The organism is Anaerohalosphaeraceae bacterium (genome assembly GCA_037479115.1).
Lineage (GTDB): Bacteria > Planctomycetota > Phycisphaerae > Sedimentisphaerales > Anaerohalosphaeraceae > JAHDQI01.
This window is the reverse complement of sequence record JBBFLK010000004.1, coordinates 57,672-114,743: the sequence shown is the minus strand read 5'-3', so window position 1 is coordinate 114,743 and position 57,072 is coordinate 57,672. Positions and strand designations below refer to the sequence as shown.

Sequence of the window (57,072 nt, the reverse complement as noted above, 5' to 3'; positions counted from 1 at the left end):
CGCGGGGCGGGCTGGACTACATCAACCCGCTGGAGGCGTATAACAACCCGGCTGCCGCCGGCTGGACCTGGGGGCCGGAATGGTGGCAGCCCGCCGGACAGCAGGCCCCCTCCGGAACAGGTTATCAGCAGCTGACCTTTACCGCCAAATATCTGCAGGAGCTGACCGGCACCTTCAGCATCGAATACCTGCTCAGTTATGACACCTTCCGGTATATGCGCCGGGACTTTTCGAACAACTACAATCGCCATGATGAAGATGAACTCTTCGCCAGGGCCCTGGGCCGCTGGACGCCGGACGAGCGGCACTCGGTCGCCTTTGGCGCGGAGGTATCTCTGGAAAGTTTCAATTCCATGTCCGGCGGAAACTTCAATGCCTGGCGCATCAACACCTATGACTGGGATAAAGAGGCCTGGACGACGGCTACATACTCCGGCCTCGGCGAGTGGCAGTGGGCCCTGACGGACTCCGTAACGCTCTTTCTGGGAGGCCGAGCGGACAAAAATACTTATACGGACATGCTCTATTCTCCCCGCGCTGCCGTGGTCTACTCGCTGTCTCCGCAGGATACCCTCAAATTCATCGCTGCTCAATCGGTGCGGATGCAGAATGCCGAAGAGTCCCGCCTGCGATGGCTTCAAACAAAGGACACCAGCGATGCCGAAGAACTGGATAATCTCGAATTTCGATGGGAGCGGCAGCACAATGACAACCTCTGGTTCGCCTTCAGCGGCTTTGCCAGCCGGCTCGACATTATCGCCTGGGATGTCGCCTCGGTCTCTACAACCAATGTCGGTCTTCAGAAGTTCTGGGGACTGGAGGGAGAGTTCACTTACAAAAAAGACAGATGGAATCTCAGCGCCTCTCACAGTTATGTGACGCTGACGGATTTTGACCTTCGGGAAGGGATGAGCACCTATCTGGTCTCCGGCGACCGGTTCACCAGCTGGAGCGACCATATCACGAAAGTGCATGCCGGCTATCAGTTCCATCCCAATTGGTCTCTGCTGACTTCCGCCCGCATTTACTGGGGGTTCCCGGGTGCCCAGGACTATGCGAGGAGCCGGGACACCATCGACGAGGGGTTTTCGGATGCGTATGATGCCGCTGTCTTTGTGAATATGGGGCTGCGGTATCAGAAGGAAAAAATCAGCATGGGATTAGACGGCACCAACCTGCTCGGATTTATCGACAGGAAATACAACCGGCGTCTGCGTGTGCAGGGCAGCTGCAACGACTACCGCTCGACCGCTCCGTCCGTCCTGCTGTCATTCAAATATCTGTTTTAAGACCGGCCGACGGCTGCTTTCCAACCAGACCGCGGAGGAAGCATCCGGGGACTACCATTTGATTCGGATACCGCGGTCGCGTGCCTCCGCCGCCCACTTTTTAATCTGCTCCAGGGCCATCTGGAGTTCGAGGGTGCTGTCCACCAGATTTTCATACAGGCGGTCATCCGTCAGCATCCGGCCGGCGGTGCCCTGTCCGGCATTGAGCTGCGCAAAGACGCGCCCGAATTCGGCCAGGGCCGTGTCGAGCCGATCAGCCACCCGAGTCAGCTGCTCCGTGCCGACATCCGTAAACTGCTGCACAGATTTGAGCGTATCACGGGCCTGGGCCGTGGCCTCGCTGACGGCGGCAAGCGTTTTTCGAATATTGGCCTGATTGTCCGCATCTCCGATGATTCGGTTGGCATTGGTTGCCAGGGCCGCAATCGCATCGACCAGATTTTCCAGCTTTTTCTGGACCTCCGGCGGGAAAAATTCGCTCGTCAGGCCCGTCGTGCCCGACAGCACCATCCGGTCCATCAGATAGACGGACTGCGGATTGTCCGGGTATTTGGGAACGAGGGGCTTTTGGGGGTCCCAGGTAAACTCAATATAACTGCTGCCCAGTCCCCGGCGCATCAGTTTGATGTCCACATTCCAGGGGATGTCCTTGTACTGCTCCTCAATCAGACAAACCGCCTTAACCACGTGTCCGATCGGCCTTCCGTTGGGGTCGGTCACAAGCACGGGCGGCGAGACCTTCAGCACGCGTCCGATTTGGTAGCCGCAGTACTGGACAGGCGTATCCCGACCGATTCCCGGTGCATTGGGAAACTCGATGAGCACTTCATACGAGCGCATTTTGCCGACGGCCACCGGCAAATCCCCGAAGACCATCAGCATCCAGAAAAAAGCACACAGCGCCACCAGTACAAACCCCCCGACAATCAAATTGCGGCGGCGCTGCTGAGCGGCATAATCCATCATGAGGTCTGTCCCTTTAGTTCATTCTTTCGTTTTTCCAGAAAAATCTCCCGGATATCCCGAAGAGTATATCCAGTATCGTTCATATGATGAATCAGACGAATTGTCTCAATCGCCTTTTCATCAAACAGACGCCGGCCCGTCGGCGTTCTTTCCGTCGGCTCCAGCAATCCCACCATTAAATAATACTGGACAGTCTGTCTCGATACGCCGGCTTTCGATGCCGCCTGTCCAATACTGAATAATTTACGCTCCGTCATTGCAAAAATGCTGTACGTCGAGACGATAGTGTATATACCATATCCAAAAACGTCTTCCTGACTTCTTCAAAGGTCGGCAATATTATGCTGTTCTCACCTTTTTTTTTCGACATTTTCGGTGTAAAAATTAAAACATAGTCAAAATCGGCTGGTATCTGGTGCTGGCTGAGCCGAAACGCCTCCCGTCCGAGCCGTTTTAACCGGTTTCGAGTCACGGCATTGGTTCCCTTTTTGGCCACAGAAACCCCAAATCGCGGCTTTTTAAGCTCATTAGGGGCCATATAGAGCTGCATCATTCCCCGGCGGACGGACAAGCGTCCCCCAATGATGCGGCGGAAATCCGCCTGACTTCGAATCCGCTGACTTTTCCGGAAAAAGTATCTGGCCAAAGCACGACCTTTTTTATCCAAATATCCGCTTCACTGAGACAGGATTCTCCCGTAAATAGCCAGAAAGCCCTGAATGACCAGAAATCCTAAAACAGCCGTAATAAGCAAATAAATCAGCACTGGGAATGTTCGGGCAAAGGCCCTGATTCTCGTTTCGGCCCGCTCGGCATACATCTTCCCCAGCCGCTGGGCGGATTCCTGCAGTTCTCCCGTTTCTTCCCCGACCAGCCAGATTTCGCGAAACTCAGCATCCACCGTCGGAGAAAACCCCTTACTCATGGGCAGTCCTTTTTTTGTATTCATGTACCCCCCTTTTAACCGCTGCTGAACCAGCCAGTTGCCGCAGTTTCGCACGGCCTGCTCGGACGCCTGGATAATCGGCACGCCGGCTCCGTAAAGCATCGCAAAGGTTTTGGCAAAGCGGCTCAGAGACAGATTGATTACGGCTTTCCCCATCAGCGGGACAGCACAGAGAGCCGAATCATACATCTTTCGAAAAAGCCCCTGCGAGGGTGTCAGGTACACAACAGCGGCAACCAGAGCGGCCGGAATATAAAAAATGGATAAGATTCCGGCCACGGAATAAAAATAATCCGCCACCTCGCCTTCTTTGAGCAGAATCGCTTTTCCCAAAATCGGAAGGGGCAAAACCAGTGCCGCCGCATGGATGATAAAGATCGGCAAGGCCATCCCGGACCAGAACGTCCGTTTAATTTGACGGAGGAATTCCCGCCATTGACTCAGCTGGGCCAGGATTTCCGCCAGCTGTCCGGTCTGTTCCCCCGTGCGGACCAGCTCGACTTCAAGGGGCTCAAAGCAGCGTTTTTTTTGGGCCATACTGTCGGCCAGCGTCATTCCCTGCCGGAGGTCCGCTTCGAGAGACTGCACGGTTCGCCGCCAGGGCCCGCGCAAGATTCGACCCGCTGTCGGCAGGGCTCGCAGAATCGGCACACCCGCCTCCAGCAGTGTGGACAAACTGTGATAGAATTGAATCTTCGGGTCTGCCACGACGAACCTCCTTCTTCAGAGCGGCCGCCCGCCCCTAAAGAAAACCTTACGGTTCGAGCGAACCGGCCGCATACGACAGATTCTGTATCGTCACCATCACCCCGCTGCATTCCTGCAGGGGGCCGGTAATCCCTTCAATCCGCCGAATGATTTCATTGTCCAGCCGCTGCTCTATCATCGCCAGAATCACCCGACACACCGAACCGTCCCCGTTTTCGTTCTTGGCAAACTGGGCATACAGAGGCATCTTCGACAAGTAGGTGCGGCTGTTCTCGCCGCTCAGCACCGCCAGAGAACCGGTTTCCAGCCCCGCCAGCGCTCCGAGAATCTGTTCAAACACGTGCTCATCCTGCACAAACACGTGCAGCAGACTCTTCTGGCTGGACACCTCCAGCGGAATCTCAGCACCGGCCTGTCGAATGAGCATCTGCCGAAGAGAGCGGGCGTCTTTGGCGGCTACCATTTTTTCAACGCCTTTGGGATTCTGCAGGGCCCGAGAAATGGATGACAGCAGACGGATATGGGCGTTGGGACGCTCCTCCGGGGCCAGAATAAACACAATCAGACGGACTTTCTGTCGGTCCGATGCTTCAAAATCCACGCCTTCGGGGATAGTAATCGCCCCGACGACAAAATCGGGGATGGACTTCAGACGGCAGTGCGGAATCGCCACCTGTCCGCCGAAGGCCGTCGAGCCGAGGGTTTCGCGTTCCTGCAGGGCCTCAAGAATATCTTCCTCTGAGATATGCCGGCACAGCGGACTTTTTTTGGCCAATGCGGCAATCTCACAGAGAGCAATGGCCTTGTCCTCAATGACCATGCCCGTCTGAATGCACTCCGGTTTGAGCAAATCCGCCAGTTTCATTTTTCTGTTTGGGTCCTGTGGATTAGGTTAACGCTGATTGGGCTCTCCGAACGGAGAAGGAACCGCCGACGGAGCCGGCTCTTCGAATCCCCGCTCAATGGCCGCCTGAATGGTCTGTTTTTCGGCCTGAAGCAGGCGAAGAAGCTTTTCATCCGCGCCGGCCTCGAGCTGTTCGATCATTGCGACGGCCTGTCGAGCCGCCTGCTCCCGCTGCTGCGGGGTGCCCTGCACCTGTCTCCAGGCACTCAGCTGCGGACGAAGCGATTCAAAATACAGTTCGGTGTCATAAGGCATCCGGGGCTGATAATTCAGGCCCTTTTCCAGAAGCCGCGCCGTTTCCGACTGGGTAAAAATCGGTCCCAGCTCGGCGGCCTTCTGCATCTGCTCTTTTAAGGCGGATTCGACGGCATCGGCCATTTCAAACCGATTCAGGGAATCGGCCAGTTTCATTTTGGAGTGAAGATTGAGCAGCCGGCTGGAGGTGACATGCACGGCGAACTGCCGGGCGGCTTCCCCGCTGAGCGAACGGCCTTCGGCCAGGGCCTGCTCAAAGGTTTTGTCCGCCTCGTCGAATGCGGCGGCCGCTTTGCTGAACCATTCATCCTCCGCCACCGTCAGCATGCCCTCCCGGAGCAGAGCTTCGATCTCGGCATCTCCGGCGGAGGCCGCCAGGAGCCCTTCAACAGCCAGACTGACCGTTAATTCAAACTGAAGCCGGCTTGCGGCCATCTGTCCGGAGAAGGCCTGCACCTGGGCCGTCTTATAGAGCACGGTGGGCATCGAGGCGCGTGTCTGAACCCGCTGATACGTCTGGAGCACGGTTTCGACATTCGCCTGAATCTGCTCGTATTGCCGCTGACAAGCCGCCGTCTGCTCCCGCAGCCGGGCAACCAACTGACGAAGGACGCCGAACTCCTGCTGAATCTGCGCGGTCAGCTGCTGCTGGGTCTCCCGCAGCTGCCGGAGCTGCTCGGATTGGCGAAGGGCCTGGATTTTCGTGCGTATCTCCTCCACCCCAGCAGCCAGACGTTCAACCCGGGGCTGAACCAACGCTATCTGCCGCTCGGTCATGTCGAGTTGGGTAAGGGCCTCCTGCTTGGCGGAATAAAAATCTTTTTTCCTGAGCAGAATATCATAGCCGGCCTTTTCCAGGTCCGTTTTTCGCGGCCCCTGGGCCAGTTTGGCTTCGCGAAAGCGTTCATCCGCCTGGGCCTGAAGAAGCGAAAGCTGCTCATCCGCTGCGTCGGCTTTGGCCGCCCACTGCTGGCGCTGAGCCGCCAGAGCGGCCAGCTCCTCGCGGGCCTTGTCCAGTTCCCGCAGCAGCCCTTCGCCCGCCGGTCCGCCGCCTGCCAGGGCCTGCTCCAGCTCTGCTATCTCCTTTTCTCCGGAATCGAGCGTGCGGGAGACGCCCTGAAGCTGGGTGCGGAGTTTTCCGGTTCGCCGAACCTGGTCAGCCAGAGAAATCAGCGTGTCTGTGACGGGCCGTTTGGCGGCATCCAGCTGGGCGGCCTGCCGGTGAAGCTCCGCCAGCTCCAGATTGCCCAGGGCCAGATAAGCGGGCTCTCGAACCGCCGGAGTGCCGCCGACCGACAGGGCCTGGTTCAACTGTGCTTTGGCCTTTTCCGGATTTCCCTCAAAGGTCAGCACCGCCGCCGCCGCTTCCGTCTTTTGGTGGATTTTCTTCTGGGCCTGATGAGCCGGGTCGTCTGAACAGCCCGCCAGACCGAACAGAACTGCCGACAAAATCAGCGTTTGCGCCGTTCCGATGCACGCTTTCACCGTTTCTCTCCTGAAAACAGATTGTTCGGGCCTAAACTCCCCCATCGTACCGGTTTTCTTTCGCCGGTGTCAAGTTTATTCAGGGCTTTTTGGGTCGCTCGAAGACGCCGATGCGTCCTTTTTATCGAGCAGGAGTCGTTTTTTTTCAAAGGCCGTCCGGTGATGAAGCTCCTGCTCGGAGAGCATTCGAAAGAGCTGTTCGAGCTCTTCCTGCGGGGCCAAATCGGCCAACAAAGAATATAAATGCTCGGCAGAACGTTCTTTGCGGATGGCAAAGTCCACGGCCTCCCGGATTGTCACGTTCTCCGGCACCGGCATCGCATCCAGATAGCCGCTCTCCGACAAATCGCGCAGGTCCGGCTCCCGGAAGGCATACGCATACCCCTTCAGAGACATCAGGCGTTTTTCGTGCTCTTTTTCTTCGGTAATCAGCTGACGGTAAAAGTCTTTGACGGCGGGGTCCTGCACATCCTGAGCCAGCTTGGCATAGAACTGCTGGGCCGCTTTTTCCTGGATGATTGCAAAGTCCAATACCTCGTCGAATGTGCGAAATTTGAGCATAATCGCCTCGGTCCGCCGCTTCCGGTTTGTTCCGTTTCTGAATTTTCGATTTCAGAGGGTTACTTTATCAGGTTTTTCCCCGGAAGACAAGCAGGAAAAAAGATTTAACGACATACCGAAGCCGAAAGTGTCGAAAATATCCAATTTTGGAAAAACATTGCCGAGCCGCAATAAGTCCTTATAATGTCGAGCGTCGGCGGCGGAAACACTACCACCTTTTTCATCCGCTTCAAATGGAACCGAATCCGGACAGGACAGCCAGGCAGAAAACCCGCACGGCGGCGGCCGTTTTGGTCGCCTGTCTGTGCGGCTGGTTCGTGATGGAGCTGGAGATTCTGGGGGTGCGGATGCTGGCCCCTTATTTCGGCAGCGCCGTGTATGTGGTTACCGGCAGCGTCATCGGCACCTTTCTGCTGAGCTTGTCCGTAGGGTATCTGCTGGGGGGACGGCTGTCGGCTCAAAAAAACAGCGGCATTCTGCTGGGTGTTTTTATCCTGCTGGCGGGCGTCTGGACGGCTGTTCTGCCGTTTTTCACCGGTCCGGTGTGCGAGAGGATTTTCGATTGGGGACTGGATGAAAAATGGGGTTCGCTGCTGGCGGCGCTGGCACTGTTTGCCGTGCCGACGACCTTTCTGGGGACGGTGTCTCCGACGGTGGTCCGCTGGCTGACGCAGCGGCCGGAGGAAGCGGGGGTCAGTGCCGGTGTGGTGATGGCCCTTTCCACGATTGCCAGTTTTGCGGGCTGTGTGGTGACGGCCTTTTATCTGATTCTGTATTCGATGCGTCTGGTCCTGTCGATTTCCGGCCTGATTCTGGCCCTGCTGGGAACGGCCGTACTTTTTACGGCCCTGGTGCGGAGGAAAAAGCATGCGTAAAAAACGATGGGATTTTCCGGCTGTTTTTCTGTTTCTTTCCGTGCTGTCTGCGGCGGCTCCGGAGGAATGGGGCCGTCTGGCCGCCCGCAAAGAGTCGCTGTACAATACGATTTTTGTGTATCAAAAGGACTCTGTGGTGACGCTGCGGTTCGGGCGGCGGGCCGCTGTGCCGATTCAGACGCAGGTCGATTTGAACGATCTGCGGCATCATCAGCTCGAATACACCAAACTGGTTTATGCTTCGCTTCTGTATGTGCCGGAGCCCAACTCGATTCTGGTTCTCGGACTGGGCGGAGGGGTCATCCCGCGCGATTTTCGTTTCTATTTTCCGCAGGCCCAAATTGATGTCGTGGAAATCGACGAGGCCATCCCGCCGCTGGCCAAAGAGTTCTTTGCGTTTGCGGAAGATGACAAACTGAAGGTCTATGTGGATGACGGGCGGATGTTCATCAAAAAGCGGCTCCGCCGCCCCAATCCTCCGCAGTATGACATCATTGTGCTGGACGCCTTCAACGGGGACTATATCCCGTTTCATCTGATGACGCGCGAATTTCTGGAGGAGGTCAAGGGCGTCCTGTCGCCGACGGGGGTTGTGGCGGCCAACGTCTTCTATGACAACCAGCTCTTTGATGCGGAATGGGTGACGTTTCTGAAGGTGTTTGACCGCTGCGATGTCTTTCTGGGACGCACGAGCGGCAATGCGATTCTGATTTCGCCGGGGGCTCAGGTGCAGACGCCGCAGGGAGCGGCGTTTCTGGAGCGGGCCCGAATGCTGCAGGAGCGGCATAAGTTTGCGTTCAGTCTTCCGGCCATCGCCCGCTGTTTTCGTCCGGATTTGAAGCCGGACCCGCAGGCCCGTGTGCTGACGGATGACCGGGCGCCGGTGGATTATCTGCGTCAGCAGCAGCGGCGGGAATAAAAACGGCTACGGAATCGCCAGCCCTGCCTGCCGCCATTGATTCAGGATTTCCTCGCGGCTCATCGCGCCGACATGGCGGGACAGTTCGTTTCCCTGCGCATCGTAGAAAATCTGCATCGGAAGGGCCTGCACCTCGTATTTTCGGCCTGCCTGGGGCTGTCGGTCCAGCGAGACCAGTGCAATCGCAAAGTGCGGGGCGTGTGTCCGGGCCAGTTCCGTCAGGGTCGGCATCATCCGCCGGCAGTAAATGCAGGAGGCCGACGTAATCTGCACGAGTACCGGTCTGCCCTGTCCGACGATGGAGTCATCCGGAAAGTTCTCAGTCTGGGTCTGGTAGCGGCGGGTCTGGATAAACTGAACAGCCAAAAGCAATGCCAGGGCCGCCGCTATGACCAGCCACACAGAGTTTTTCTGCTTCATTGGTTCCGTTTCCTTTCTATCGGGTTTCTACGACGGCGGGCCGGAACCAGTGCTGCGTTTTCAGGCAGATTTTGACCAGCATCAGCATCACCGGCACTTCGATAAGCACGCCGACTACCGTGGCCAGCGCCGCGCCGGAGGACAGACCGAAGAGCATCGTCGCCGTGGCAATCGCCACTTCAAAATGGTTGCTGGCCCCAATCATCGCCGACGGCGCCGCATCCGCATAATTCAGCTTCAGCCAGCGCGCCAGCGCATAGGCCACTGCGAAAATCAGACAGGTCTGGAGAAACAGCGGAACAGCAATCCACAGAATCGTCAGAGGATTATTCAGAATGGTGTCGCCCTTGAAGGAAAACAGCAGCACCAGCGTCAGCAGCAGAGCAACGATGGTAATCGGCGTGAGGATATGCAGGAATCTGGTTTCGAACCATTCGGGACCCTTGCGGGCCAGAATCCACCGGCGGGAGAAGAAACCGGCGGCCAGCGGCAGGGCGACATAGACGGCGATGGACAGCAGCAGGGCCTGCCAGGGAACCGGCAGCTTGCCGACGCCCAGGAGGAAGCCGCCCAGCGGGCCGTACAGAACCAGCATCGTCAGCGAATTTATCGCCACCATCACCAGCGTATGCCCGTCATTGCCTTTGGCCAGATAGCCCCAGACCAGCACCATCGCCGTGCAGGGGGCGATGCCCAGCAGGATGCAGCCGGCCAGATAGCTGCGCCACAGCGGCACCTGAAGCATCTTGACGCCGTTTTCGAGCACGACGGTGCCGACGCCGTACTGGGCGCCGACCGGCAAATCCAGCCCGAAGGGCATCTTGACGAGGTCCACAGCGTCCGGCCCGATGAAGCCGTAAAAGAGCGTGCCTAAGAAAAAGAGGGCGATGGCGTACATCGTAAACGGCTTAATCGCCCAGTTGACGAACAGGGTCAGGGCGACGGGTTTGATGCTTTTGCCGGCTTTGAGCACCTCGGCAAAGTCAATCTTGACCATAATCGGGTACATCATAAAAAACAGGCACACGGCAATCGGGATGGAAATGACCGGCGCCTGATTGACGTACACGGCCATGCCGTCGAGCGTTTTGGCCAGGCCGGGCGCCGCTTTGCCCAGCCCAATCCCGCCGGCAATGCAGAGAATCACCCACACGGTCAGATATTTTTCGAAGATGTTTAATCCCTTTTCCTTTTTTTGAACAACAGTTTGCCGATTCATTTTATAATCCTTTTTCTGCAGGTTTGAAGGCCGTCAGATGGATGCTGATCACGTAATCGCTTAGTTTGGCACCCGGCGGCAGGGCTTCTCGGACCTGCCGATACAGCGGGTCATTGCAGTCAGCCGCCAGTTCGATGCTGTAGGGATGTTTTTCAATGCGAAGACTGCACAAACCTGCTTGTTTGGCCATTTGGAGGGTCTGTTCGACCGGAACGGCTCCGGCCACGCAGCTGACCAAGGCGGCGGCCGAACGGGCGAGTTCCGCCGGCAGAGGTTTCTGGAGGGCCAGGTCGGAGATGCAGGCCTTGCCTCCGGGTTTGAGAACCCGGGCGATTTCATTCCAGACCTGCTGTTTGTCGGGGGACAGATTGATGACGCAGTTGGAGATAACCACGTCGACGGTGCCGTCGGCGACGGGCAGATGCTCGATTTCGCCGAGCCGAAACTCCACATTGGACAGTCCGGTTTTTTGTGTGAAGGCGGGAATGGAGGCGCGGGCTTTGCTGACCATATCCGGGGTCATATCGACGCCGACGGCTCGGCCGGTCGGGCCGACTTTGGAGGCGGCGATGAAGACGTCGATTCCGCCGCCGCTGCCCAGGTCCAGCACAACCTGTCCGGGCTTCAGGTCCGCCAGCGCCGTCGGATTGCCGCAGGACAGGCCGAGGTTGGCGCCGTCCGGCAGCAGAGCCAGGTCATCCGCGGAATAGCCCAGATGCTGCGCCAGCTGGGCGGAGGGGGTGCAGCCGCAGCAGCAGGAGGACTGCCCTTTGGCGATTTTGGAATATTCCTGCCGAACTGTTTGTCGAATGGTTTCTTTGGAAGTTTCTGTCATAACAAACCTCATGCCTGCTGTTCTTCCGCTTTCTTTTTCAGCCAGTTTTTTATGTGTTCCTTGACGGCCTCTCTGGTTTGGCGAAAGGCGGCCAGAATGGTTTCCTTGTCCCCCTGTACACTTGCCGGGTCGGGCAGCGGCCATCGCTCGACATGCAGGGCAAACGGATACAGCCGGGGACACTCGGCCTCGCCTTCCTGACAGACGATAATAATGTGGTCCAGGGGCTGTTTGCCCAGATACAGGTCGATGCTTTTGGCGGTCTGGCCGCGGAGGCTCACGCCGTCCTCCTGCATCACAACCTCAACGAACGGATGAATCATTTCCGGGAACAGACCGGCGCTGAAGACCTCAAAGCGGTCGGAGGCCAGTTTCTTCAAGTACGCCTCGGCCATCTGGCTCCGGCAGGAGTTGTGTTTGCAGAAAAACAGCACGCGTTCTTTTTTTTTCATTTGGGTTCTCCCCGGGTCAGGATGTCGGGAATCTGTTCGACAAAGGCGCGGATTTGGTCGCGCACGCGGCGGTAGCAGTTCAGGGCTTCTTCCTCTGTTTTGGCGGCTTTGGCCAGACGCGGCGGGTCTTCAAACCCGACATGCAGGATTTTGGTTTTGCCGGGAAACAGCGGGCAGTGCTCGTGGGCATGGTCGCAGACGGTGATGACATAGTCGAACGGAATATGGCGGACCTCGTCGAGGTGCTTGGAGCGGTGGGCGGAGATGTCCACGCCCGCTTCGGCCATCACGCGGACGGCCAGCGGATTTAAGCCGTGTGTTTCGATGCCCGCCGAATAGGGCTCCACACAGCCGCCTTTGAGATGACGGGCCCAGCCCTCGGCCATCTGGCTTCGGCAGGAATTGCCTGTACAAAGAAAGAGAATGCGAAGTTTTGTTCCACACGCCGTCATGACCGCTGCTTCCTTTCATTTTTTGAGGGGTTCGGACTGCATTGGGCCCTGTCGAGCCGCTGAAGGTCCTGCCGAACCGTCGGATGGCTCCGGAAGCAGTCCGCCAGGCAGTTTTGGAGGGACCGTTCCATCGGGCCGGCGGGCGGACGCAGCCGGTAGTACATCCAGGTGCCCTGCCGCCGGACTTCAACGATTCCCTGACGCCGCAGGATGCTCAGGTGCCGGGAGATTTTGTACTGGGGCTGGCGCAGGGCTTCCGCGAGCAGACAGACGCACAGCTCCCCGCGAACCGCCAGCATCACCGCCAGCCGCAGGCGAATCGGGTCCGACAATCCCTTCAGATAGGCCGCTTCTTTTTCCATACGGTTCTTTCTGTATATATGCACATATACGCATATAATACCGCACAAGTTTGCCTTGTCAAGCCCGATTTTCAGACGTCGGCCGGATGGACCGTCAGCCGCGGGTCTTCAGGGCCGCCTCGGCAACCCGAATCCCCAGCTGTCTGGCGGTCTGAACGCCGATTTCATCCTTGGTGATGTCGTCGTTGTAGGCATTTACAAGTGTAGCCCCCTGATGCCCTTTGGGTTTGCCGCCGACAATAAACGCCTCATGACAGAGCATCGCCGCGTGAATCTGTTCAATCACCAGCTCCTGCCCGCCGTTGCGGAACGAGCCGACGGCCACCGCCCCGACCGGCAGGTCCGCCAGATAATATTTGGGGGTCCGCAGCGAAGCCATCCGCTCCAGCAGAGCCTTGCACAGCGAGCTCATTGTGCGGAAATAGACCGGCGACCCGATAATCAGCCCGCCCAGCCCCGGCGTTTCCAGCAGGGGTTCCACCTCGCTGGAGTAATCATCGATGATTTCCTTCGGGGTTTCCGGGGTGGCGCCGCCCTGCCAGCCGCCGACGGTCATTTCGCCCAAATCAATCAGCTGAGTCTGAATGCGGGGGGAAACGGACTGGGCGGCCTCGAGGGCAATCTGAACAGCTCTGGATGTGGTTTTGCCTTTGCGGGGGCTGCAGCTGATGCCGATGATTCGCAGCGGAGCCGTTTCGTTCGTCTGTGCCGCCGCCGAAAGGCCGAAGGCCGCAGCGGAACCGGCAAGAACTCCCTGTGAAAGAAACTTTCGTCGATCCATAACACCTCCTGATTATTAAAGGAACGATTTCTTTTATGGGGCGGTGTAAATCAGCCACAGGCCGGCCAGCAGGACCAGAACGCCGCAGATTTTCTTTAATCGGACGGCTCCTTTGGATTGTTCATTCCAGTTCAGATACCGCTGAACGACTTCGGTAAAGGTGCCCGCCAGGACGATGACGGAGCAGTGGCCGATGCCGTACATCAGCAGCAGCACGATGCCGTAAAGCATATCCGCAGAAGCCAGTTTGAATGTTACGGCCAGCATCGGGGCCATATAGGCAAAGGTGCACGGACCCAGTGCGATGCCGAAAATCAGACCGAGCAGGAAAGCCGCCAGGAGCCCCTTGCGCCGGGTGTTCACCTGTCCCGGCCCGGACCAGGGCATTGGAATGACCTCTAAAAGGTGCAGCCCTACGGCGAAAAAAATAATGGCAACAAAATAATTGCCGTACTTTCCGACATCACCCATCATGCGGCCGGCGGCGGCGGTCAGGGCCCCAATCACCGCAATCGTTATCAGAATCCCGACGGCAAACAGCAGCGAAATCCCAAAGGCACGACGGGCGGAAATCCGCCCCTGTTCATCGATGAAGCCGATAATCAGCGGAATGCTCGCTAAATGGCAAGGGCTCAGCAGGATGCTCAGCACCCCCCAGATAAAAGAGGCGGACAGGGCAACCCACACGGTGCCTTCTACGGCGCGAGTCAGCTGGGCGAACAGGTCCTGCATGGGTCAGCGCACTCCGATTTCCTGTAATTTCTTCTCGATTTCGTCCTGAGGAAAAAACCCCTCGTGCCGAAAGACCTCTTGGCCGTCTGCATTATAAAAAATCTGGACGGGAATGGCCTGAATGCCGTATCGGGAGGCCAGAATCGGCTGTCTGCGGACATGGACAAAGACGACGTTGAGTTTCCCATCATATTTTTTTCGAACGGCCTCGAGGATGGGAGACATCATCTCGCAGGGCCGGCAGCCGTCAGACCCGAAGGCCGCCAACGAGGGTTTCCGGCTTCGGCGGGCCTTGTCCACAGGGTTATCGAGGGCCGCCTGCGCTTGTTTGACGGTCCAGTCGCGGGAGATTCGGATGGGGATTTGTTCTCCGAGTTTCCGGATATATTCGGAAACAATTTGCTGTTTTTTCCGGTCGAGCAGATACTCGTTCAGCGGCGCTTTGACCTGTTCAAAGGAGGCCCCGCCGAACAAATCCGGGTTGGCCTTATAAAAGGTCCGCATTTCCTCTTCGGAGACCTGAACCGAGTTGAAGACGGCTGTTTCAAAGAACTCCTCCACGAGGGCCCAGTCGCTCTTTGCGGCTGTCTCTTCTGAAACAGCCAGGGCTTTCTTGGCCAGCTCGGGGAGGATTCGCTCGACGGCCTCCTGTTCGAGAATGAAGAAGGCGTTGTTTTTGTACTCGTCCCGGACGGAGGCGGGTTGAGAATTGATGATTTTGGCAATTGCCTCCAGGGAGATTTCCACAGGGCCGGCCTTCAGCAGAATGCCCTCCGGAAGGTCCTCGAGGACGGCCAGCGCCAGGGCGCCCCGGGTCAAATCCGGATAGAGCTGCTGAACGGTTTGTTCAGCGGCCGGCGGGATTTCCTCGGCTTCGGACACAGCGGGGGCACAGAGCAATACAAGCAAAAGCAAGACAGAGGAAACATGTTTCATACAGACCTCATCCTTTTCCTTTATGGGGACAGAGTCTCTGTTTGCGGTGCCGACTCACCCGCCGGAGCGGAAAAGTCAAAGCCCAGCTCCTTCCATTTGGCCAGAATATCTTCTTTGGAAAAGAATCCTTCGTGTCGGAACAGTTCTTTGCCGGACGGGTCAAAGAAAATCTGCGTCGGAATCATTCGGATGCCGTATTGTGCCCCTTCGTCCGGTTTTTCCCAGACGTCGATGAAAATCACGTCAAATTTGCCGGCATATTCTTTTTTGAGCGATTCGAGGATGGGGGCCATCATCTTGCAGGGGATGCACTTGCCGGCGCCGAGGTCCACCAGACGCGGCAGCGGAGAGGAACCTGTCGGCTGGGGGAGAGAGTGGGCAGAGGCGGAAGCGGTCTTGTCGGTTTTGGAATGTCTGGCGGCGAAAACAAGCAGTACCGCCGCCGCCAATCCGATAACAATCAGAATCCGGGCGGTCTTGTTCATCGAATCCCCTTTCGAGTTTTTCATCGTTCGCATCCATTGGAACAGCATCCACAGCCCCGCCGCCGTCAGCAGCCAAATCATCCATCCGCCGGGACCGCAGCAGGGACACTGAAGAAGAATCTTCATTGTTTTCCTTGGCTATGGCACTGTGTTTAACCGGCCAACAGGTCTTTGCCTTTGGCCACGACTTTTTCGACGGCGTCGTCGCTGACAGGGGTTTTGCCTTTTTCCATCCCCAAATCCGCCAGCTGGAGATGCCGGAAGGATTTAAAGCCGGCCAGCTCGAGCGACTGCTTGACGCAGTTGAGCGGACAGCCGTCCACGGCCAAAATCTTCTCGGCGGCTTCGGTGGTTTTCAGGATGCCGCTGATGCGTCCGCCGATGCCGACGGTGCAGAACATCTTGCCGAGGCCCATCTGAGTCATTTTGCGGGCGGCCCGGTCGGCGATTGCCCCGACGTCGGCGGCCCCGGAACAGGCGAAAATCAGCGTCGTTCCGCCGGTGCAGGCACAGGAATTGTTGGAACTCATTGTTAATTCTCCTTTCGTCAAAAAGCTTCCTGCTTCAGACAAGCATCGTTCGGATATCTTCGGGCGAGACGACCTTGCCGACGACTTTGACCACGCCGTCTACGGCCAGCGCCGGGGTCATCATCACCCCCATTTTCATGATGTCGTTAATCTGGGTAATTTTCTCGATTTGATATTCAATCCCCAGTTCTTTGGCGGCGATTTCCGCATTCTCCGCCAGTTTTTTGCATTTGGGACAGCCCGTCCCCAAAATCTGGATTTTTTTCATCGGTTCTTTCCTCCAAATTTAGAAAAACGCACCGAAAAGGACTCCGGACAGAGTCGCCATTCCGATAACCAGTAAAATAAAGACAACGGTTTTCTGCGTGCCCATGATGGACCGAATGACCAGCATATTGGGCAGCGACAGCGCCGGTCCGGCCAGCAGCAGGGCCAAAGCGGGGCCTTTGCCCATCCCGGCGCCGAGGAGACCCTGCAGAATCGGCACCTCCGTTAATGTTGCAAAATACATAAACGCCCCGGCAACGGAGGCGAACAGATTGGCCCAGAGGGAATTGCCCCCGACCGCCTTCTGAATCCAGACCGAGGGGATGAGGCCTTCGTGCCCCACACGTCCGAGCAGAAAGCCGGCTATCAGCACGCCGAACAGAAGCAGCGGCAATATTTGTACGGCGTATCCCCACGTGGACTGGAGCCAGTGGATTCGCTCTTCCTTCTGAATCCACAAAAACACCAGCCCAATCAGCAGCACCAGCAGTCCGATTGTCAGACCCCAGCGAATTTTATAAATTGCCTCGTAAAGAACATTTTTTTCCACGGGACTGACTTGCTGAATCTGTTCGGCGGGGATGATGTGTTCGGTTCCGGTTCGGTCTTTAATCAGAACCTGCTGCTCGGTTTGCTGAATAACGGTTCCTTCCAGGGTATAGGTGGACAGGCCGCCGGGACAGCATAGAAAAACAGCCCGCACATCCCCGCTTCGTGCCCAGTTGGCAAAGACCAGGATGCCGACCATCAGCCCCATTAAAATGACGTTCTGCCGGAGAGGACGGCTGACCTGTTCCGGGGGTGTCATCAGCTGTGCATCTGCTTTCTGCAGTTCTTCCTTGCGGTAAAGAAGATGCATAATCAGCCCGATGAGGATGCTGAAAACGACGGCTCCGACGGCCCGGGCGATGCCCAGTTCCAGCCCGAGGATGCGGGCGGTCAGAATAATCGCCAGAATGTTGATAGCCGGTCCGGAATAAAGAAAAGCGCAGGCCGGACCGAGCCCCGCTCCCATTCGGTAAATGCCGGCAAACAGCGGCAGTACCGTGCAGGAGCAGACCGCCAGAATGGTGCCGGAGACGGAGGCGACGCCGTACGCCAGCACTTTGTTGGCCCGTGCGCCCAGATATTTCATCACGGAGGCCTGACTGAGAAAGACGGTAATGGCCCCGGCGATGAAAAAGGCGGGGACCAAACAAAGAAGCACATGCTCGCGGGCATACCATTTAACCAGATGAAGGGCTTCGAAGACGGCGTTGTCAAACCGCGGCCAGCCGAGCGGCAGATAAAAACAAGCCAGAAAGACGGCGACGATTCCAGCCAGTTTTTTCCATTCCTGTTTGAGAAAACTCATCGATAGGGTTTCCTTAGATGATTTCGAGAAGTTTTTTGTCCATCTCAATTTGTTCCTTCAGGTAGTCCGATAGGCAGTCCAGAAACCGAAGGACGCATTGTCGTTTCAGGGTGTAGAAGACATGGAGTCCCTTTTTTTCATAATGCAGAATGCCCGCATTGACCAAAATGCCCAGATGGCGCGAGATATTCGACTGCTTGCCGCCCACCTGGCGGACAATGTCCTGAACACAGCACGGGCCCTGCCGCAGGACATTTAAGATGGCAATCCGAAGCGGATGGGCCATTGCCTGGGTAACGAGGGACTGCTTTTCGTACAATTCAAAACGTTCTCGATTGATATCTTCCATATTTTTGAAAAACCCTGCTTTATATGATTATTTTACAATATAATCATATACTTCTTGAAAGCAATTTTGTTTTTTAAAAAATTGCCTCCCGGCAATCCGTTCACATCGGTTTCAGCGCACAAAAAGAGGGTTTTTTATCGGTATCGTCCGATAATAACTCGCTTTTCGGAACCATAAACAGCTATTTTGCGTCTGCTCGGTTTGGGGGTATATTTTACAGAGAGTTGATTCTTGTTGGTGAGCACTATCTATTTTGGAGGTAGAAAATGAAAACCTATCGAACACTTTGGACAGGCCTGCAGGTGCTCTGTTGGCCGTGATGCTCTCATCCGTTTCCCTCTGCCGGGCGGATGAGGTGTACACAGGCGGCGTAACCGTGGATATCACCGGGGAAATCCTCGGTTATGTGTGGATTGAGGATGCAACCGTCAATCTTCTCCCCGGGGCCCACATCAAAAACTCTTACTACCTTGGCGATGTCTATGCGGCCAGCGGGGCAGTCGTGAATATTTACGGCGGCAGAATTGACAGCATGCTGCTGATTACCACGGCCTACAACGGTCTGCCCGACCCCTATGTAACCCTGTACGGAACGGCCTTTGCCGTCGATGGGGTTCCTGTGGCGGCCGGAACCTCTGAAGTGTTTCTGACCAATCAGGTGATTTCAGGCCTCTATAGAGACGGGACGCCCTTTGCCATTCGGGTGGACTGTTTCGCTGAGGGCAATTATCGGCTGACGCTGCATCTGGCCTGGGTGGACCAGACACCTGAAGAGCCCGAGGAGCCCGAAGAGCCTGAGGAACCCCAGCCCGTTCCCGCCATAGAGGTTTCGCTGTCGGCCGTGGATTTCGGCAAGGTCCGGCTCGGCACATTTGCAGAGCAGTTCCTGATAGTATCCAATGTCGGCGATGCACCCCTGACGATTGCCGCCGTGTATCTGGAACAGGAGGACACCTTCCAGTTCTATACGACGGGGCTGCGTCAGGCGTCCGTAACCCTTCAGGCGGGCGAGAGCACCGTTTTGGGTGTGCTGTTCGCTCCTGCGGCGGAAGGGACGGCTTCGGCGACGCTGGTGCTGCAGAGCAATGACCCCCAGGCGGCTGATGTTGAAGTCGCCCTGACCGGCGAAGGATTCATGCCTCTGACCTGTGCGCAGCAGATTCAGGCGCTGCTGGCCTTCTTTGATGAGTCGGTCCGCGCCGGTACGCTGGTCGGGACGGGTCCCGGCAAATCGGGCGTGCATCGTCTTGCAGCGTTTCGGAATCTGCTGGTGACCGTCCAGTTCACGCTTGAACAGAAGAACTACGGCACGGCGGCGGCCCTGCTGCGAGCGGCCGTGTTCAAATCGGACGGGCAGTGCCGGCCCGGGGACTTTGTCAGCGGGCCTGCCGTGGCGGAACTGCAGATTCGGCTCCAGCAGCTGATGGAGGCCTTAAAGAAACAGTAATCGCCGCTATTCCTTCGTGTACTTCCCGTGTGCAGGTTCACAATAGGCCGCGGGGGGTGTGCCCCCGCGGCTGTTTTTTTAACAGATTTCGGGAAGCCGCAGCCGAGCAGAGCTCTGTCCGGAGATGTTCTTTTTGGGGCCATCCGGTTATTCGGGGCCGACAGGGTTGTGGCCTGTCCGTCCTGCAGCCGCGTCTCTTTAGAAAGGATACGATGTTCCATGGCCATCCCAGCGGAGAAACAGAATTTTCTTGACCTCTAAAACAGGTTTCTTATACAATTCAGGCAAGCAGTCCGGTTGCGGATGGCCCTATACCGAGGGGGATTTGTTTGCCCAATTCGACGACTGCCTGTTTTACATTTCATTCGCCGACTGGAATATCCGCCTCTGCCGGGGCAGAAGGTCGTTTGCTTTTGCCCTCTGACGTTTCTGGATGTGTCCTCGAGGATTGTGTGAATCGACTTTTGGCAGAGGTGTTATGAAAAGCAAAAGCATTCGGTTTCCGGTTTATTGTCTGCTGTTCTGTACGGCTGTTTCTGTTGGGTATGCGGATGTCCTGACATCTGCGTCCTTTCAGCAGTGGGGTCGGGAGGTCCTCACTCAGATTCAAAACCGCTTCGGACGCTCTGACGGGCTTTACAACAGTGTCCTGAATCAGACCTGGCCGGATTATGCCTGGGGGCAGGGAGTCATTTTTGGGGCTTTGAATGCGGCCGCCCGTCTGGATTCTTCCTACCTGACGCGGGCCCGCAATCTGGCCGACACCCTGCGCCTTCGCTACTGGTGCACCTACAACGGCACCAGCGGCTTTAATGCCTCCTACGGCGGCTGCGGCGACCGATACTATGATGACAATGCCTGGCTTGCCCTGTGTCTGATTGAACTGTACGACCTGACCGGCGATTCCAAATACCTCACCTGGGCCCAGCAGACCGTCGCCTTCTGCATGACCGGTGAAAACGGCCCCTCGAACACCCCCAACGGCGGCATCCGCTGGCACGAATCCGACACCGGCGGCGCCAGCGTCTGCTCGACCGCCCCGACGATTCTGGCCAATCTGCTGCTCTATCAGCGAACCGGCACCGAGTCCTATAAAATCAATGCCCTGCGGCTGTACAACTGGATTATGGCTTCCGACCTGCGATACCCCACCGGCATCTTTCACGAAACCAATCAGGGGCCTTTGGGGTATCAGACCGCCGTCATGACCCAGTGTGCCGTGCGGCTTTATCAAATCACCGGCCAGGCCGCCTATCTGAAGGAAGCCCAGCGGATGGCGGCGGCGATGGAGCACGTCTTTATCAATCGCAAGACCCTCGCCCTCACCCAGCATGGCAAATGGGGCGGGCACGATATGACCAACGCCTACGTCGAACTATATGAAATAGACGGCGATCCCCGCTGGCTCAATCTGGTCGGCTCGTATCTGGAATACCTCTACGTCAACTGCATCGACCCGTCTAAAGGGCTGTATCCGGCCGTCTGGAACGATACCAGCCGCGTTTGTTCTTCCGACCTGATTGACAGCGCCTCGGCCGCCCGCGCCTTCTGGAAGATGGCTTCCGCTCCGGGGGCATCTACACCGCATACCTGGTTTGCCAAACGGCTTATCGGCCGCTGGCAGCTCGACGAAACCGCCGGCACCGCCGCCGCCGACAGCAGCGGTTTTCAGAATCACGGCACCCTTCTGGGGGGCTTGTCGTTTGAAGCAAACGGTTCACAAGGGCCTGTGAACAGGGCTTTGCGGTTTGACGGGGTGGATGACTATATCGATCTGCCCGACGGCTTTGCCAACTTTCGGGCGGGGATGACCGTTTCGGTCTGGGCGTATCCGACGGCCGTCAAAAACTGGGCCCGCTTTCTCGATTTCGGCAACGGCGAGTACAATTGCAACATCGTCTTCGGCCGCCGCGGCTCCACGAATGACCTGTTTTTTGAGTGCTATGACTACACCGCCTCCGGCGGTCAGGTCATCGCCGCCGGTGCGATTGCTCTGAACCAGTGGCAGATGTTTACGGCGACGCTCGACGCCGCCGGCAATGTGGTTCTGTACAAAAACGGAACCCCCATCGCCTCCGGCAAAACCGCCCTGCCTTCCAATATCACGCGGGTGAACACCTACATCGGCCGGAGCAACTGGGCGGCCGACGCCTATTATGAGGGCTTTTTGGATGAGGTGCGGGTTTATAATTATCCCCTGACGGCCCAGCAGGTTCAGATTCTCTGTCAGACCGCCGGTCAGGCCGAAAACCCCTTTCCGCCCGACCAGTCCGACGGCCTGAACGACTTCTTGACGCTTCAGTGGACGCCCGGTTCGCTGGCGGCTGCTCATGATATTTACATCGGGACCGACGCGGCGGCTGTACAGTCCGCCGGTCCGGATTCGCCGGAATACAAAGCCCGTCGAACCCATCCTTCTTTTACGCCGCAGCTGCTGCCCGACACCTTTTATTTCTGGCGGGTGGACCAAATCAATAACGACCAAACGGTTTCGCCCGGGAAGGTGTGGTTTTTCCGCACAGCTCCCCTGCCCGTACAGGGCCTTCTGGCCCATTACAAAATGGATGCCGCCTCCGTCAGCGGCACTGCCCTGCTGGATGCCTCACCCGCTCAGGCCCACGCCGTTCTGGTCAATGGTCCGGTTGTCGATTCCTCCGGCATGGCCGCTCAATCGCTTTCTTTTGACGGGGTCAATGACCATGTCCGCCTGCCGAACGGATTTTCCGATTTGACCGGCGGGCTGACCGTTTCGTTCTGGGCGTATCCGACCGAAGCAGGCTTCTGGGCGCGTTTTCTGGACATCGGCAACGGTCCGGCCAACAACAACATCGTCTTTGCCCGCGACGGCACCTCGAACACCCTCTCCTTTGAGGCCTACAACGGCTCCGTCTCCGGCGGCAAAGTGACCGCTGCGGGTGCTATCGCACTGAATCAGTGGCAGATGTTCACGGCGACGCTGGATGCCTCCGGTTTTGTCAAACTATTCAAAAACGGCGTGGAAATCGCCTCCGGCCAGACCGCCATACCGCCCGTTGTAACCCGCACCAGCAACTATATCGGCCGAAGCAACTGGGCCGCCGATGCCTATTTCAAGGGCCGGCTGGATGACTTTGCTCTTTGGAATCGGCCCTTAAGCAATGACGAAGTGGCCCGACTTTACGCCCACACCCTCACCGGCCGCTGTCTGTCTGAACAGACCGACATGGACAGCCCCGCTGCGTACTGGCGGTTGAATGAAACCTCCGGGACCGAGGCCGCAGATGCCTCCGGCAGCGGACGCACGGCTCGGATGTTCAATATGGATTCGTCCGCCTGGACGCGGGGAAAACATTGCGGCGGACTGCTTCTGGACGGTTTGGATGATTATTTGCAGGTCTCCGGCTTCAAAGGCGTTCTCGGTCCGGCCAGCCGCACCTGTACGGTCTGGTTCAAGACGGAGGCCGCCGGCCGGCAGCTCTGCCTTCTGTCCTGGGGCGGCGAATCGACCGGCCAGAAATGGATTCTCCGGCTGGATGCCGACGGGGTGCCGGCTGTCGGCGTCTGGGGCGGATATACCCGCCCGTCCGCAGCCCTCAACGACGGCCGCTGGCACCATCTGGCCGCGGTGCTGCTCCATGACGGCAGCGCCGACCTCGGCGACATCCGGTTTTATGTGGACGGCGTCCCGCAGGCCGCCCAGCCCAGCGCCTCGGTGAGCATCCATACGTCCGCTTCGCAGGACGTCTTTCTCGGTGCCTTCAGCAATGCGGGGGTGATGACGGCTCCTTTTGCAGGTCAGCTCGATGAAATCCGCCTTTATGACCGGGCCTTGTCGGAGGAGCAGATTCTCCGGCTGTATCGGGAGCATGCCCTGGCCGCCGACCTGACAGGCAGCCATGCGGTCAATCTGGATGACTTGACGGCTCTGGCCGACGTCTGGCTGGAGGAAACGAGCGAATGCGACCTGACCTGCGACGGGCGGGTCAACCTGGAGGACCTGTCTGTTTTGGCCGCCGAGTGGCTGGGGCACATCGCCTTTTGAGGGCCCTGCTTGCTTTTGGGCGTCCGGAGCAGACCTTTGCGGGCTTGCACGGTCTTGTTTGGACAGCCGAACGGGACGGTCAGAAGACCGCTTCCAGGCAAAAGCACGTCAGCTGTCCGGTTTTGTTCCAGCGGCGGCACACGGGCGGATTCTTGCAGACGGGGCACAGGCGGCTGGGGAGGGTGTCGGTGTCCACATCCAGCGTGCCGCAGCGTTCGTGCAGGTCGAACAGTTCCTTGAGGGATTTGCCGGCGACCAGCCGATGCAGGCGGTCTTTTTCTTTCAGACCCAGCCAGGCAAAAACGCCCTGCTCGCCGCGCGAGGCGTTGCAGGCTGCACAGGCCGGGACGAGATTGTCCGCCGAATCCGCCCCGCCGCGGCTGCGCGGAATGAGATGGTCCGTTTGCAGGTTCTCGGCGGAGCTGCAGAAGACGCACTGCCGCGGAAGCTCCTGTTCCCGCTGCCATTCCCGGATTGTGCCGGAGATGGTGATCCGTCCGTCCTGCAGTTTTTTGTAGCGGTCGGTGACGAATCCGCGATGGGGCTCGACACGGCCGTACACGCTGCGGCAAATCAGCTTGGCGTACTCGTAATACAATTCCTGCCGAATCGTCTTGACATACTTGGGCGGCATCGCCGGTTTCCTTCTTGCTTAATTCTTGCTCTCTTTTTTTGTGGAAAAAAAACCTGGTTGTTCCTGAAAATCCGCGGCTCGGAAGTTTTTTACGGTTCTTTCCAAATAGGACTGTTTTGCCATTCTGTCGGAAACCCCATATTCCCCAGAGGAATTTCTGGATAGTCGCTCAGCATCTGTTTGAGACGTGTCGGCCATTGACTTTGCGGAGCAATTTTGTCCAGGCAGAACTTGCAGATTGACAGGACAGAAAAGATTCGATGATTGGTTACTTCGACCGGCTGATGCCAGCGGGGGTCTTTTCGAGGAATTTTGGGTTTGACCCCGAGCTCTCGATTCCACAGCCGTCCGTGATGAGCACAGATATTCCGAATCACGTTCAATGTCAGCAGCCAGGAGTTGAACACTTCTTCTGTTACACTGAAGAAATAAGATATCTTTTTCTGTATCTCAACAGAAGAGCCCCGATAGAAAGTAAGCATGCCGCCGAATGTCATCACTTCACAGCTCATCCAGACCGGCATATAGGAATGACTGTCTCCGTATTTTTTTCGAAAATGCTCGGCAAAGGTCTCTTTGCTGTTTTGTGCATCTCGTTTCAAGTCTTCGAGGAAACGTGCACGGTCTTCCGATGTCAGTTCCGGCAGATGAGAAGGATTTTCGACAAAGGAAAATGGATTTCCATCAAGATGAGAATGGTGGTAAGCAAGTTGTGTACGTACGGCAACCTCGATCCGTTCGACGGCGTCCATGACAATCAAGCGGAGCCGTCGGTCAAAGGTATAGCGCCTCCAGATGTTTTCAAAACAAGTGCCGGGTTTAAAGGCATCGCAGTCAGCACTTTCTCGAAAGGGATGCCAATAGCCGCTGAGTCGGTAATAATTCACAACAGAAAGACGTTCGATTATCTGCCTTCTGTCTCCTTCCATTCCTCGTTCTAAAAGGAGGTCTGCCTGCTTCTCGAAAGTCAGTGGAGGTTTTGTGTATTTCATTCCGCAGCCCTGAAAAAAGAAAAACCCGCCGAAGTGAGCATGCTTTTCAGCAGAGGCCCGGCGGGTATGCTCTATAAACTATATCGTCTTTTTTATTCCTGTTCAATATAAAATGAAATAGTAAATCGAACCCTCCGTCCGTGGTGTATACAGTTCTCGCGATATGTTGCTGACCTCGTATTTTTTTCACCCCAGTCTTTCGCCAATTCCTCTCTATAATCTGAAAAACCGGAACCTTCTTACGTTTCTGTCTCCCTATTTTTGGATTTCGTTCCTCGTTTATCCGCCTTTGGCAACATATATACATTTTTTGCCTATCAGGTATACATTTCTTGTCTTTGACCAAAATCATAAATTTTCGGCAGCGTAAATTTTAAAACGTTTGGAAATCTGTTTTCACGCCTGCGGGCCGTCTGTACAATAGACCCAAAACAGACAAAGACATTTCGAGGCTCAAAAGATGAACAATATCAGAAACGGATTTCATATTTTGTTTTTCACCGCAATTTTCTTTACACAAGTCTTTGCCAATCAAGCTACTTATGAAAAGTCCGTCGTCCAGATTACTGTTGTCCAGCAGGACTTCGATTATGTCAACCCCTGGAAAAAGACCGCGATGTCCCGCGGGAGCGGCTCGGGGTTTGTCATTGCCGGCCGACGGATTCTGACCAATGCGCACAACGTCAGCAATTACCGCTACATCGAAGTGCAAAAGCAGAATGTCGCCAAACGCTACCCCGCCCGGGTGGAGTTTGTCGGCCACGACTGCGACTTGGCCGTCTTAACCGTTTATGACCCAACGTTTTACGACGATATGATTCCGCTGGAGTTCGGCCCCCTGCCGGCGGTCAATTCCACCGTGCAGACCTGCGGGTTTCCGCTGGGCGGCCGGACGGTCTCCATCACCGAAGGCGTCGTATCTCGAATTGAGGTAGGCATTTACAGTCATACGCAGGCCGATTCGCACCTGCTTATCCAGACCGACGCCGCCATCAACCCCGGCAACTCCGGCGGACCGGTCCTTCAGGACGGCAAGGTCGTCGGCGTGGCCTTTCAGGGCCTCCAAATGGCGGAAAATATTGGATTTATGATCCCGACGCCCGTTATTGAACACTTCCTGAAGGACATCGAAGACGGCCGGTACGACGGCTTTGGGTCCTTAGGAATCCTCACCTTCGAAGGCCTTCATAACCCTTGGCTGAAACAGTACTTAAAAGTCCCGGAAGACCGCCAGGGCGTCGTGATTCTCGATACCGTCCTGAACAGCACCGCCTCCGGCATCCTGCAGAAAAACGATGTGCTGACCAAAATCGGCGATTATGATATTGATAACGATGGGATGATTCGCATTTACGGCCTGATGCTCGATATGTCCGAGGCCGTCGAACAAAAACAAATCGGCGAGAGCATCGAGGTCGTTTTCTACCGCGACGGAGTAGAGCACAAAGCCAACATCAAGGTCGATTACAACGAACCCGTACTGACGTTTCGTCGGCAGTTTGACGTACAGCCGAAATATAAGTGCTTTGCCGGGCTGACGTTTGTATCCCTGAACCGCAATTATCTCGAATCGTGGGGGCGAAACTGGATTACGGATATCCCCTTCTATCTTCGCTACCTCTTCTATGAGGTACAAAACCTGAATAACGACCCGAAACGAAAGGAATATGTAGTTTTGTCGGACATCCTGCCGGATGAGCTGACGACGTATGTCGGCGGGTTTGTTCATCAGCCGGTAGAAACCGTTAACGGGTTGCCGATAAAAGAGTTAGATGATTTGGACAAGGCCCTTGCAACGGATGTAAACGGTTTTTGGGTCTTGAAGTTTCTGGGCAATCCGACCCCAATGGTGATCGATGCCGTCAAGGCCCGTCAACGGCATCTGGAAATCCTTGAACGATACGATGTCCCTGTCAGTCCCCTGCCGGAGCAGACACGATGAAACGAATACTTCACACTGCTGCAACTATAATTTTTATCGGACTTTGCGTTTCCTGCCGTCAATATGAAGCTTCGGTTGATTCCCGAAAGCTTCAGGAAGCGGTCAGCAAAGATTCACTGGTGTATATTCAGATAGCCAGCAGCCGGTACGACCTCTTTCAGCCCTGGAAGCGCAATCCCTCGCAGACAGCGATTTGCTTTGGAGCGGCTGTCGGGCCTTATGAAGTTGTAACCCTCGCAGAGCCCTTTGCTTATGCTACGCTGGTACAAGTCAAAACCCAGCAGGAGGCGCAGTTTGTGCCCGCCGAAATCAAGGCGATTGATTACGACCTGAACCTGTGCCTTTTGAAACTGGATGAAAAAGCCCTGTCGGCCCCCCTGAAACCCGCAGAGTTTAAGGACAAATACAAGAAGAATCTGGAACTGACCGGCCACTGGCTTGCTTCGGATGGAACGGTTAAAACGTCTCGCGGCTTTCTGGACCGCGTGATAGTCCGAAGCTGCCCGACATCCTATCAGCGAACTCTAACATTCGTATTATCAAGCACTTCCAGACAGACCTCCCGCGGCGAAGTCTTTGCAGACCGCACGGGTGCTGTCTATGGAATCGCTTTTGACAGCACCGAGGCCGAAGTTGCCCTTATCCCCAGTCAAACGGTTGTCTCTTTTTTGCGGGAGACTGAACAGAATAAAGAATATAGCGGCTATGGAACGCCCGGATTTGAGACATATGACTTAGTCGATCCGACTGTTCGAAGGTACCTGAAACTTCCCGAAGAGATGAAGGATGGCTGCTATGTCTCTGTTGTGTACGCAAAGGGGACTGGAAGTGATGTTTTGAAAGCCGGGGACGTTCTTCTTGCCTTGAACGGCAAAGTGATTGATGCTTTTGGGAAGTATCAGCATCCTGATTTCGAGAAGGTATCTTACGAGCATCTTATTCATTCCCGGCGGGTTGATGAACCGGTAACCTTTACGGTGTTTCGAGATGGGAAAAAAATCGAGCTTGCCGGAAAAAGCATGCGGTTTGACGCATCTGAAATGCTGGTCCCCTACCAGGAATATGGAAAGCAGCCCAAATATTTCATTACAGGGGGCTATGTTTTCCAAAAGCTGACTCTCGATTATCTTCGTCTGTGGGGGGAAAACTGGCAGGGCAAAGTGCCTCCTCATTTGTTTCATTACTATAGAAACATGGCTATGACCCCCCCTGCCGGCCGTAAAGAGATTGTTATTTTAAGTTATGTCCTTCCGGCCGATATCAATTTGGGGTATCAAAATCTCGGACGGATTGTTGTAAAAAGCATCAATGGCATGGAAATCGGCCAGATGACTGATATTCCCGCTGCCCTGAAGGCATCTCCTGATTCGCCCTTCCATGTTGTGGAATTTGAAATGGGATATCCGACCGTCGTCATTCCGAAAGACAATCTGGAGCGGTTTAACCAGATGATTCTTCAGCTCTACGGGATACCAAAAGCCGAAAATATCCTTCCATAAATCGGACAATCCCGCTGAAGTGTTTCACGTGAAACAGTCCGGATTTCTTCTGCATTTTGCACGTTGTTTCACGTGAAACATTTTTTTCTGGATTTTCTGCGGTTTCTCCATTAAAAAAGTCGAAACGTTGAATGAAATGATTTTTCCATGGAGGCCGTTATGAGCAGTTCGAAACCAAAGAAGCCGCATTTGGGCAGGGGACTGGAAGCCCTTTTGGGTCCCATCAGTGCAAGTCTGTCAGAGCCGGACACAGAGCCCCTCCGGCAAGAAGAGCATAACTATCCGAAAGATAAGGAGTTAGAGAAATCTAAGACGGAGATTCCGCTGTCGGCGATTCGTCCGAATCCCTACCAGCCGCGTCAGTTCTGGAATGAGGATGAATTAAAAGACTTGGCCGAGTCAATTCGGCAGAACGGCATCATTCAGCCGATCTTGGTCCGGCCGGCAGGGGAGGGTGTCTATGAGATTATAGCCGGCGAGCGTCGATTTCGGGCAGCCCAGATAGCAGGGCTATCCACTGTGCCGGTTATGATTCGTGCCGCGACGGATGAACAGATGCTCGAGCTGGCGTTGGTGGAGAACATACACCGGGCGGACCTGAATCCGATTGAGCGGGCGAAGGCCTACAAAAATTACATCCAGACATTTTCCCTCACGCAGACGGAAGCGGCCCAGCGGCTGGGAGAAGACCGTTCCGTCATCAGCAATTATTTGCGGCTGCTGGAGCTGCCGGAGGAAATCCAGACAATGCTCGTCGAGAACCAGCTGAGTATGGGCCATGCCCGGGCAATCCTGGCTTTGCCGGATGAGGAGATTCGAAAGAAGCTGGCACATCGAGCGATGGCAGGGCGGCTGAGTGTACGGGACGTAGAGAATCTTGTTCGCCGGCTGCTGCAGAGGGAAACCGCAAGTGAAACAAAGAAAAAGGAAAAGGCCGCCTACATTCTGGATTTGGAAAAACGGCTGGAATCGATTCTGGGAACCAAAGTACGAATTGAAGCAGGACGCAAAGGAAACCGGGGGCGGATTATCATCGACTATTATTCGCTGGATGACTTCGACCGGCTTACAGCGGCGATGGGCCTGCCGAACACGGAGACACTCTAAATATCGTGATTGTGAACACAATCACAAAATAATTCAAACAGAATCGCACTCGATGGATATGTGCTGAACAAGGAGTCTGATGAGAATGCCGGTTTTTCAAGGAATTCCGGAGCAATCTGAAGATGGTGCATAAAAGGTGCCCTTAGTGAAAATCTCCTGCCAATGTATTTTATGGTCCTGGCCAAACTGACAAGACGCATTCAGTCAGCTTTTTAGACAATATGTGAATATTTCTCTGTGTGCCTGCACAAATCGAGCGCCGTACAAAAACGCTGCAGACGTTCTGAAGAATTTACAGCGCATCCGCGAGGGGTTCATTCCACCAGTCGGGGTTGCGGAGGTAGTGTTTCATCCACATGGCGGCGTTGACGCCGTCGGCAACGGCGGTGACCAGCTGCATGGCCGCGCCGATTCGGCAGTCTCCGGCGGCAAAGACGCCCGGGACGCGGGTCCGCAGGTACGCCGGCTCACAGCGGATAAAGCCCGCTTCGGTAAGGTCCACAAAACCCTTTAAAAAGCCGGTATTGGGAACCATTCCCACAAAGATAAAGACGCCGTCGCAGGGCAGCTCGTCCACCTGACCGGTGCGGACGTTTTTCAGCCGGACCCGTTCGACCCGGCCGGAGCCCTGTATTTCCGTGACGACCGTATCGAGAATCAATGAAATGTTGGAGTCTTTCTGATGGACCTTCTGCATCAGTTCTTCGACGAGGACTTTGGTGGCGCGGAATTCGCTGCGGCGGTGGACCATATAGACTTTTTTGGCGTATTTGGCCAAATGGAGGGTATCTTCGACGGCCGTGTTGCCGCCGCCGACGGCGACGACGACCTTGTCCTTAAAGAAGGGTGCGTCGCAGGTGCCGCAGTAGCTGACGCCGGCGCCGGCCTGGCGAAATTCCTCTTCGCCGGGCACCCCCAGTTTTCGATAGGAGCTGCCGGGGGCCAGGATAACGACCTTGGCGGTGTAAACCTCCTGCTCGGTGCGGGCTTCAATGAGGCCGTCTGAACGGCGCTGAAGGGACAGGACTTCCTGGTTGGTTTTGATGTCCGCGCTGAAGGTCTGAACCTGCTCGACCATTTTCAGAATCAGGTCGGGACCGGGGATATTGAGAAAGCCCGGATAGTTTTCGATGCGGTCGGTAGTGAGGATTTGCCCGCCGGGATAAAATTTTTCAAGAACAATGGTTTTGAATCGGTCGCGTGCGGCATAAAGAGCCGCGCCCAGTCCGGCCGGTCCGGCCCCGATGATAAGACAGTCTGCAGAATGATTTGTTGTTTTCGAAGCGTTCATGGCAGTTTGTTCCTATTTCTGAAAAACAATCATCTCTGACGGAGTCAGTTTCAGGACGATTTGGTCCGGTTTTGTGAAAGAAGGGAGCAATCGCCGGATATCTGTTTCGCCTCCTCTTCTCCACAGGCGAGCGGGCTGGCCGGGCAGTGCCTCCAGCCGGGCCAGCAGGGTTTGTTCGGCGTCAAAATAATATTCTTCGTAATTGTCCGGATGATGCAGAAACTGGATTCTGACGGCATATTTTGTCTGGTCCGGCAGGGAAGCCGTTTTTTGCGGTTCGGAGCGGGACACCAGGACGGGCACCACCTGGCCTGCGGCGGCGATGATGTCCAGAACAGCTTCCGATTTTTCCGCATCGAGCATCGCGCGGGCCGTCAGCGGCAGGAGAATTTCCGGCACGGCATCCGGGGCCGGCCAGCAGACCGTGCTTCGCCGATAGGAATCCTCGATTTGCACAGAGCCGTCCGACAGCCGGCGCAGCTGGGTTTGGAGCGGCCCTCGGCGGCTCCGGCGGGCGGTTATCCAGACAAACTCCGAGAGATTTTGCGCCGATTCAAAGCGGCTCAAAGACTGCGGAGAGTCGTTCTGTCGAAACATCTGTTCCTGTTCAAAAGCGGCCGCAAGATTCGTTTCTGATTTGACGACGGATGTTTTGGAATATCCGATGGGTCTGCCGGAGACCGGAGACAGCAGGAAGATTTCCGCCCGACGGGCCAGGGTTTCCAGCCATTGCGGATAGAGACGGCTTGTGAGGTCTTCGAAGAGCCGCTGTCCGACCTGACGGCGAGGATCAGGATGAAACTGCACGCGGGCGGCCAGCTGCTCAAACAGGTCGGTCAGATAGGAATGCTCCGCATAACTTTTCAGCTGAAGCAGCAGCAGTCGGCCTTCCTGCGGAACGGCGGCGCCCAGAAGAATTTGTTCTCCCTGAACCCGTGAAAACAGCAGAATGTGGGAGAAAGAAAGGGGGCCGCTGGTAGTCTGGATGATGCTGACCGGGCCGTTGAACTGCCGGGCGATTTGCTCCAGAAGGGCCTGAGGAGAGATGGGCCGATCGGCCAGTTTATACTGCCAGCGGACTTCTGCCGGGGGGCTTCCCTGCATCGAATAGGTTGCCACGAGGGCGAAACTGTTATCCTGTTCGTAGGCCCATTCGGAAAGGGCCTTCCAGCCGGGACCTGTCGGAAGGACGACCGAAAGGCCTTCACCAGGCAGGAGGATAGGAACGGAAAACTGAAAAGCCGAGCGGGCTTTTACCAGCAAAATTGCCAGCCCCAGTCCCGCAGCAAACAACAGCAGCAGAAAGGCGGATGCCAAAGAGGTTTTATCCGGATTATTGGGTTTCATAAAGAGGCATCTTATCGGCGGGGCATGCGGTTTTCAATCGAAGATTCAAAGCGAAAGCCGGATAATTCTTTTTTAAAGGTCCTGCAGATTATCGGACGCACAGGATGGTCTGTCCTCCAAAAGGATGATTTTTTAGGAGATTAGGCGGATTGCTTTTCAGAAACCGTTTTTTTTGACCGATGAGAAGGGGTGAAAATAGGCCCGCGATACGCAAACAATCTGCTGAATGGGTAATAAAAATATGACCGTTGAAACGATCGTCAATGAGGTGGAATATCTGGAGGGAGATGCTCTGGTTAACCTGCTGTCCCTGGCGTCTTTTCATCAAAGAACGGGGGTGCTGACTTTTTTGGCTTCCAGCCGATGGCATACGGTCCGGGCGAACATTCTGAAATGCAGTGACCAGACGATTGTGGTTGAGGTGATATCCGGCGGGCAGTCGGTGTCGCAAAATATGCGAATAAACCAACCAGTCGGTCTCTGTTTTCGTATGGATTATTCAAAATATATTTGTGAAAGCACGATTGTGGGGCTCGATTCGGCAGTTCTGGAAGGGAAAAATGGGAAAGTTCTTCTCGAACGCCCGCATCGTATAGAAAAGATACCGAGAAGGGCCTATCAACGGCAGCCCGTTCCAAAAGATTTGAAGATAAAAGTTCTTTTTTGGCACCGGGGGTTTCTGGAGAAATCCTGTGCAATACCGGCAGATTGCTACTGGCAGGGACAGCTGTCGGACCTTTCAGCAGGGGGGCTTCGGATGACGGCGGGACTGGAAAAAAGGGATTGCTTTTCGATAGGTCAGGTTTTCGGAATTCAGTTTACCCCGCTGTACTACCAGAAGCCGATTTTGGTTGAAGGCCAGCTGCGGCATCTTCGGGAGGACAAAGAAACCGGCTCCCTTTGGATGGGGATTGAGTTTTTAGGGCTGGAAACCAGTGTAGAGGGACGGGCCGTCCTGCAGCGGCTTTTGGAGACAGTCGAAGAGTATCGTCGTCTCAATGAAGAGTCGGAAACTTTAGAGCCGACGTCGAAGCAGTCCCATTCCGTCTAACATCTCTGCAGGGGGTCAGGGCCGATAGTCCCGCTCGGCGGGGTGAGCGGCCAGAAATTCCGTCAGCAGCTTGATGCACGCCTCCAAATCCTTCAGGGAAATCACCTCAACCGGCGTGTGCATATAGCGGTTTGGAATGCTGATAAGCCCTGCGGCCGCGCCGCCGCGGCAAAGCTGAATCGCATTGGCATCGGTCCCGGTACCGCGGGGCTCTGCCGTAACTTGGGTTGGGATTTTGTGGGCTTTGGCGGCCTTGAAAAGGTCTTTCTCGAGAATGGGGTTGATATTCGGGCCTCGATGGAGGATGGGGCCTTTGCCGAGCGAGACCTGGCCCGTTTTTTTAGGGTCGGTGTCGGGATGGTCGCTGGCAAAGCCGACATCCACGGCGATGCCGGCGTGCGGATGGATTTTGTAGGAGGAGGTAATGGCCCCGCGAAGGCCGATTTCCTCCTGGACCGTGGCGACGCCGATGACGGAGATTTTCAGTTTGCGGCGGGAGAGGGCCCGAATGACCTCGGCGACGACGAAGGCTCCGGCCTTGTCATCGGTGGCCCGGGAGACGATTTTATCGCCGTTGAGCCGGCGATAGGGGACGTCGATGACCATCGGGTCGCCGACGGCTACGCGCTTGAGGGCGTCTTTTTTGCTGTTGGCGCCGATGTCCACCCAGATGTTTTCCATTTCGACGGCTTTTTTCCGTTCTTCGGGCGTCATCTGATGGATGGCTTTGCGGCCGATGACGCCGAGCACGGGGCCGTCGGCGGTGCAGATTTGCACCCGCTGACCGATGAGCAGGGCGGGGTCCATCCCGCCGATTTGCGCGGTATAAAGGTATCCTTTGTCGTCGATGTGGGTAATCAGCAGGCCGATTTCATCCACGTGGCCGGCAATCATAAACTTAAACTCGGCATCAGGATTCAGGACGGCGATGCTGTTTCCGTGGACATCGGTAATCAACTGGTGGGCATAGGGTTTGACGTACTCCCGCCAGATGCGTGCGGCGGGCTGTTCGTAGCCCGACGGGCTGGGGGCTTCCAGCAATTCCTGCAGGAACTGTTCGGACGCTTTATTCATAGCGGACCTTTCTGTCTATTCGGCGCAGAGCCGGCATTTTGTTTGGTTTTTTGAAAACGGACAATCGGGGCGGATTGTACCGGATGAGGCCTGCGGCGTCCAGAATCTTCTGGAGTTGGAGGCGGCGGGCCGGTATATAACAGGTATGGACCATTCAGAATTCCAAGGCAAAACGGCGGTGATTACCGGCGGGGGGCGGGGAATCGGCCTTTGCATTGCCAAAACCTTTCTGGAGGCGGGGGCCTCTGTGGTGCTGGCAGAGGTCGACGCCCAGCTGGAGCCGAAGGCCCTGGCTTTTCTGAAAGCCCCCGATGTGCTGTTTGTCCAGACCGATGTGGCGGAGGAAGCTTCGGTGCGGCGGATGGTGCAGCGGACGCTCGAGCGGTTCGGCCGGATAGACTGCCTGGTGAACAATGCGGCCGTCGCCCGAAATATGCCGGTACAGGAGTTATCTTACGAGGGCTGGAGGCGGGTGATTGATACGGATTTGTCAGGGGCGTTTTTGTGTGCAAAGCACTGTGCGGCGGCCCTGAAGGAAACCCGAGGGGCAATTGTGAATATCGCCTCGACGCGGGCACTGATGAGCGAACCGAATACGGAGGCGTATTCGGCGGCCAAGGGGGGGCTTGTGGCGCTGACGCATGCCCTTGCAATCAGTCTGGGACCGGCGGTGCGGGTCAACTGCATCAGTCCCGGCTGGATTGATACAACGGCCTATCTGCACGGCGCCCCGGCTCCGTGGGTGATTCGGCCCGAGGACCATACGCAGCATCCGGCCGGACGGGTCGGCAGACCGGAGGATGTCGCCCAGATGGTGCTGTATCTGTGCAGCCGACGGGCGGAGTTTATCACCGGACAAAACTTTGTCCTCGACGGCGGGATGACCAAAAAGATGATTTATCTGGAGTAAACCCTTTTCGGGAAGTGCCGGTTATGACGAATGATACGCTGGTGTTGGGCATCCTCTGGTATGGGGTGTTTTTGTTTTCGCTGATTTTTCATGAGGCGGCGCATGCGCTGGCGGCCCGGCGGATGGGGGACCGGACGGCCTGGGAAGAGGGGCTGGTGTCTTTGAATCCGCTGCCGCATTTGAGGCGCGAGCCGCTGGGGATGATTGTTTTTCCGTGGCTGTCGTATGCGGCCTGGGGATGGATGCTCGGCTGGGCCAGTGCGCCGTATGATGCAGAATGGGCCCGGATGTATCCGAAGCGGGCGGCCTGGATGGCGCTGAGCGGGCCGGCAGCCAATCTGCTGCTGGTGCTGGCGGCGGCGGGACTGATTCGTCTGGGGCTGGCGCTGGAGTGGTTTTGGCCTGCGGACCGCATCGGGTTTATGAGTGTCGCTCAGGCCCGCCAGGACGGGCTGCTGCAGGGGACAGCCGTGCTGCTGAGCATCTTGTTCAGCTTGAACCTGGTGCTGTTTTTGTTCAATATGATGCCGGTGGCGCCGCTGGACGGGCAGGCCTGGATGGTGCTGGTGCTGCCGGAGCCGGCGCGGACGTATTATCAGATGCTGATGAGTGTAATGCCGGTTCGCCTGATGGGCTTTTTTCTGGTGTGGACGCTGCTGGGGAAAATTTTTGGACCGATCTTTGTTCTGGCGGTCAATCTGCTGTATGCGGGCTATTCTGTGTCTTATTGAGGGCAAAACGGATGAAGACTCGACGGCTTGGACAGACGGATTTGGAGCTGACGGTCATCGGGCTGGGAACCTGGGCGATCGGCGGGCCGTGGGAGTACGGCTGGGGGCCGCAGGATGACCGGGATTCGCTGGAGGCGATTGAAGAGGCGATAGAGTGCGGCATCAACTGGATCGATACGGCCCCGATTTACGGCTGCGGGCATTCGGAGGAAGTGGTGGGGCGGGCGCTGCGGTCGATTCGGCCTCGTCCGTTTGTGGCAACCAAATGCGGCCTGCTGTGGAATGAGCGCCGGGAGAAAATCAGCTGTCTGGATGCCGACAGCATTGCCGCCGAGTGCGAGGCCAGTCTGAAGCGGCTGGGGGTGGAGGTGATAGATTTGTATCAGATGCACTGGCCGCAGCCGGCCGAGCAGCTGGAGGAGGGCTGGGAGGCGATGGTGCGGCTGGTCGAGCAGGGCAAGGTGCGGTATATCGGGGTGTGCAACTGCGACGTGCCACTGCTGGAGCGGCTGGCGAGGATTGCCCCGCCGGCGTCCCTGCAGCCGCCGTACAGTATGCTGCGGCGGGATATTGAGAAGGAGATTCTGCCGTACTGCGGGAAGAAGCAAATCGGAGTCATGGCGTACAGCCCTCTCCAGAAGGGGCTTTTGACGGGCAAGTTTACAGCCGAGTATCTGCGGACGCTGCCGCCGGATGACCATCGGATTGTTTCAGACCCGAATTTTCGTTCACCGCTGTTTGACCGCAATCTGGACAAAATCGAGCGGCTCAAGAGAGCTGCCGCTCAGGCGGGGCTGACGGTCGGACAATTGGCGATAGCGTGGGTGCTGCGGCGGCCGGAGGTTACCTCCGCGATTGTCGGGGCCCGCCGGAGAGGGCAGATTCGCGACTGGGTGCCTGCGGCTGATGCAGAGCTGCCGGAGCCGCTGCTGGAGGAAATTGAAAAAATCCTGTGTGCGTAAGGGCGGAGGAACCGATACAATCGGACAGACTTTCAGAATTGACAGGAAACAGAATTATGGCAAAAGAGATGTCGGTTTATACCAGCCCGCTGGTGGAGCGGAATGCCTCGCGGGAGATGGCGGAATTGTTCGGTCCGGACAGCAAGTTTCGCACATGGCGGCGGCTTTGGCTGGAGCTGGCCCGGGCCCAGAAGAAACTGGGGCTGAAGATTACGGACGCCCAGATTCGCCAGATGCAGCAGCATCTGGAGGACATCGACTATAAGAAGGCGGCGGCATATGAGCAGAAGCTGCGGCACGATGTGATGGCGCATATCCACACCTTTGCCGATGCGGCGCCCAAGGCCGCCCCGATTCTTCATTTGGGGGCAACCAGCTGCGACATTACGGACAACACCGACCTGATTCTGATGCGCCGCGGGATGGAGATTCTGGCGGGCAAGCTGGCCTGTCTGATTGACCGGCTGGGCCGTTTCGCCCGGCAGTATCGGGCGCTTCCGACGCTCGGGTTTACGCATTTTCAGCCCGCGCAGCTGACGACGGTCGGCAAGCGGGCGACGCTGTGGGCGTATGATTTTGCGATGGATTTGGAGGAACTGGAGCGGCGGATTCAGGAGCTGCCGTTTCGCGGGATTAAGGGCACGACCGGTACGCAGGCGTCGTTTCTGGCCCTGTTCGGCGGCCGCCACAGCAAGGTGCGCCGCCTGGAGGCGATGGTCGCCGGGGCCTTCGGGTTTTCGAAAGTCTGTGCCGTGACCGGTCAGACCTATCCGCGCAAGCTCGACAAGCTGATTGTGGATGTGCTGGCTTCGATTGCGCAGTCGGCGCACAAGATGTGCAATGATATCCGTCTGCTGGCCAATCTGAAAGAGATTGAGGAGCCGTTTGAGAGCTCGCAGGTGGGCTCTTCGGCGATGGCGTACAAGCGCAATCCGATGCGGTGCGAGCGGGCGACGGGGCTGGCGCGGTTTGTGCTGTCGCTGGCCGCCAGTCCGGCGATGACTGCCTCGGTCCAGTGGCTGGAGCGGACGCTGGATGACTCTTCCAACCGCCGGATTGTGCTGGCGGAAAGTTTTCTGGCGGTAGACGGGATTCTGGAGATTTTGATTAACGTGGCGTCCGGTCTGGTGGTTTATCCGAAGGTGATTGCGGCGCACGTGGAGGCGGAACTGCCGTTTATGGCGACGGAAAATATCCTGATGGCGGCTGTGAAGGCCGGCGGCAGCCGGCAGGAGCTGCACGAGCGGATTCGGGTGCATTCGCATGCGGCGGCCGCACAGGTCAAGCAGCACGGAAAGAAAAATGACCTGCTGGAGCGGCTCCGGAGTGACCCGGCCTTTGCCAAAGTGGATTTCCGCAAAGTGCTCAACCCGAAGGAGTACATCGGTCGGGCTCCGGAGCAGGTCGATGAATTTCTTCGGGAGGTGGTCAGCCCCATCCGCCGACGGTATCGCCGACAGATGAAGCATACGGCGGAGCTGAAGGTGTGAGAGCAGTTATCAGTCATCAGTTATCAGTCATCAGTTATCAGTGAACAGTGAACAGTTAGCAGAGAATGGAAAGGGCGAATGGTGGAAAATTGCGGAAGGAGTCAGGTTTATCGAAAGGCCTATGAGTTTGCTATTCAGGTTGTTTTAACGACCAGAGCGGTGCGTGAACGGACAAAAGAGTATCTGCTTTTCCGGCAGCTGCTTCGGTCGGGTACTTCAATCGGAGCCAATATTGCGGAAGCCAATGGAGCCGTTTCATCGGCGGATTTTTCCAACAAAATCTCTATCGCTTATAAAGAGACGCTCGAGACAAAATATTGGCTGGATGTATTAATGGATTGCGGAATTTTGGAGAAAAAATTTTATACGACCCTGTATCCGAGAGCCGACGAAATTGGTAAAATGCTTTATGCGATATTGAAAAAGACTCGATTTTCGGAATCGTTCGAACATTGACAGTTCCTATAACTGATAACTGATGACTGATAACTGATGACTGATAACTGAGAACTGGATTTTCCAATGGACAAACATCAGCTGGCCAGGCGGATTAAGGATGCATCGTATCTGGAGGGAGATTTTGTTCTGCGCAGCGGCAAGCGGAGCAAGTATTATCTGGACAAATATCTGTTCGAGACCCAGCCGGATATCCTGCGGGCCCTGGGAAAAGAGTTCTGCAGGCACCTGTCGCCGGAGGTGACGCGGATTGCCGGGGCAGAGCTGGGCGGAGTGGCGCTGGCGGCGGCGGCGGCGATGGAGTCCGACAAGCCCTGGGTTATCATCCGCAACAGCAAAAAAGGGTACGGCACAGGCAAGATGATTGAGGGCCGGCTCGAACCGGGCGATGTTGTGCTGCTGGTGGAGGATATCGCCACGACCGGCGGGCAGGTGCTCGAGGCGGCTAAAATCATCACCGAGGCCGGAGCGCGGGTGGACCGGATTGTCTGCGTAATCGACCGCAAACAGGGGGCTCGCGAAAATATTGAAAAGGCAGGCTACCGCTTCGAGAGCATCCTGACAAAAGAAGACCTCGGCATCACGGATTAGTTTTCCGCAAAGAGTTTTTCAATCATCCGAAGGATGCAGCCGGCGGTACGCTGCTTGCTTTGATAGGGCAGGGCCAGCCAGGGGCCGGACGGGGATTTGAGAAAGACGGCGGACTGCCTGGCGGCAATGGCGTCCGGCTTGTTGGCGACAATCAGGTCAAGATTTTTGCGGCGAAGCTTCTGCTCGGCGTTTTGTTTGAGATTTTTGTCTTCGAGGGCGAACCCGACCAGAATCTGTCCTTTCTTTTTGTGCCGGCCCGCCCAAGCCAGGATGTCGGGCGTCGGTTTGAGCCGAAGCGTCAGGATTCCCCTGCTTTTTTTCATCTTCGTTTTTTCTTTTTTGACCGGTGTGTAGTCCGACACAGCCGCGGTCATAATCAGACAATCACTTTGGGGAAACTTCTCTTTCACGGCCCGGAACATGTCCTGACAGGAGACGACGCGGAGGAGTTCGGCTTGGGCCGGGGGCTTTAGAGTCGTCGGGGCTGAAATCAGGGTTACACGGTGACCCGCCCGCAGGGCCGCACGGGCCAGAGCATAGCCCATCTGTCCGCTGCCGGCGTTGGACAGAAAGCGGACCGGGTCAATGTATTCCCGCGTGCCGCCGGCCGTAATCAGGATTCGCCGTTTCTTTTTCGATGCAGCCATCATGGTTTTGAATCTCTAATGAAAGTCCGCAAAAAATATGGATTCCCGCCTTTGCGGGAATGACAAAGAAACCGCGGGAATGTGACAAAGTTGTGCGGGAATGACAAAGGCCTGCGCAGGGATGACGGCTGTGTCCCGGAAGGGCGGACAAAGCGGGAATGATGAAGGGTTTTGTTGGACATCTTTTAGATTCCAAAACTGGTTCCGACGGCTTTGGCGGCGGCAATCAGCGGGTCTTTGAGCGGAACGGTTTTGATTTTGCCGGCCACACGGCTGAGCGGAATCGAGCCGAGCGAACCGTTTTTCCAGATGACCAGATGGTTTTGGACCCCTTTCATCAGCAACTCGAGGGCGTAATAGCCGAACTGGGTGCCCATGTTGCGGTCAAAGGGGGTTGGGGTGCCGCCGCGCTGGAGATGGCCGAGGTTAACGCCGCGGCAGGACAGGCCCGTCATTCTGGACAGCTGCTCAGCGAGCACATAGGAAACGCCGCCCAGCCGAATCGGGTCGGGGCTGTCGGATTCCTTTTTGAAGACGACCATTTTGCCGCCCTTGGGTTTGGCGCCTTCAGCGATGGAGATGATGCTGAAACGGCGGCCTTTGCGCGAGCGGGCCAGGACGACTTCGGCGATGCGGTTGAGGTCATAGGGGATTTCGGGAATCAGGATGACATCGGCCCCGCCTGCGGCGCCGGCGTGCAGGGCAATCCAGCCCGCATAGCGGCCCATCACTTCGACAATCATCACGCGATGGTGCGAACTGGCGGTCGTGTGAATCTTGTCGATGGCCTCGGCGGCGGTCGTTACGGCGGTGTTGAAGCCGAACGTCAGGTCTGTGCCGTACACATCGTTGTCAATGGTTTTCGGCACGCCCATGACCGTCAGGCCCTTTTTGGCAAAAGCGGCGGCGGAGGCCATCGTGCCGTCTCCGCCGATGCAAATCATCGCCTCGATGCCGTGCTTTTCGAGGTTGGCGATGCACAAATCGGACACATCGCGGTTGCGGACGGTCTTGCCGATGGGCATCGGATAGGCGAAGGGATTGGTTTTGTTGGAGGAGCCCAGAATCGTGCCGCCCAGCGTGAGGATGTTGCTCACATCGTCAAAACTGAGCGGGCGGATGCGGTTTTCAATCAGCCCCAGATAGGCATCTTCGACGCCGTACACCTCCAGGCCGTACTTGTTGATGGCGGTTTTGGTGACGGCACGGATGACGGCGTTCAGACCGGGACAGTCGCCGCCGCCGGTCAGGACGGCGATTCGTTTGATTTTCTTTGCCATAGTCAGGCCCTTTCGTTTCTGTGGATGATGCCGTTTACTCTATCGGCGGTTCTGAAAAAAAACAAGGGCTTCGGCAAAGAATGCTGCCGGGTTTTCTTTATAGACAGGATGCCGGCTGGAGATTGGGGCCGGTAACGGTCATTGAGTCGATGTTTGCCAGGCCGCCGGAGGTCGTTGCTTCCAGACGCACCGTGTATGTCCCCGCCGGCAAAGAGACCTGAACCGCTGCGGTTGTGCTCCAGGATGTCCAGGCCCCGGTGACCGGAAAGGCAATGCCGGATGCGGCGGGGGTACCGTTGATGAGCAGATTGGCCGGGCGGGCGGCTGTGGCGCCGTTGGCAAATCGCCAGACAAACGCATAGGTGCCGCCCGTTAGAATCTGAATGCGGTAGTTAATGCCCTTGCCGACGGCGTTGTCGGTGTTGGCATAGCCGCTGCCGGTGTAGCCGGTATGTTCGTTTTCAATCACCCCTTCGACGCCGCAGAAACCGGCTTCATTTTCCTGAATAACAAGGTCGGAGCTGGGGGGATTGGGCAGGGCCGACACCTCGTTTGAAAAGGAGGATTCCATGCCGCTGCGGTTGACGGCTGTGACGACATAGTAATACGGAGTGCCGTTTTGAACGGTGCCGTCAAAATAATCGGAGGACAAAACCGGGGAAGCGTTCAGTTTCATATAGCCGCCGCCGGAAGTTGTGGAGCGGTACACATTGTATCCGATAACGGAGGATTCGGGGCTGTCATCCCAATCGAGCAGCACAGCGCCATCGTCGGCCTCGGCGGTCAGATTCGTCGGCGGCAAAAGCGGATAAATATCGAGCATCCAGTTCCCTGCCAAAATGCTGAATTCCTGCAGGTCCACGACACAGTCGCCGTTGAGGTCCCAGGCGGAGCTTTCGGCGCAGTCGGTTTCCAGCCAGACGGAGGCAAAGGCGGGCAGGTCTTCGATATCGACCCACTCATCGGCGTTTGTGTCTCCGTACAGTCCGATAAACCACGGCGACAGATATTGTCCGGCGATGACCTGCCGGCTCAGCCCGGGGCCTTCCCACGCAACGGCCAGATGGTCCGGGCCGCTGTCTTCTTTGTGGAGAACCTCGATGTAGTATTTGCGTCCGGCGGTCAGGAAAATCGGAGCCGACCGCTGCGAGGGGGATTGGTCCCACTGCCGCGGGGCGGTTCCGCCGGACACGGAGGCAATCAGGGCGGCATTGGCCGGCGAGCCGTCCGTGCTGAGCCAAAGCTGGGCCTCATTGTCGGCAGCAATATAGAAGGTGTACCACCCTGAGGCGGGCGGGTGCAGATAGCCGCGGACGCGGGTCCCGTAGGAATCCGCCCAGTCGGTCGGGCCTTCGAAGTTGGCCGGCCAGTCGCGTCCGGACGGAGCGTTCGGGTACAGCGGATGAGAGGTCAAATGATTGACTGTACCGCCGAAAATGCCGGTCCAGGTTTCCCGCAGGATTCGTCCCATCGCCGTTGTGCTGATGGTGACCGGAATTTCATACAGCGCATCAGATTCATTGCCGGAAATGTCTTTGGCTGTCACGGCGTAAAAATAGGTTTGGCCGGCCGAGACATCCGAATCTGCAAAGAACGATGTTGTAATCCCGGAAGCGGTGAGCAAACCATACTCGCCGCTGAATCCCTCTGCGCGATAGACGTTGTAGGCGGCCCAATCCGGTTCGGTATTGTCCAGCCAGTCCAGCAGGACGGTGCCGTTTTCAATCCGCGCCCACAGACCGGCCGGCGGCGCCGGAGGCGTCAGGTCCATCGGCACGGCAGACACCTGAACCGAAGCAGCGGATTCATTGGTGGCGGTATCCACCGCGGTAACCACATAATAATAGGTGGTGCCGTTGCTCACGCTGGTATCCGTATAGGCCGGACTGGTCAGGAGGATGCCGTTGAGCTTGACGTATCCGCTGCCGGACACTGTAGAGCGATAGACATTGTAGCCGGCCAGGTCCGGTTCCGTGTTGGGATTCCAGGTGAGCTGGACGAGCTGATTGTCGGCGGCGGCTGTCAGCCCCGTCGGAGCGGCGGGGGGCTGGGTATCTCCCTGCACCAGCCAGTTCAGATAGACTTCCAGATTTGTGTAATCCGGGTCAAGTGTGTAGGAATTTCGGTCGGCGGGGTTGGAGGGATTGAGCCCGTTGGCCGTTTCCCAGTAGTCCGGCATTCCGTCGTGATCGCTGTCTGTCGGGGCCGGTGCGGAAGCCAGGGGCGGCCAGAAGTGGTTCAGCACCTCCGGCGGGTCGGTCGGAAGGGGGGTATTGTACACAAAATCCCCCGTGCCGTTGATGACATCGCTGACGATTCTTTGGTCCACAGCGTCGCGCACCAGACTGGCTCCGGCGGAGGCCAACACATCCTGCAGGGCCTGATAAGCGGAGGTGGTAGTCACCGGCTCCATCGGAATCGGAACCCCTCCGGTACGGGCTTTGTACGCGTTAATTTGTGCCTGGGTGAATCCGCTGAACGTCACCAGACTCCACGGGTCGGACGGGACTGAAATTGACGCATACGAAGCCCCGTGGGCGTTGCCGGAGAAAAAGCCGTAGCTGACGAGAGAGTATTCCCCGAAGATTTTTGTGCCGGTAGAGCCCGGCCCGCGGATATAAACATTGTTGATGAAATTGTATCGACTGATGTTGTTGGTATCAAAGTTGTTGCCCGGATTCGTGCCGGACCAGTTGTAAATAACGTTGTTGCGGAAGTCAAAATACAGGCCGTCCGGGTCGAGTGTTGAACTGAGATAGTTGCCCGGACGAGGATTCCGCCCTTTGTTATGGGCATAGAGATTGTGGTGATAGGATTTCCGTTCTCCGTACTGGCCGCGAATCAGGGAGCCGTAGCTGTGATTTTCGAAGGTCAGGGCTTCACTGAGGATGCACCACTGGACGGTGACGTTGTTGGAGCCGTCCTGGCAGGAAATGGTTTCGTCCCGTGCGTAGGAGGCGCTGACGTGGTCGATGATGATGTTGCTGCCGCTGGCGATGTCGATGGCATCCCCGCTGGAATTGGCACCGCCCGCATCCACACGGACCCGAATGTAGCGAATAATGACGTTGTCGGCGCCGCTCAGGTAGATGCGTCCTTTGATGCAGATGCCGTCCCCCGGAGCGGTCTGACCGGCGATAGTGGTGTTGGATTTGGGCCGCAGGATAACATTTCCCAGTTCAATCGTTCCGGAGACCCGAAAGACGATTGTGCGGTTGGGCTGACTGACGGCATCGACAATCGAGCCCGGTCCGCTGTTGTTTAGATTCGTGACCTCATAAACCGTTCCGCCGCGTCCGCCTGCGGCAAAACGCCCGGCACCCTCCGCTCCCGGAAAAGCCAGGGGAACGGAAAAGGCCCATGCTGAAAAGAGAGAAAAAAGAAGAATGGATGCCGTCCACTTGCCGGTCTTTTTCATCCTCAACTCCCTGCGGTGCAAAAAGGATTTTTTTGGCGGTTTTGCCGGCCTATCAGCCTGTCTGTAAGGGTGCCAAAAATACCCCCGAACCCGATATCAAATCCAAATCCAATTATAAGATAAAGAAGACAAAAAGACAAGAAAAAACTATATGTCCTATTTCCAGACAGACTGTGTCTTGTAATTTTCCTGAAAAAATTGTCTAAATTTCTTCATGGTTTGGTATATGCTTACTGGAAAACCTTTTTAGGGGGGTCAGGCAAAATGACACGGCAGGCAGGCAAAACAGACACCCGAGCAGTAACCCATTATTTTTTTTCTTGGCTGTTCGTGGTTTCTTTGTTTCCTATGTCTTATGGTCTGGAGATTACCGGCACAATCACCTGCCATGACCCATCCACAATCATCTACGAAAACGGGAGATACTGGTATTTCTCGACCGGGAATAATCTGTTAAGTCGTTATTCAACGGATTTGGTGACTTGGTATTCAGGAAATCGCCCGTTCACTTATTCCAGCGGCGTTCCGCCTTATATGGCTTCCTATCTTTCCACCTGTGAGGGCAGCGGACCCTGGAATCTGTGGGCGCCGGAAGTCATCAAAGTCGGCAATTTGTATTATCTCTATTATTCCCGCAATATGTGTTATGACTACAACTGCACGGAGAAGTCCGTCTGCGGACTGGCCGTCGGGTCCAACATCCTGAACCGTGACTGGGTGGACCAGGGGTCTGTTTTGTGGACGGATTTATGCACGGATTACCGGCGAAGCATTGACCCGACGCTTTTGTTTGACACAGTCGGCAATCTGTGGCTGGCGGCCGGTTCATTCGGTCACCCGAGCGGCAACGGCTGGACCTACGGCGGCATCTGGCTCTATCAGATTGACCCGGCTACCGGCAAGGTCAAAAGCGGAACCACTTCAACACAGCTGGCCAGAGCGTGGATTGAAGCGGCTTATCTTTATTATAAGGACGGCTATTATTATTTGTTTTTCAATCAGGAACGCTGCTGTGCGGGCGTGAACAGTACCTATTTTATTCGGTATGCCCGGGCGACGAATATCACAGGGCCGTATTTCGACCGGGATGGAATCAACGTTCTGACGCAGGATACCGGCTCGCTGTTTTTGGGGCGGGATTACACGGCCAATTACAATGCAGACGGCACCCCGAAGCCGGAGCTGGGTTCCGTCGGACGCGAAATCGGACCGGGCCACATCGGGATTTTCACCGCTCAGGACGGTCTGGAGATGTTTTCGTTTCACTTCTATGATGCCGCCGACAACGGGGTGGCCAAACTCGGGCTTCGCACGCTGATTTGGGGGGATGACGGCTGGCCGAGGGCGGGCTGGGACCTGCCGGACGGAAACTATGCGATTGTCTGCGGAATGAATCGGAATCCGGGTGCGCCGGAAGGGGGGCTGTATCTGGAGGCGGCGGACGCCTACACCGACACGGTGCAGATGAACACCTGGAGGGGCGGCACAGACCAAATCTGGACGTTTACGCGGGTGGGACGAAATCAGTACCGGATTACCTGTCTGGCCAACGGCAAGGCACTGGCTGTCGTCAGTCCGGACGGAAACCCGAGCAACATCTACGGCCCGGGCAAGCCGGTAAAACTGGTGCCGTACAGCAGCACCAATAATGCTCATCGGTGGTATGTCGTTCAGACAAACAATCGCGGGTTTCGAATGCTGAATGTCGCCACATCGATGGCGCTGGAGGTCGCCGGTGCACAAAATGCAGTCGGGGCTTCAATCGATGTCGGCAGCTGGGAGCCGTCTCAGCCGGGGCATCAGTGTTTCTGGCTGACGCCGGCGGGGATGTATTCGATGGAGATGCAGTTTGGCGGGCTGCCGGTCGGCGTGGCCAATACCAGTACCGGCACGCGGCTGGCCTTGGGCAGCTGGACCGGCTCCAACCTTCAGAAATGGCGGTTTATTCCGACCTTTGACGGTTATACGAAAATTGTCAATGTCGCCAGCGGTCTTCCGGTGGATTTGCGGAACGGAGCCTTTTCCGACGGAGAACAGATTCGTCAGTGGACGGATTTGAACAATGATGCCCAGAAATGGGCGATTGAACCGCTCACGGACGGTTCTTTCCGCATCCTCAATAAGATTACGGCCAAGGCCGTCTCCGTAGCCGGCTCGACCAGCGGCTCGCTGACGCGTCAATGGCGCTGGCTTCACACACTCGCTCAGCAGTGGCGGTTTACGCAGCAGGCGTCCTCGCCGAATGCCCGTGTCTGGACGGGCGGCGGCACCTCCGGCAGCTGGTCGGACGCCGCCAACTGGGATGTCCCTTCGTACGGGGCGGACAATCTGCTCTTCGGCGGGACGCTTCAGACGGCTTCGAACAATAATCTTGCAGCCGACAGGCCGGTCAATGGGATTCGGTTTTTGAATACGGCGGGCGGCTTTACCCTTTCGGGAAATCGAATTGTGCTGCTGGGGGATATTGTCAATGAGTCGCCCTCTGCGCAGACAATCGGGATGCCGCTTCAGCTGGCGGGCGGCAGGCGGTATTTGCTGGCTGCTCAGGCGGGGGATTTGATGGTCAGCGGGTCCGTCAGCGGCGATGGACACGTGGCCAAAGGAGGCGTCGGAACGCTGACGTTGACAGGCCCCTGCACCTACACCGGAGCCACACGCATTCTGGCGGGCACCCTGAAGATAGGAGCCGACCTGGCCTTGCCGATTTCGACGGACCTGACGATTGAGTCGGGGGCGGTGCTGGATTTGAACGGGCACGAAATTACGGTAAGTACCCTCACGAATCTGGGAACGATTGTCAACAGCAGCTGCCAGGGAGCCGTGCTGAATGTCCTGACGCCGCTGCAGACATTTGTCCTGCCGGGCAACGGAATGGACGGTCTGGCGGCCCTGGCGGAGCATTGGCTTTCGACCGATTGTGCCGGGCCGGATTGGTGCATGGGCGCCGACCGCAATCAAAGCGGGCAGGTCGATTTAGCCGACTTGGAAGACCTGGCGGCGGACTGGCTGAACTGCCTATAACGATTATAAAAAAATCTCTCGCGATAATATCTATTTTGGATAAAGAATAAGTTTTGTTATCAAACAAAATGTACTGAAAAAACAATATCGACAATGTCGCCATAGGTTGTCGATATAAAGCCAAATTCTATTAAAAAATAGATTCCCGCCTGCGCGGGAATGACAGTGACTTATAGAGGTCTGCGGGGAATAACAAAGATTTGTGCGGGAATAACCAAAGGTTGCAGGGATAACGAGAATCGCGGGAATGATAAGAGGTTTTGTTTGTCAGAATAGAAGATTGATTATTCCCTGAATATTTCTTATAATAACCTTTTAGAAAAGGAGTTCTTTTTCGAGATTCGGATGCAGGAGGTTCATTCACGTGCCGATATTTAAAGGAGGAGCTGTTGTCATAAAGGGTCATGACGGAAAGCCATTTGAGTTAACTGAACAAACATGGCGGCACATTGTACAAGATAATAGCAGGAAATACCTTGAAGCACACTTCGATAAAATCGCAGAAACATTACAGCATCCGGACTTTATATTAAAAAGTCCGAAAGAGAATTCTGTAAAAGCATTCGTGAAATTTTTTGATGACTTTTATATTTTGAACACAGTAACGGCACGAGTTTACTTGTATGTGTTAGTCAATATCAACAATCGCAGGATCAGAACCGTTTACACGAATCCTGTGTTGAAGGGGTGGGAACAAGAATGGAAGAAAAAATGAACATTACGCATCATTATGATAAAGAGGCCGATATTCTTTATATTGATTTCGGTTCGGACGAACCTTGTTTCACGGAGGATATTGACGGAGTTGTAATGTTAGAAATTGGCTGGTTCAGCAAACTGCCCAGGGGCATAAAAGTCATAGGCCCTAAAGCTCATCATATGAAATCGTTCAATTTTCAGTTGATTATAAGAAAATGCAGAGATTTGCTTCGGAACCAGGCCAAGCAGATTGAGAATCAGGAATCCTATCTCCAGGAGTTCTTAAAGAGCAAGTTTAAGGAACTTGCTCTTTCTTAACTCTTATCCGAACCGCTTGAGCTTCTGCAATCGCTTGCTGTTTTATCGCTGCACCGTTCTTCTTTTTTTGGGTCTGATTTCGTCAACGCTATTTTGCCGCGGCCAGGGACTTTTTGGCGGCGGCGGCGACGGCTTCCGGCGTGATGCCGAAGTTTTTGTAGCAGACCTTGTACGGCGCCGACACCCCGAACGTGCTCATCCCCACAAACTCGCCCCACGGCCCGATCCAGCGGTCCCAGCCCATCCGCACACCGGCCTCGACGCCGACGCGTGCCTTAATCGTTGAGGGAATGACGCTTTCCTTGTAGGCGGCGGGCTGGCGTTCAAAGAGCTCCCAGCAGGGCATTGAGACAACCTGCGAGCGAATGCCTTCGGCGGCAAGAATCTCGCGGGCCTGAAGGGCGATGTGCACCTCCGAGCCGGCTCCCAGGAGCAGCACATCCGGATTGTCATCTTTAATGAGGACGTACGCGCCCTTGACCAGGTTGGAAGCGCTGGCATATTTGCTCTGGTCCAGCACCGGAACCCCCTGGCGGGTGAGGGCCAATGCGATGGGCTGGTCGCGATGTTCAAGGGTGTATTTCCAGGCCTGGGCGGTTTCGTTGGCATCGGCCGGACGAATCACCAGCAGATTGGGAATCGCCCGCAGGGAGGCCAGGTGCTCGACGGGCTGATGGGTCGGGCCGTCTTCGCCCAGCCCGATGGTGTCGTGTGTGAACACGAAAATCGTCGGATATTTCGACAGGCACGCCACCCGCAAAGCGCCCCGCATATAGTCGGAAAAGACCATGAAGGTGCCGCCGTAGGGGCGAATCAGGCCGCTGACGGCCATGCCGTTCATAATGGCGGCCATCGCATGTTCGCGGACGCCGTAGCGGATGTAGCGGCCGGTCGGATTGTTCTTCTGGAAATCCGATGCACCCTTGAAATGGGTATTGTTGGACGGGGTCAGGTCTGCGGAACCGCCAATCACCAGGGGCAGATGCGGCATCAGGGCGTCGAGCGTTTTGCCGGAGGCCTGACGCGTGGCGACAGACGTACCGGCCTCGAATTTCGGCAGCAGCGGCTCAATCTCAATCGGAAGCCGACCGGCCAGCGCGTCGGTGATTTCTTTGGCTTCCTGCGGATAGGCCTGAGCGTATTTGGCAAAGAGGGCCTCATACTCCTTCTGGAGGAGGGCGCCTTTGTGTTTGGCCTGTCCCATGTGAGCGGCGACTTCCTCCGGCACGACAAAGGTCTTGTCCGGGTCCCAGCCGGCGTTTTTCTTAATCAGTTTGCACTCTTCCACACCCAGCGGGGCGCCGTGGGCGGTATGGGTGTCCTGGAAATTCGGACTGCCGAAGCCGATGTGTGAGCGAAACTTGATAAGCGTGGGTCTTCCGTTGGGCTTCTTGGCGATTTCAAGGACACGGTCCAGTTCAGCAATGTTGTGTCCGTCGCCGCCGACAGTGTGAACGTTCCAGCCGTAGGCCTCATACCGTTTGGCGACATCTTCAGTAAAAGATAAATGTGTTTCGCCGTCGATGGTGATGCCGTTGTCATCGTAAATAACAATCAGATTATCCAGCCCCAGATGGCCCGCCAGACTGGAGGCCTCGCCGCTGACACCTTCCTGAAGGCATCCGTCGCCGGCGATGACATAGATTTTATAGTCAAAAATCGGGAATCCTTCCTTGTTATATCGGGCGGCCAGGTACTTTTGGGCAATGGCCATGCCGACGCCGTTGGAGATGCCCTGGCCCAGCGGACCGGTTGTGACCTCTACGCCGGGGGTGTGTCCATATTCGGGATGGCCGGGGGTCTTGCTGCCCCACTGACGGAACTGTTTCAATTCGTCCAGCGGCAGGTCAAAACCGCACAGGTGAAGCAGGGCATAGAGGAGCATGCTTCCGTGCCCGGCCGAGAGGATGAAGCGGTCGCGGTTGAGCCATTTCGGGTCGGCAGGATTAAACCGGAGGTGCCGCATCCAGAGTGCATAGGCCGCGGCGGCCATTCCCATCGGCATTCCGGGATGCCCGGAGTTGGCGGCCTGAACACCATCCATCGCCAAAAAACGAATGGTTTCCACACACTTCATATCCAGTGCCGAAAGACCTGTCGCATTCGCTTTTGTCATAAAAACCTCAAAAAATAGAAAGATTTTATGAAACAGATTTGAAAAGTACCGTATTGTATTAAGTCAGGAAGGTCGTTTCAAGCGTTTTTGCGGCGTTATTTTTTGGGGTCGATTCTGCCGCGAAATAATTAAAATATTTAATGTTATCATAAGATACTTTGTTTACAAAGATGACTGCACAAAGAAAACGACTCAGAAAGTCCTTTTGTAAGTTATTGTATAATAAATTGGAAGATGCGTCTTTTCGAAGAAATGTGTTTTTGTGTGGTTTAAGGCATAATACGATTGACTTATTGGGTTTTTTCGGGTATCATCCTTTGCCATCATGACAACAACTAAAAGACTATCACGGACGACGCAGTCTAAGGCGAAAAAAACCACCTCCTCCGTTGCTGTCGAGAAAATTAAACGCACTACCGTTGCGTTTCGGACCTACGAACAGGCCCTGAAATACCTGTTCGACAGGACAGACTACGAGAGGCAGGGGCGGCTGCGCTATAATGTCACGACGTTCAATCTGGACCGGATGAACAACCTCCTGAAGGCCCTCGGGAATCCCCATAAAAAGATAAAGTGTGCCCACATTGCGGGGACAAAGGGCAAGGGGTCTACGGCAACGATGCTGGCCAAGATGCTCGAGGCCAACGGGTATAAGGTCGGCCTGTACACGTCGCCTCACGTGACCAGTCTGCATGAGCGCATCGTCATCAACTCCGAGATGATATCCAAAAAGGCGATGCTGGATTTAATCAACCGGCTTTATCCGGTTGTAGAAAAAATGGCTGAAAAGCAGGATGCCCCCACCTTTTTCGAAATCTTTACGGCGATGGCATTTCTGTATTTTGCCGAGGAAAAGGTAGACATTGCCGTCATTGAAACCGGACTGGGCGGCCGGCTGGACAGCACCAACGTGATTACGCCGGAAGTGGTCGGCATTACCAGCATCAGTCTGGACCATATGAATCTGCTGGGCCCGACGATTGACTGCATTGCCCGGGAAAAAGCCGGCGTCATCAAGGAAGGCATTCCTGTGGTGACGGTTCCTCAGGACCCGCTGGCCATGCGGGTTCTTAAGAAACAGGCGCAGGCCGTCAAGGCGCCGCTGTGCGTAACGGGCAAGGATATTGATTTTTCCTATCGGTTTGAATCGTCCCGCGAACACGGGCCGCACAATCGAATCTGTCTGACGACTCCGTACAGCCGGTTTGAACATCTGCGTGTTCCCCTGCCCGGTGAACATCAGGCCATCAACTGCGGTCTGGCGCTGGCCATGCTCGATCAGCTCAAGCAGCGCGGCTTTCAGGTGGATGACAGCAAGGCCGTCGAAGGGCTCAGCAAAGTTTCGCTGATTGGGCGGATGGAAATGATTTGCAATGACCCGCGGATTCTGGTGGATGCCGCACACAATGCCGCCAGCATTCGGGCCTTAATTCAGGCCATTGGTCAGCATATTCCGTATGACTCAATGATTATCATCTTCGGGTGCAACAGCGATAAAGATGTTCGCGGGATGCTCACGCAGCTTCAATACGGAGCCGACAAGGTCATCTTTACGCGAAGCAGCAGCCCCAAAGCCGTTTATCCGCAGGAGCTGGCGGACCTCTACACGGAAATCTGCGGCAAGATGTGCCAGACGGCAATGACGCTTCGTGAGGCCGTTCGGATCGCCCAAAGCGTGGTGACCCGAGAAGATTTAATCTGCATTACGGGCAGCTTCTACCTGGTCGGCCAGGCCAAAGAACAAATCGAAATTCGAGCGGCAAACGGCAATTAACACCTTTGTCTTGCCTATTTTAACAACCGCCGAAAAACTTCTTTTTTTTTCGACTTTTTTTTGTTGAAGGTCGTAATATCATAAAGCATAATATTTCTGAATGGAGCGTACCACCCTATCAAGAAAACGGAAAAGGAAATTGTATTTAGGGAGCAATGGAAAGGAACCGAATTATGAAGAACACAATGGTTGTGTTGGTGTTGTGCGCGGTGGCCGCAACGGCCGGTGCACAGGAATGGAAGACAACTGTGGATTTGAGCTACACCTCGCGGTACATCTGGCGCGGCTATGATATCCTGGATAATGCCGGCGCCTTCCAGCCCAGCATCGATCTGTCCCATGAGAACGGATTGGGCGCCACCATCTGGATGTCCTATCCGGAGCGGGGCGGATGGACCAATAACCTGGCGGACAGCCGTGTGAATCTGACTGAGTACGACTACACGCTTTACTACAAGGGCAAAGCCCTTGCTGGTGATGCTTGGGAAACCAATTACAAACTCGGCTGGCGCTATTATGATTATATCGACACCTATACCAAGGCTTGGGACAAGCAGGAAATCTTTGTGGAAGCCGAAATGCCCAAGCTGTTGGACAACGGTGTTGTCCCCCATCTGGCCGTCTATCAGCTGTGGCCCGCTCGCAGCAAGGCAAGCAGCAATATTAAGGATGCTTCCGGCACGATTTATCTGATGGGCTTTGACTACAATCTGCCGACCGACCTGCCGCTGACCTTTTCGTGGGATATAGTCTTTAACGGCGGTGCAATGAATTCGGACCACGACTGGTCGCATATGGTCTGGGGTCTCAAGAGCCAGTTCAAGTGCCCGATGACCGGAGCCAAGATTGTTCCGGCTGTTTATTTCCAGAATTCCTTCGAGGACAGCGTCAACAAGAGCGACGAATACTGGGGCACGATTTCTTACAGCTTTGCGTTCTAAGAAAGAACCTTTTCCGCCTATCCAAGGCCGGGCAGTTGTTCCCGCCCTTTTTTCTTTTTAAAGCGGAATCGATTTTTCTTTTTCCCTTTCAGTGAGATGTCGGCGGCCGGTTTCCAGAGGACAAGGCAAGGAATGACCTCTGCCTGTTCCCTGATAACGGATGGGGCCCGCTTGATTGTTTGGGATTGTGAAGAGGACGGTCTTTTTCTTGGGATAAACAGCGCCTTTGAGAGGGTATGAAGCGGGCTTAAGAACGCTCAGGGCGTCTTGGCAGTCTCTTCGGCCAGTTGAAACAGCGCCTTTTTTGCGGCACTGTCCGCCAGCGGCTGCAGCGCCCTGCACGCCTGTTCTGTCAGGGCGGCAAGCTCCTGATGAATCTGAAAAGGAACGGAGGATTTTTTGATTTGCCGGAGAACAGCGGAGTGTTTGCGGGGATTTTCAAGATGTTCGACGGCCTGCCGTTTTTCATCTTCAGAGAAAGTTTCCAGCCAGAGGATAACCGCCAGGGTCGGCTTGCCTTCTCTCAGGTCCGTGCCGAGGGTCTTGCCGGTTTTGGATTCTGTTGAAAACAAATCGGCGGCGTCATCGCGGATTTGAAAGGCCTGCCCAAAATACAGTCCATACTCACAAAGCGCCTGAACGGCGGCCTCCTCCGCCTGGGCCCATTGGGCGCCGAGCCGGCAGCTGAGGGCAAACAGCGCGGCGGTTTTTCCTGTGATGATTTGTCTGTACAGGTCTTTGCTCATCCGCCAGTTTCCCCGGTGAATGTTCTGCAGCAGTTCTCCTTCGCAGATATCCTGAGCGGTTTTTACGATTTGTTCGGTCAGGGCGGGCTGGTGCAGCCGGGCGCCGAGCCCCAGCGCGCGGCTGAGCAGAAGATCTCCCAGCAGCACGGCGGCCGTGTTGCCCCAGAGAATATTGGCGGACGGACGGCCTCGCCGCAGGGCGGCCCGGTCCACCACATCATCATGAAGCAGGGTCGCCGTATGAATCAGCTCAATCATGGCGGCTAGGTCGATATGTTCAGGATAAATCCGCCCGCACGCCTTGGCGCTGAGCAGAAGCAGCAGGGGGCGAAGCATTTTGCCCGGCTTCTCCGCCAGCGTGTCCAGACGTGAAGCCAGCAGAGGGTTGTCAGTCGAGAGGGCTTGCCGGATTCGGATCTGTACGCTCTGGAGCTCCGCCTGAACGAGCTGCTCAATCGACCGAAAGGCCGAATCAGATAAGGGCTCAGGCGTGGGCATAGGCGTAAAATTTCTCACGAAGTTTTCGTGTAATGGGCCCCGGCTTGCCGTCGCCGATGATGCGGCCGTCCATTTCCACCACGCCGATGACTTCCGCGGCGGTTCCGGTCAGGAAAAATTCATCCGCCGTGTACAAATCAAACCGCGTCAGATTTTTTTCAACCACCGGAATCTGCTCTTCCCGGGCCAGTTTGATAACGATGCGCCGCGTAATGCCGTCCAGCGAACCGGCCTGCACGGGCGGGGTATAAAGCGTTCCCTCCGAAACAATGAAGATGTTGTCGCCGGAGGCCTCGGCCACGTAGCCGTCGTGGCTGTAGAGAATCGCCTCGGAAGCACCGGCATCGACGGCCTCGATTTTTGCAAAGATGTTGTTCAGATAGTTCAGACTTTTCACCTGCGGCGGGATGCTCATCGGATGATTGCGAACCGTCGGGACGCTGATGACTTTCAGCCCTTTTTCATACAGCTCCGCCGGATAAAGGCGGATTTTGTCGGCGATGATAATCACGCAGGCGCGTTTGCACAAAAAAGGATTCAGTCCCAGGTCACCCACCCCGCGGGTAACCAGCAGACGAATGTAGCCGTCGGTAATCTGGTTGGCCCGGACGGTTTCCTCCACGGCCTTTTTGAGCGTCGGCAGGTCCATCGGAATAGTCAGGCGGATGACCTTGGCGGATTTGTAAAGCCGCTCGAGGTGGGCGTCGTGTTCAAAGATTTTTCCGCTGTACACCCGAATCCCCTCAAAGACTCCGTCTCCATAAAGCAACCCATGGTCAAAAACGGAAATTTTTGCATCCTCCTGATTGACTAATTTGTCATCGAGCCAGATTTTCAAACCCATTCGACGCTCCGAACTGCAGGTTATATTAAGATTTTTTCGACGTCTCGACGATTCGGCCGTCCTCGAGGTGAACAATTTCCCCAGCCATCTGTGCAATCCGCAGGTCATGCGTGACCATGATGATGGTTTGCCCGCCTCGGTTGAGCTCTTTCAGGACATCTAATATACCAGAACCTGTTTTGGAGTCAAGATTTCCGGTCGGCTCGTCGGCCAGCAGGAGGGCGGGTTTGTTCATCAGGGCGCGTGCAATAGCGGCCCGCTGACGTTCGCCGCCGGACAGCTCATACGGGCGGTGTCGAAGCCGTCCGCCCAGCCCAAACCGTTCGAGCAGAGCCGCCGCGGACTCCTGAAGCTCCTTTTTTTTCTTCAAATACCCGGCGGGACCGTTGGAAATCATGGCCGGAAGCAGGGTGTTTTCGAGGACATTCAGCTCATTAAGGAGGTGATAAAACTGAAATACAAACCCTACGGATTGGTTGCGATATCGATTCAGCTGGGCGGCGGAAAGTTTACTGATGTCTTTCCCTTCGAATTCTACACAGCCGCTGTCCGGTTTATCCAGGGCGCCCAAGATATGCAGCAGGGTGCTTTTGCCGCTGCCGGAGGCCCCCACGACGGCTGTAAAAGAGCCGGGCTGAACCCTCAGCGAGACGCCTTTGAGAACCTGGAGGGTCTGTTTGCCCATCGGATAGGACTTGTGGATATTTTTGGCTTCAATGATTGGGTTCATAGTTGTTCCTGAATAATTAAACCTGACTGACTCGAAGCACCTCCACGGGTTCCTTCCGGGCGGCCTGGAAAGCCGGTATCAGCGCTCCGGCCAGACAGGCGGCCACAGCGGCCAGTCCGACAGTCAGCAGAAATTCCGGCTGAATCTGATTCGGAATCTGTCCGATGGCGTAGATGGTTCGGTCCCACAGCTGAAAATCAAACCGCTCAAACAGCCAGTTTTCGATGGGGTTGATATATACAAGGAACAAACAGCCGCCGGCAGCCCCCAGCAGAGCGCCGCAAAGGCCGATGAGCGCAGCGAAATTCAAAAAGACCTGAGCGATTCTGACTTTGGACATTCCGACGCTTTGGAAAATCCCGATGTCTTTGCTTTTGTGGCCCACCAGCATATAAAAAATCACAAAGACAATA

53 protein-coding genes (2 of these 53 running past the window's edge) are annotated in these 57,072 nt (G+C 55.9%); 20 read left to right on the top strand and 33 right to left on the bottom strand.

All coding sequences use genetic code 11. From position 1 onward, the window contains the following. Positions 1-1,289, top strand: the 3' portion of a protein-coding gene (locus WHS88_03250; GenBank protein MEJ5259187.1) for a TonB-dependent receptor plug domain-containing protein. 1,024 nt of this gene lie to the left of the window's left edge; only the last 1,289 of its 2,313 coding nucleotides appear in the window; the start codon falls outside the window, past its left edge; it ends in the stop codon at positions 1,287-1,289. 51 nt (positions 1,290-1,340) lie between these two features. Here the strand turns inward: WHS88_03250 and WHS88_03245 are convergent, their stop codons facing one another. The 6 genes from WHS88_03245 to WHS88_03220 form a co-directional block, all read right to left on the bottom strand. Continuing rightward, the gene (locus tag WHS88_03245; protein ID MEJ5259186.1) at positions 1,341-2,255 is read right to left on the bottom strand and encodes an MlaD family protein; all 915 of its coding nucleotides are present in this window, start codon (positions 2,253-2,255) and stop codon (positions 1,341-1,343) included. Continuing rightward, entirely contained in the window at positions 2,252-2,512 is a 261-nt protein-coding gene (locus WHS88_03240) for a MerR family transcriptional regulator (GenBank protein ID MEJ5259185.1), read from the bottom strand. The genes WHS88_03245 and WHS88_03240 overlap by 4 nt, the downstream gene beginning before the upstream one ends. A gap of 419 nt (positions 2,513-2,931) precedes the next feature. Further along, on the bottom strand, positions 2,932-3,909 hold the full coding sequence (locus WHS88_03235; GenBank protein ID MEJ5259184.1) for a type II secretion system F family protein: 978 nt from the start codon (positions 3,907-3,909) through the stop codon (positions 2,932-2,934). 46 nt (positions 3,910-3,955) lie between these two features. Beyond that, positions 3,956-4,774 (bottom strand): PTS sugar transporter subunit IIA, encoded by an 819-nt coding sequence (locus WHS88_03230; protein MEJ5259183.1) that lies wholly within the window; start codon positions 4,772-4,774, stop codon positions 3,956-3,958. Between the two features lie 27 nt (positions 4,775-4,801). Beyond that, positions 4,802-6,553 (bottom strand): hypothetical protein, encoded by a 1,752-nt coding sequence (locus tag WHS88_03225; GenBank protein ID MEJ5259182.1) that lies wholly within the window; start codon positions 6,551-6,553, stop codon positions 4,802-4,804. Between the two features lie 75 nt (positions 6,554-6,628). After that, a complete protein-coding gene (locus WHS88_03220; GenBank protein ID MEJ5259181.1) occupies positions 6,629-7,114 on the bottom strand; it encodes a ferritin family protein in 486 nt (161 codons plus the stop codon). A gap of 146 nt (positions 7,115-7,260) precedes the next feature. Between WHS88_03220 and WHS88_03215 the strand changes: the two genes are divergently transcribed. Beyond that, complete coding sequence (locus WHS88_03215) at positions 7,261-7,989, top strand: fused MFS/spermidine synthase (GenBank protein ID MEJ5259180.1); 729 nt, start codon at positions 7,261-7,263, stop codon at positions 7,987-7,989. Continuing rightward, positions 7,982-8,908, top strand: a complete 927-nt coding sequence (locus WHS88_03210; GenBank protein MEJ5259179.1) for a fused MFS/spermidine synthase — start codon at positions 7,982-7,984, stop codon at positions 8,906-8,908. Before WHS88_03215 ends, WHS88_03210 begins: the two co-directional genes overlap by 8 nt. 6 nt (positions 8,909-8,914) lie before the next feature. On the opposite strand, the gene WHS88_03205 is transcribed toward WHS88_03210, so the two are convergent. The 14 genes from WHS88_03205 to WHS88_03140 form a co-directional block, all read right to left on the bottom strand. Continuing rightward, complete coding sequence (locus WHS88_03205; GenBank protein MEJ5259178.1) at positions 8,915-9,328, bottom strand: thioredoxin family protein; 414 nt, start codon at positions 9,326-9,328, stop codon at positions 8,915-8,917. Between the two features lie 16 nt (positions 9,329-9,344). Continuing rightward, positions 9,345-10,547 carry an ACR3 family arsenite efflux transporter gene (gene arsB, locus WHS88_03200; GenBank protein MEJ5259177.1) on the bottom strand — a complete coding sequence of 401 codons (1,203 nt, stop codon included), beginning with the start codon at positions 10,545-10,547 and terminating at the stop codon, positions 9,345-9,347. Position 10,548: 1 nt separating this feature from the next. After that, positions 10,549-11,382 (bottom strand): arsenite methyltransferase, encoded by an 834-nt coding sequence (arsM, locus tag WHS88_03195; GenBank protein ID MEJ5259176.1) that lies wholly within the window; start codon positions 11,380-11,382, stop codon positions 10,549-10,551. Between the two features lie 8 nt (positions 11,383-11,390). Beyond that, positions 11,391-11,834, bottom strand: a complete 444-nt coding sequence (locus WHS88_03190; protein ID MEJ5259175.1) for an arsenate reductase ArsC — start codon at positions 11,832-11,834, stop codon at positions 11,391-11,393. After that, a complete protein-coding gene (locus WHS88_03185; protein ID MEJ5259174.1) occupies positions 11,831-12,286 on the bottom strand; it encodes an arsenate reductase ArsC in 456 nt (151 codons plus the stop codon). The genes WHS88_03190 and WHS88_03185 overlap by 4 nt, the downstream gene beginning before the upstream one ends. Continuing rightward, a complete protein-coding gene (locus WHS88_03180; GenBank protein MEJ5259173.1) occupies positions 12,283-12,648 on the bottom strand; it encodes a metalloregulator ArsR/SmtB family transcription factor in 366 nt (121 codons plus the stop codon). The genes WHS88_03185 and WHS88_03180 overlap by 4 nt, the downstream gene beginning before the upstream one ends. Before the next feature lie 94 nt (positions 12,649-12,742). Continuing rightward, the gene (locus WHS88_03175) at positions 12,743-13,429 is read right to left on the bottom strand and encodes a flavodoxin family protein (GenBank protein MEJ5259172.1); all 687 of its coding nucleotides are present in this window, start codon (positions 13,427-13,429) and stop codon (positions 12,743-12,745) included. 33 nt (positions 13,430-13,462) lie between these two features. Beyond that, a complete protein-coding gene (locus WHS88_03170) occupies positions 13,463-14,161 on the bottom strand; it encodes a cytochrome c biogenesis protein CcdA (GenBank protein MEJ5259171.1) in 699 nt (232 codons plus the stop codon). 3 nt (positions 14,162-14,164) lie between these two features. Continuing rightward, the gene (locus WHS88_03165; protein MEJ5259170.1) at positions 14,165-15,097 is read right to left on the bottom strand and encodes a thioredoxin family protein; all 933 of its coding nucleotides are present in this window, start codon (positions 15,095-15,097) and stop codon (positions 14,165-14,167) included. A 20-nt stretch (positions 15,098-15,117) separates the two neighbouring features. Continuing rightward, a complete protein-coding gene (locus tag WHS88_03160) occupies positions 15,118-15,708 on the bottom strand; it encodes a thioredoxin family protein (protein MEJ5259169.1) in 591 nt (196 codons plus the stop codon). 26 nt (positions 15,709-15,734) lie between these two features. Continuing rightward, positions 15,735-16,112, bottom strand: a complete 378-nt coding sequence (locus tag WHS88_03155; GenBank protein MEJ5259168.1) for a putative zinc-binding protein — start codon at positions 16,110-16,112, stop codon at positions 15,735-15,737. A gap of 34 nt (positions 16,113-16,146) precedes the next feature. Further along, positions 16,147-16,380 (bottom strand): thioredoxin family protein, encoded by a 234-nt coding sequence (locus WHS88_03150; protein ID MEJ5259167.1) that lies wholly within the window; start codon positions 16,378-16,380, stop codon positions 16,147-16,149. 18 nt (positions 16,381-16,398) lie between these two features. After that, entirely contained in the window at positions 16,399-17,733 is a 1,335-nt protein-coding gene (locus WHS88_03145) for a permease (protein MEJ5259166.1), read from the bottom strand. 13 nt (positions 17,734-17,746) lie between these two features. After that, positions 17,747-18,082: a metalloregulator ArsR/SmtB family transcription factor gene (locus WHS88_03140; GenBank protein MEJ5259165.1), complete on the bottom strand. Its 336-nt coding sequence runs from the start codon at positions 18,080-18,082 to the stop codon at positions 17,747-17,749. Between the two features lie 319 nt (positions 18,083-18,401). Here WHS88_03140 and WHS88_03135 point away from each other — a divergent pair, with 319 nt between their 5' ends. Then, positions 18,402-19,529: a choice-of-anchor D domain-containing protein gene (locus WHS88_03135; GenBank protein MEJ5259164.1), complete on the top strand. Its 1,128-nt coding sequence runs from the start codon at positions 18,402-18,404 to the stop codon at positions 19,527-19,529. A 478-nt stretch (positions 19,530-20,007) separates the two neighbouring features. Further along, on the top strand, positions 20,008-23,550 hold the full coding sequence (locus tag WHS88_03130) for a LamG-like jellyroll fold domain-containing protein (GenBank protein ID MEJ5259163.1): 3,543 nt from the start codon (positions 20,008-20,010) through the stop codon (positions 23,548-23,550). A 79-nt stretch (positions 23,551-23,629) separates the two neighbouring features. Here WHS88_03130 and WHS88_03125 read toward each other — a convergent pair whose 3' ends face one another. Together WHS88_03125 and WHS88_03120 are read right to left on the bottom strand one after the other, a co-directional pair. Beyond that, complete coding sequence (locus WHS88_03125; protein ID MEJ5259162.1) at positions 23,630-24,184, bottom strand: HNH endonuclease; 555 nt, start codon at positions 24,182-24,184, stop codon at positions 23,630-23,632. A gap of 89 nt (positions 24,185-24,273) precedes the next feature. Further along, positions 24,274-25,113: an Abi family protein gene (locus WHS88_03120; protein ID MEJ5259161.1), complete on the bottom strand. Its 840-nt coding sequence runs from the start codon at positions 25,111-25,113 to the stop codon at positions 24,274-24,276. Positions 25,114-25,636: 523 nt separating this feature from the next. Here WHS88_03120 and WHS88_03115 point away from each other — a divergent pair. The 3 genes from WHS88_03115 to WHS88_03105 all read left to right on the top strand — a co-directional run bounded on the left by WHS88_03115 (position 25,637) and on the right by WHS88_03105 (position 29,724). After that, positions 25,637-27,118, top strand: a complete 1,482-nt coding sequence (locus tag WHS88_03115; protein ID MEJ5259160.1) for a trypsin-like peptidase domain-containing protein — start codon at positions 25,637-25,639, stop codon at positions 27,116-27,118. After that, positions 27,115-28,617 carry a hypothetical protein gene (locus WHS88_03110; GenBank protein ID MEJ5259159.1) on the top strand — a complete coding sequence of 501 codons (1,503 nt, stop codon included), beginning with the start codon at positions 27,115-27,117 and terminating at the stop codon, positions 28,615-28,617. Before WHS88_03115 ends, WHS88_03110 begins: the two co-directional genes overlap by 4 nt. A gap of 159 nt (positions 28,618-28,776) precedes the next feature. Beyond that, complete coding sequence (locus WHS88_03105) at positions 28,777-29,724, top strand: ParB/RepB/Spo0J family partition protein (GenBank protein MEJ5259158.1); 948 nt, start codon at positions 28,777-28,779, stop codon at positions 29,722-29,724. A 292-nt stretch (positions 29,725-30,016) separates the two neighbouring features. Here WHS88_03105 and WHS88_03100 read toward each other — a convergent pair whose 3' ends face one another. Next, complete coding sequence (locus WHS88_03100; protein ID MEJ5259157.1) at positions 30,017-31,015, bottom strand: FAD-dependent oxidoreductase; 999 nt, start codon at positions 31,013-31,015, stop codon at positions 30,017-30,019. A 12-nt stretch (positions 31,016-31,027) separates the two neighbouring features. After that, positions 31,028-32,362, bottom strand: a complete 1,335-nt coding sequence (locus WHS88_03095) for a hypothetical protein (protein ID MEJ5259156.1) — start codon at positions 32,360-32,362, stop codon at positions 31,028-31,030. A 241-nt stretch (positions 32,363-32,603) separates the two neighbouring features. Here WHS88_03095 and WHS88_03090 point away from each other — a divergent pair, with 241 nt between their 5' ends. Next, on the top strand, positions 32,604-33,413 hold the full coding sequence (locus tag WHS88_03090) for a PilZ domain-containing protein (protein ID MEJ5259155.1): 810 nt from the start codon (positions 32,604-32,606) through the stop codon (positions 33,411-33,413). Between the two features lie 15 nt (positions 33,414-33,428). On the opposite strand, the gene WHS88_03085 is transcribed toward WHS88_03090, so the two are convergent. Further along, entirely contained in the window at positions 33,429-34,487 is a 1,059-nt protein-coding gene (locus WHS88_03085; protein ID MEJ5259154.1) for a M42 family metallopeptidase, read from the bottom strand. 145 nt (positions 34,488-34,632) lie between these two features. Here WHS88_03085 and WHS88_03080 point away from each other — a divergent pair, with 145 nt between their 5' ends. From WHS88_03080 to pyrE, 6 genes are all read left to right on the top strand, one after another. Beyond that, positions 34,633-35,397 (top strand): SDR family oxidoreductase, encoded by a 765-nt coding sequence (locus WHS88_03080; GenBank protein MEJ5259153.1) that lies wholly within the window; start codon positions 34,633-34,635, stop codon positions 35,395-35,397. A gap of 23 nt (positions 35,398-35,420) precedes the next feature. Further along, entirely contained in the window at positions 35,421-36,128 is a 708-nt protein-coding gene (locus tag WHS88_03075) for a site-2 protease family protein (protein MEJ5259152.1), read from the top strand. Between the two features lie 11 nt (positions 36,129-36,139). Then, complete coding sequence (locus WHS88_03070; GenBank protein ID MEJ5259151.1) at positions 36,140-37,090, top strand: aldo/keto reductase; 951 nt, start codon at positions 36,140-36,142, stop codon at positions 37,088-37,090. Between the two features lie 56 nt (positions 37,091-37,146). Then, on the top strand, positions 37,147-38,580 hold the full coding sequence (gene purB / locus WHS88_03065) for an adenylosuccinate lyase (protein MEJ5259150.1): 1,434 nt from the start codon (positions 37,147-37,149) through the stop codon (positions 38,578-38,580). A 78-nt stretch (positions 38,581-38,658) separates the two neighbouring features. After that, positions 38,659-39,036, top strand: coding sequence for a four helix bundle protein (locus WHS88_03060; protein MEJ5259149.1), 378 nt, complete (start codon positions 38,659-38,661; stop codon positions 39,034-39,036). Positions 39,037-39,102: 66 nt separating this feature from the next. Beyond that, the gene (gene pyrE / locus WHS88_03055) at positions 39,103-39,627 is read left to right on the top strand and encodes an orotate phosphoribosyltransferase (GenBank protein MEJ5259148.1); all 525 of its coding nucleotides are present in this window, start codon (positions 39,103-39,105) and stop codon (positions 39,625-39,627) included. Here pyrE and WHS88_03050 read toward each other — a convergent pair. The 3 genes from WHS88_03050 to WHS88_03040 form a co-directional block, all read right to left on the bottom strand. Continuing rightward, a complete protein-coding gene (locus tag WHS88_03050; GenBank protein MEJ5259147.1) occupies positions 39,624-40,277 on the bottom strand; it encodes a phosphopantothenoylcysteine decarboxylase in 654 nt (217 codons plus the stop codon). The two genes, pyrE and WHS88_03050, sit on opposite strands and share 4 nt — an antisense overlap. Positions 40,278-40,459: 182 nt before the next feature. Continuing rightward, positions 40,460-41,554, bottom strand: a complete 1,095-nt coding sequence (locus WHS88_03045; GenBank protein ID MEJ5259146.1) for an ATP-dependent 6-phosphofructokinase — start codon at positions 41,552-41,554, stop codon at positions 40,460-40,462. A 97-nt stretch (positions 41,555-41,651) separates the two neighbouring features. After that, entirely contained in the window at positions 41,652-44,972 is a 3,321-nt protein-coding gene (locus WHS88_03040; protein MEJ5259145.1) for a PA14 domain-containing protein, read from the bottom strand. Between the two features lie 264 nt (positions 44,973-45,236). On the opposite strand from WHS88_03040, the gene WHS88_03035 reads away from it, so the two are divergent. From WHS88_03035 to WHS88_03025, 3 genes are all read left to right on the top strand, one after another. Next, a complete protein-coding gene (locus tag WHS88_03035) occupies positions 45,237-47,993 on the top strand; it encodes an RICIN domain-containing protein (GenBank protein ID MEJ5259144.1) in 2,757 nt (918 codons plus the stop codon). A 364-nt stretch (positions 47,994-48,357) separates the two neighbouring features. Continuing rightward, the gene (locus WHS88_03030) at positions 48,358-48,708 is read left to right on the top strand and encodes a PBECR2 nuclease fold domain-containing protein (GenBank protein ID MEJ5259143.1); all 351 of its coding nucleotides are present in this window, start codon (positions 48,358-48,360) and stop codon (positions 48,706-48,708) included. Next, positions 48,693-49,010: a DUF2283 domain-containing protein gene (locus tag WHS88_03025; protein MEJ5259142.1), complete on the top strand. Its 318-nt coding sequence runs from the start codon at positions 48,693-48,695 to the stop codon at positions 49,008-49,010. Before WHS88_03030 ends, WHS88_03025 begins: the two co-directional genes overlap by 16 nt. Positions 49,011-49,098: 88 nt before the next feature. Here WHS88_03025 and tkt read toward each other — a convergent pair whose 3' ends face one another. Next, a complete protein-coding gene (gene tkt / locus WHS88_03020) occupies positions 49,099-51,126 on the bottom strand; it encodes a transketolase (protein ID MEJ5259141.1) in 2,028 nt (675 codons plus the stop codon). Between the two features lie 325 nt (positions 51,127-51,451). Here tkt and WHS88_03015 point away from each other — a divergent pair, with 325 nt between their 5' ends. Continuing rightward, positions 51,452-52,900, top strand: coding sequence for a folylpolyglutamate synthase/dihydrofolate synthase family protein (locus WHS88_03015; protein ID MEJ5259140.1), 1,449 nt, complete (start codon positions 51,452-51,454; stop codon positions 52,898-52,900). Between the two features lie 173 nt (positions 52,901-53,073). Beyond that, a complete protein-coding gene (locus WHS88_03010; GenBank protein ID MEJ5259139.1) occupies positions 53,074-53,841 on the top strand; it encodes a TorF family putative porin in 768 nt (255 codons plus the stop codon). Positions 53,842-54,098: 257 nt separating this feature from the next. On the opposite strand, the gene WHS88_03005 is transcribed toward WHS88_03010, so the two are convergent. The 4 genes in view from WHS88_03005 to WHS88_02990 are tightly spaced (at most 25 nt apart) and all read right to left on the bottom strand, a layout consistent with a single transcriptional unit that may run on beyond the window. Next, positions 54,099-55,085 (bottom strand): polyprenyl synthetase family protein, encoded by a 987-nt coding sequence (locus WHS88_03005; protein MEJ5259138.1) that lies wholly within the window; start codon positions 55,083-55,085, stop codon positions 54,099-54,101. Further along, positions 55,072-55,929: a branched-chain-amino-acid transaminase gene (gene ilvE / locus WHS88_03000; protein ID MEJ5259137.1), complete on the bottom strand. Its 858-nt coding sequence runs from the start codon at positions 55,927-55,929 to the stop codon at positions 55,072-55,074. The genes WHS88_03005 and ilvE overlap by 14 nt, the downstream gene beginning before the upstream one ends. Before the next feature lie 25 nt (positions 55,930-55,954). Further along, positions 55,955-56,659: an ABC transporter ATP-binding protein gene (locus WHS88_02995; GenBank protein ID MEJ5259136.1), complete on the bottom strand. Its 705-nt coding sequence runs from the start codon at positions 56,657-56,659 to the stop codon at positions 55,955-55,957. 16 nt (positions 56,660-56,675) lie between these two features. Next, positions 56,676-57,072: the final stretch of an FtsX-like permease family protein gene (locus tag WHS88_02990; GenBank protein MEJ5259135.1), read on the bottom strand. It continues 956 nt past the right edge of the window; the window shows 397 of its 1,353 coding nt (coding positions 957-1,353); its start codon lies off the right edge, out of view; the stop codon is at positions 56,676-56,678.

Excerpts from the sequence above, each read along its gene's own strand:
- WHS88_03050 (MEJ5259147.1), bottom strand. The coding sequence starts at position 40,277 with ATGATGGCTGCATCGAAAAAGAAACGGCGAATCCTGATTACGGCCGGC.
- WHS88_03245 (MEJ5259186.1), bottom strand. The coding sequence starts at position 2,255 with ATGATGGATTATGCCGCTCAGCAGCGCCGCCGCAATTTGATTGTCGGG.
- WHS88_03105 (MEJ5259158.1), top strand. The coding sequence starts at position 28,777 with ATGAGCAGTTCGAAACCAAAGAAGCCGCATTTGGGCAGGGGACTGGAA.
- WHS88_03095 (MEJ5259156.1), bottom strand. The coding sequence starts at position 32,362 with ATGAAACCCAATAATCCGGATAAAACCTCTTTGGCATCCGCCTTTCTG.
- WHS88_03005 (MEJ5259138.1), bottom strand. The coding sequence starts at position 55,085 with ATGCCCACGCCTGAGCCCTTATCTGATTCGGCCTTTCGGTCGATTGAG.
- arsM (MEJ5259176.1), bottom strand. The coding sequence starts at position 11,382 with ATGACAGAAACTTCCAAAGAAACCATTCGACAAACAGTTCGGCAGGAA.
- WHS88_03240 (MEJ5259185.1), bottom strand. The coding sequence starts at position 2,512 with ATGACGGAGCGTAAATTATTCAGTATTGGACAGGCGGCATCGAAAGCC.
- WHS88_03075 (MEJ5259152.1), top strand. The coding sequence starts at position 35,421 with ATGACGAATGATACGCTGGTGTTGGGCATCCTCTGGTATGGGGTGTTT.
- WHS88_03170 (MEJ5259171.1), bottom strand. The coding sequence starts at position 14,161 with ATGCAGGACCTGTTCGCCCAGCTGACTCGCGCCGTAGAAGGCACCGTG.
- WHS88_03015 (MEJ5259140.1), top strand. The coding sequence starts at position 51,452 with ATGACAACAACTAAAAGACTATCACGGACGACGCAGTCTAAGGCGAAA.
- WHS88_03090 (MEJ5259155.1), top strand. The coding sequence starts at position 32,604 with ATGACCGTTGAAACGATCGTCAATGAGGTGGAATATCTGGAGGGAGAT.
- WHS88_03190 (MEJ5259175.1), bottom strand. The coding sequence starts at position 11,834 with ATGAAAAAAAAAGAACGCGTGCTGTTTTTCTGCAAACACAACTCCTGC.
- WHS88_03145 (MEJ5259166.1), bottom strand. The coding sequence starts at position 17,733 with ATGAGTTTTCTCAAACAGGAATGGAAAAAACTGGCTGGAATCGTCGCC.
- WHS88_02995 (MEJ5259136.1), bottom strand. The coding sequence starts at position 56,659 with ATGAACCCAATCATTGAAGCCAAAAATATCCACAAGTCCTATCCGATG.
- WHS88_03080 (MEJ5259153.1), top strand. The coding sequence starts at position 34,633 with ATGGACCATTCAGAATTCCAAGGCAAAACGGCGGTGATTACCGGCGGG.
- WHS88_03120 (MEJ5259161.1), bottom strand. The coding sequence starts at position 25,113 with ATGGAAGGAGACAGAAGGCAGATAATCGAACGTCTTTCTGTTGTGAAT.
- WHS88_03085 (MEJ5259154.1), bottom strand. The coding sequence starts at position 34,487 with ATGAATAAAGCGTCCGAACAGTTCCTGCAGGAATTGCTGGAAGCCCCC.
- purB (MEJ5259150.1), top strand. The coding sequence starts at position 37,147 with ATGGCAAAAGAGATGTCGGTTTATACCAGCCCGCTGGTGGAGCGGAAT.
- WHS88_03110 (MEJ5259159.1), top strand. The coding sequence starts at position 27,115 with ATGAAACGAATACTTCACACTGCTGCAACTATAATTTTTATCGGACTT.
- arsB (MEJ5259177.1), bottom strand. The coding sequence starts at position 10,547 with ATGAATCGGCAAACTGTTGTTCAAAAAAAGGAAAAGGGATTAAACATC.
- WHS88_03180 (MEJ5259173.1), bottom strand. The coding sequence starts at position 12,648 with ATGGAAAAAGAAGCGGCCTATCTGAAGGGATTGTCGGACCCGATTCGC.
- WHS88_03210 (MEJ5259179.1), top strand. The coding sequence starts at position 7,982 with ATGCGTAAAAAACGATGGGATTTTCCGGCTGTTTTTCTGTTTCTTTCC.
- WHS88_03165 (MEJ5259170.1), bottom strand. The coding sequence starts at position 15,097 with ATGAAACATGTTTCCTCTGTCTTGCTTTTGCTTGTATTGCTCTGTGCC.
- WHS88_03010 (MEJ5259139.1), top strand. The coding sequence starts at position 53,074 with ATGAAGAACACAATGGTTGTGTTGGTGTTGTGCGCGGTGGCCGCAACG.
- WHS88_03045 (MEJ5259146.1), bottom strand. The coding sequence starts at position 41,554 with ATGGCAAAGAAAATCAAACGAATCGCCGTCCTGACCGGCGGCGGCGAC.
- WHS88_03135 (MEJ5259164.1), top strand. The coding sequence starts at position 18,402 with ATGCTCTCATCCGTTTCCCTCTGCCGGGCGGATGAGGTGTACACAGGC.
- WHS88_03040 (MEJ5259145.1), bottom strand. The coding sequence starts at position 44,972 with ATGAAAAAGACCGGCAAGTGGACGGCATCCATTCTTCTTTTTTCTCTC.
- WHS88_03160 (MEJ5259169.1), bottom strand. The coding sequence starts at position 15,708 with ATGAAGATTCTTCTTCAGTGTCCCTGCTGCGGTCCCGGCGGATGGATG.
- WHS88_03025 (MEJ5259142.1), top strand. The coding sequence starts at position 48,693 with ATGGAAGAAAAAATGAACATTACGCATCATTATGATAAAGAGGCCGAT.
- WHS88_03140 (MEJ5259165.1), bottom strand. The coding sequence starts at position 18,082 with ATGGAAGATATCAATCGAGAACGTTTTGAATTGTACGAAAAGCAGTCC.
- pyrE (MEJ5259148.1), top strand. The coding sequence starts at position 39,103 with ATGGACAAACATCAGCTGGCCAGGCGGATTAAGGATGCATCGTATCTG.
- WHS88_03175 (MEJ5259172.1), bottom strand. The coding sequence starts at position 13,429 with ATGGATCGACGAAAGTTTCTTTCACAGGGAGTTCTTGCCGGTTCCGCT.
- WHS88_03185 (MEJ5259174.1), bottom strand. The coding sequence starts at position 12,286 with ATGACGGCGTGTGGAACAAAACTTCGCATTCTCTTTCTTTGTACAGGC.
- WHS88_03070 (MEJ5259151.1), top strand. The coding sequence starts at position 36,140 with ATGAAGACTCGACGGCTTGGACAGACGGATTTGGAGCTGACGGTCATC.
- WHS88_03125 (MEJ5259162.1), bottom strand. The coding sequence starts at position 24,184 with ATGCCGCCCAAGTATGTCAAGACGATTCGGCAGGAATTGTATTACGAG.
- WHS88_03155 (MEJ5259168.1), bottom strand. The coding sequence starts at position 16,112 with ATGAGTTCCAACAATTCCTGTGCCTGCACCGGCGGAACGACGCTGATT.
- WHS88_03100 (MEJ5259157.1), bottom strand. The coding sequence starts at position 31,015 with ATGAACGCTTCGAAAACAACAAATCATTCTGCAGACTGTCTTATCATC.
- WHS88_03060 (MEJ5259149.1), top strand. The coding sequence starts at position 38,659 with ATGGTGGAAAATTGCGGAAGGAGTCAGGTTTATCGAAAGGCCTATGAG.
- WHS88_03150 (MEJ5259167.1), bottom strand. The coding sequence starts at position 16,380 with ATGAAAAAAATCCAGATTTTGGGGACGGGCTGTCCCAAATGCAAAAAA.
- ilvE (MEJ5259137.1), bottom strand. The coding sequence starts at position 55,929 with ATGGGTTTGAAAATCTGGCTCGATGACAAATTAGTCAATCAGGAGGAT.
- WHS88_03205 (MEJ5259178.1), bottom strand. The coding sequence starts at position 9,328 with ATGAAGCAGAAAAACTCTGTGTGGCTGGTCATAGCGGCGGCCCTGGCA.
- WHS88_03115 (MEJ5259160.1), top strand. The coding sequence starts at position 25,637 with ATGAACAATATCAGAAACGGATTTCATATTTTGTTTTTCACCGCAATT.
- tkt (MEJ5259141.1), bottom strand. The coding sequence starts at position 51,126 with ATGACAAAAGCGAATGCGACAGGTCTTTCGGCACTGGATATGAAGTGT.
- WHS88_03220 (MEJ5259181.1), bottom strand. The coding sequence starts at position 7,114 with ATGCTCAAATTTCGCACATTCGACGAGGTATTGGACTTTGCAATCATC.
- WHS88_03130 (MEJ5259163.1), top strand. The coding sequence starts at position 20,008 with ATGAAAAGCAAAAGCATTCGGTTTCCGGTTTATTGTCTGCTGTTCTGT.
- WHS88_03230 (MEJ5259183.1), bottom strand. The coding sequence starts at position 4,774 with ATGAAACTGGCGGATTTGCTCAAACCGGAGTGCATTCAGACGGGCATG.
- WHS88_03035 (MEJ5259144.1), top strand. The coding sequence starts at position 45,237 with ATGACACGGCAGGCAGGCAAAACAGACACCCGAGCAGTAACCCATTAT.